Source organism: Rhizobium sp. AG855, from assembly GCF_003610655.1.
Classification (GTDB): domain Bacteria; phylum Pseudomonadota; class Alphaproteobacteria; order Rhizobiales; family Rhizobiaceae; genus Allorhizobium; species Allorhizobium wuzhouense.
Genome location: NZ_RAQG01000005.1, coordinates 344720 through 402390, shown reverse-complemented (window position 1 = coordinate 402390; position 57671 = coordinate 344720). Strand labels below are relative to the sequence as shown.

General features: G+C 62.1%; 52 protein-coding genes, 1 pseudogene and 1 riboswitch (2 of these 54 running past the window's edge). Of the genes and pseudogenes, 22 read left to right on the top strand and 31 right to left on the bottom strand.

Going from position 1 to position 57671, the window contains the following annotated elements:
* Both DFO46_RS21095 and crtD read right to left on the bottom strand, forming a co-directional pair.
* Positions 1-382: the start of a carotenoid 1,2-hydratase gene (locus DFO46_RS21095; protein WP_120278945.1), read on the bottom strand. 470 nt of this gene lie to the left of the window's left edge; the window shows 382 of its 852 coding nt (coding positions 1-382); its start codon is at positions 380-382; its stop codon lies beyond the left edge, outside the window.
* Positions 379-1962, bottom strand: a complete 1584-nt coding sequence (gene crtD / locus DFO46_RS21090; protein ID WP_120278944.1) for a 1-hydroxycarotenoid 3,4-desaturase CrtD — start codon at positions 1960-1962, stop codon at positions 379-381. The genes DFO46_RS21095 and crtD overlap by 4 nt, the downstream gene beginning before the upstream one ends.
* 109 nt (positions 1963-2071) lie before the next feature.
* Here crtD and DFO46_RS21085 point away from each other — a divergent pair, with 109 nt between their 5' ends.
* The 12 genes from DFO46_RS21085 to pufC all read left to right on the top strand — a co-directional run bounded on the left by DFO46_RS21085 (position 2072) and on the right by pufC (position 13162).
* On the top strand, positions 2072-2938 hold the full coding sequence (locus DFO46_RS21085) for a polyprenyl synthetase family protein (RefSeq protein ID WP_110792904.1): 867 nt from the start codon (positions 2072-2074) through the stop codon (positions 2936-2938).
* A gap of 97 nt (positions 2939-3035) precedes the next feature.
* Positions 3036-4139, top strand: coding sequence for an acetylserotonin O-methyltransferase (locus tag DFO46_RS21080; protein WP_245422671.1), 1104 nt, complete (start codon positions 3036-3038; stop codon positions 4137-4139).
* Between the two features lie 111 nt (positions 4140-4250).
* On the top strand, positions 4251-5189 hold the full coding sequence (bchC, locus tag DFO46_RS21075) for a chlorophyll synthesis pathway protein BchC (protein WP_120278942.1): 939 nt from the start codon (positions 4251-4253) through the stop codon (positions 5187-5189).
* Positions 5186-6193 (top strand): chlorophyllide a reductase iron protein subunit X, encoded by a 1008-nt coding sequence (locus tag DFO46_RS21070; protein WP_120278941.1) that lies wholly within the window; start codon positions 5186-5188, stop codon positions 6191-6193. The genes bchC and DFO46_RS21070 overlap by 4 nt, the downstream gene beginning before the upstream one ends.
* A 15-nt stretch (positions 6194-6208) precedes the next feature.
* Positions 6209-7786 (top strand): chlorophyllide a reductase subunit Y, encoded by a 1578-nt coding sequence (bchY, locus tag DFO46_RS21065; RefSeq protein WP_120278940.1) that lies wholly within the window; start codon positions 6209-6211, stop codon positions 7784-7786.
* On the top strand, positions 7780-9231 hold the full coding sequence (bchZ, locus tag DFO46_RS21060) for a chlorophyllide a reductase subunit Z (RefSeq protein WP_120278939.1): 1452 nt from the start codon (positions 7780-7782) through the stop codon (positions 9229-9231). Before bchY ends, bchZ begins: the two co-directional genes overlap by 7 nt.
* Positions 9232-9273: 42 nt before the next feature.
* On the top strand, positions 9274-9507 hold the full coding sequence (locus tag DFO46_RS21055; protein ID WP_120278938.1) for a hypothetical protein: 234 nt from the start codon (positions 9274-9276) through the stop codon (positions 9505-9507).
* Between the two features lie 115 nt (positions 9508-9622).
* Positions 9623-9844 carry a light-harvesting antenna LH1, beta subunit gene (pufB, locus tag DFO46_RS21050; RefSeq protein ID WP_120278937.1) on the top strand — a complete coding sequence of 74 codons (222 nt, stop codon included), beginning with the start codon at positions 9623-9625 and terminating at the stop codon, positions 9842-9844.
* Positions 9845-9856: 12 nt separating this feature from the next.
* Positions 9857-10054 carry a light-harvesting antenna LH1, alpha subunit gene (gene pufA / locus DFO46_RS21045; RefSeq protein ID WP_120278936.1) on the top strand — a complete coding sequence of 66 codons (198 nt, stop codon included), beginning with the start codon at positions 9857-9859 and terminating at the stop codon, positions 10052-10054.
* Positions 10055-10153: 99 nt separating this feature from the next.
* The gene (pufL, locus tag DFO46_RS21040; protein WP_120278935.1) at positions 10154-10999 is read left to right on the top strand and encodes a photosynthetic reaction center subunit L; all 846 of its coding nucleotides are present in this window, start codon (positions 10154-10156) and stop codon (positions 10997-10999) included.
* Between the two features lie 13 nt (positions 11000-11012).
* Positions 11013-11978: a photosynthetic reaction center subunit M gene (pufM, locus tag DFO46_RS21035; RefSeq protein WP_110792894.1), complete on the top strand. Its 966-nt coding sequence runs from the start codon at positions 11013-11015 to the stop codon at positions 11976-11978.
* Between the two features lie 11 nt (positions 11979-11989).
* Complete coding sequence (pufC, locus tag DFO46_RS21030) at positions 11990-13162, top strand: photosynthetic reaction center cytochrome PufC (protein ID WP_120278934.1); 1173 nt, start codon at positions 11990-11992, stop codon at positions 13160-13162.
* Between the two features lie 157 nt (positions 13163-13319).
* Here pufC and idi read toward each other — a convergent pair whose 3' ends face one another.
* From idi to bchF, 15 genes are read right to left on the bottom strand one after another with little or no spacing between them, the layout of a single operon-like run.
* A complete protein-coding gene (gene idi, locus DFO46_RS21025) occupies positions 13320-13853 on the bottom strand; it encodes an isopentenyl-diphosphate delta-isomerase (RefSeq protein WP_120278933.1) in 534 nt (177 codons plus the stop codon).
* 54 nt (positions 13854-13907) lie between these two features.
* On the bottom strand, positions 13908-15125 hold the full coding sequence (hemA, locus tag DFO46_RS21020; protein WP_110792891.1) for a 5-aminolevulinate synthase: 1218 nt from the start codon (positions 15123-15125) through the stop codon (positions 13908-13910).
* Positions 15125-16024: a putative photosynthetic complex assembly protein PuhE gene (puhE, locus tag DFO46_RS21015; RefSeq protein WP_120278932.1), complete on the bottom strand. Its 900-nt coding sequence runs from the start codon at positions 16022-16024 to the stop codon at positions 15125-15127. The genes hemA and puhE overlap by 1 nt, the downstream gene beginning before the upstream one ends.
* A gap of 10 nt (positions 16025-16034) precedes the next feature.
* Positions 16035-17084 (bottom strand): magnesium-protoporphyrin IX monomethyl ester (oxidative) cyclase, encoded by a 1050-nt coding sequence (gene acsF / locus DFO46_RS21010; protein WP_120278987.1) that lies wholly within the window; start codon positions 17082-17084, stop codon positions 16035-16037.
* A gap of 56 nt (positions 17085-17140) precedes the next feature.
* A complete protein-coding gene (locus DFO46_RS21005) occupies positions 17141-17446 on the bottom strand; it encodes a hypothetical protein (RefSeq protein WP_120278931.1) in 306 nt (101 codons plus the stop codon).
* Positions 17443-17937, bottom strand: coding sequence for a photosynthetic complex assembly protein PuhC (gene puhC / locus DFO46_RS21000; protein WP_120278930.1), 495 nt, complete (start codon positions 17935-17937; stop codon positions 17443-17445). Before puhC ends, DFO46_RS21005 begins: the two co-directional genes overlap by 4 nt.
* Before the next feature lie 9 nt (positions 17938-17946).
* Positions 17947-18621, bottom strand: coding sequence for a photosynthetic complex putative assembly protein PuhB (gene puhB, locus DFO46_RS20995; protein WP_120278929.1), 675 nt, complete (start codon positions 18619-18621; stop codon positions 17947-17949).
* Positions 18618-19397, bottom strand: a complete 780-nt coding sequence (gene puhA, locus DFO46_RS20990; protein WP_120278928.1) for a photosynthetic reaction center subunit H — start codon at positions 19395-19397, stop codon at positions 18618-18620. The genes puhB and puhA overlap by 4 nt, the downstream gene beginning before the upstream one ends.
* A 36-nt stretch (positions 19398-19433) precedes the next feature.
* Entirely contained in the window at positions 19434-20873 is a 1440-nt protein-coding gene (locus DFO46_RS20985; protein WP_120278927.1) for a BCD family MFS transporter, read from the bottom strand.
* Complete coding sequence (gene bchM / locus DFO46_RS20980) at positions 20870-21586, bottom strand: magnesium protoporphyrin IX methyltransferase (RefSeq protein ID WP_120278926.1); 717 nt, start codon at positions 21584-21586, stop codon at positions 20870-20872. The genes DFO46_RS20985 and bchM overlap by 4 nt, the downstream gene beginning before the upstream one ends.
* Before the next feature lie 7 nt (positions 21587-21593).
* Positions 21594-22523, bottom strand: coding sequence for a ferredoxin:protochlorophyllide reductase (ATP-dependent) iron-sulfur ATP-binding protein (gene bchL / locus DFO46_RS20975; RefSeq protein ID WP_120278925.1), 930 nt, complete (start codon positions 22521-22523; stop codon positions 21594-21596).
* Positions 22520-26293, bottom strand: coding sequence for a magnesium chelatase subunit H (locus tag DFO46_RS20970; RefSeq protein ID WP_120278924.1), 3774 nt, complete (start codon positions 26291-26293; stop codon positions 22520-22522). Before DFO46_RS20970 ends, bchL begins: the two co-directional genes overlap by 4 nt.
* Entirely contained in the window at positions 26265-27821 is a 1557-nt protein-coding gene (gene bchB / locus DFO46_RS20965) for a ferredoxin:protochlorophyllide reductase (ATP-dependent) subunit B (RefSeq protein ID WP_120278923.1), read from the bottom strand. Before bchB ends, DFO46_RS20970 begins: the two co-directional genes overlap by 29 nt.
* On the bottom strand, positions 27818-29122 hold the full coding sequence (locus tag DFO46_RS20960; protein WP_120278922.1) for a ferredoxin:protochlorophyllide reductase (ATP-dependent) subunit N: 1305 nt from the start codon (positions 29120-29122) through the stop codon (positions 27818-27820). Before DFO46_RS20960 ends, bchB begins: the two co-directional genes overlap by 4 nt.
* The gene (gene bchF, locus DFO46_RS20955) at positions 29119-29646 is read right to left on the bottom strand and encodes a 2-vinyl bacteriochlorophyllide hydratase (protein WP_120278921.1); all 528 of its coding nucleotides are present in this window, start codon (positions 29644-29646) and stop codon (positions 29119-29121) included. The genes DFO46_RS20960 and bchF overlap by 4 nt, the downstream gene beginning before the upstream one ends.
* 216 nt (positions 29647-29862) lie before the next feature.
* Here bchF and DFO46_RS20950 point away from each other — a divergent pair, with 216 nt between their 5' ends.
* The 6 genes from DFO46_RS20950 to DFO46_RS20925 are packed head-to-tail and all read left to right on the top strand — an operon-like array spanning position 29863 to position 36159.
* On the top strand, positions 29863-30810 hold the full coding sequence (locus DFO46_RS20950) for a cobalamin-binding protein (RefSeq protein ID WP_245422670.1): 948 nt from the start codon (positions 29863-29865) through the stop codon (positions 30808-30810).
* Positions 30807-32258 carry a transcriptional regulator PpsR gene (ppsR, locus tag DFO46_RS20945; protein ID WP_120278920.1) on the top strand — a complete coding sequence of 484 codons (1452 nt, stop codon included), beginning with the start codon at positions 30807-30809 and terminating at the stop codon, positions 32256-32258. Before DFO46_RS20950 ends, ppsR begins: the two co-directional genes overlap by 4 nt.
* A gap of 60 nt (positions 32259-32318) precedes the next feature.
* Positions 32319-33242: a chlorophyll synthase ChlG gene (gene chlG / locus DFO46_RS20940; protein ID WP_120278919.1), complete on the top strand. Its 924-nt coding sequence runs from the start codon at positions 32319-32321 to the stop codon at positions 33240-33242.
* Between the two features lie 10 nt (positions 33243-33252).
* Entirely contained in the window at positions 33253-34617 is a 1365-nt protein-coding gene (locus tag DFO46_RS20935; RefSeq protein ID WP_120278918.1) for a BCD family MFS transporter, read from the top strand.
* A 34-nt stretch (positions 34618-34651) separates the two neighbouring features.
* Positions 34652-35860 carry a geranylgeranyl diphosphate reductase gene (locus DFO46_RS20930; protein ID WP_120278917.1) on the top strand — a complete coding sequence of 403 codons (1209 nt, stop codon included), beginning with the start codon at positions 34652-34654 and terminating at the stop codon, positions 35858-35860.
* Entirely contained in the window at positions 35848-36159 is a 312-nt protein-coding gene (locus tag DFO46_RS20925) for a hypothetical protein (protein WP_147412786.1), read from the top strand. The genes DFO46_RS20930 and DFO46_RS20925 overlap by 13 nt, the downstream gene beginning before the upstream one ends.
* Here the strand turns inward: DFO46_RS20925 and DFO46_RS20920 are convergent.
* Positions 36126-36572 (bottom strand): TspO/MBR family protein, encoded by a 447-nt coding sequence (locus DFO46_RS20920; RefSeq protein WP_120278915.1) that lies wholly within the window; start codon positions 36570-36572, stop codon positions 36126-36128. The two genes, DFO46_RS20925 and DFO46_RS20920, sit on opposite strands and share 34 nt — an antisense overlap.
* 169 nt (positions 36573-36741) lie before the next feature.
* Between DFO46_RS20920 and DFO46_RS20915 the strand changes: the two genes are divergently transcribed.
* The 3 genes from DFO46_RS20915 to DFO46_RS20905 all read left to right on the top strand — a co-directional run bounded on the left by DFO46_RS20915 (position 36742) and on the right by DFO46_RS20905 (position 40271).
* Positions 36742-37131 carry a cytochrome c family protein gene (locus DFO46_RS20915; RefSeq protein WP_110792872.1) on the top strand — a complete coding sequence of 130 codons (390 nt, stop codon included), beginning with the start codon at positions 36742-36744 and terminating at the stop codon, positions 37129-37131.
* 202 nt (positions 37132-37333) lie between these two features.
* Entirely contained in the window at positions 37334-39223 is a 1890-nt protein-coding gene (locus DFO46_RS20910) for a 1-deoxy-D-xylulose-5-phosphate synthase (protein WP_120278914.1), read from the top strand.
* Between the two features lie 301 nt (positions 39224-39524).
* Positions 39525-40271, top strand: coding sequence for a cobalamin-dependent protein (locus DFO46_RS20905; RefSeq protein ID WP_245408955.1), 747 nt, complete (start codon positions 39525-39527; stop codon positions 40269-40271).
* A 141-nt stretch (positions 40272-40412) separates the two neighbouring features.
* Here DFO46_RS20905 and DFO46_RS20900 read toward each other — a convergent pair whose 3' ends face one another.
* The 6 genes from DFO46_RS20900 to DFO46_RS20875 all read right to left on the bottom strand — a co-directional run bounded on the left by DFO46_RS20900 (position 40413) and on the right by DFO46_RS20875 (position 46594).
* Positions 40413-41495, bottom strand: a complete 1083-nt coding sequence (locus DFO46_RS20900; protein WP_120278913.1) for an ABC transporter ATP-binding protein — start codon at positions 41493-41495, stop codon at positions 40413-40415.
* Positions 41492-42319, bottom strand: coding sequence for a carbohydrate ABC transporter permease (locus DFO46_RS20895; protein WP_110792869.1), 828 nt, complete (start codon positions 42317-42319; stop codon positions 41492-41494). Before DFO46_RS20895 ends, DFO46_RS20900 begins: the two co-directional genes overlap by 4 nt.
* Positions 42316-43218 carry a sugar ABC transporter permease gene (locus DFO46_RS20890; protein WP_120278912.1) on the bottom strand — a complete coding sequence of 301 codons (903 nt, stop codon included), beginning with the start codon at positions 43216-43218 and terminating at the stop codon, positions 42316-42318. Before DFO46_RS20890 ends, DFO46_RS20895 begins: the two co-directional genes overlap by 4 nt.
* A gap of 129 nt (positions 43219-43347) precedes the next feature.
* On the bottom strand, positions 43348-44583 hold the full coding sequence (locus tag DFO46_RS20885; protein WP_120278985.1) for a sugar ABC transporter substrate-binding protein: 1236 nt from the start codon (positions 44581-44583) through the stop codon (positions 43348-43350).
* 60 nt (positions 44584-44643) lie between these two features.
* A complete protein-coding gene (locus DFO46_RS20880; protein ID WP_110792867.1) occupies positions 44644-45546 on the bottom strand; it encodes a sugar phosphate isomerase/epimerase in 903 nt (300 codons plus the stop codon).
* Between the two features lie 4 nt (positions 45547-45550).
* The gene (locus DFO46_RS20875) at positions 45551-46594 is read right to left on the bottom strand and encodes a Gfo/Idh/MocA family oxidoreductase (protein ID WP_120278911.1); all 1044 of its coding nucleotides are present in this window, start codon (positions 46592-46594) and stop codon (positions 45551-45553) included.
* 132 nt (positions 46595-46726) lie between these two features.
* Between DFO46_RS20875 and DFO46_RS20870 the strand changes: the two genes are divergently transcribed.
* Entirely contained in the window at positions 46727-47743 is a 1017-nt protein-coding gene (locus DFO46_RS20870; RefSeq protein ID WP_110792865.1) for a LacI family DNA-binding transcriptional regulator, read from the top strand.
* Positions 47744-47752: 9 nt separating this feature from the next.
* Here DFO46_RS20870 and atzF read toward each other — a convergent pair whose 3' ends face one another.
* From atzF to DFO46_RS20835, 7 genes and pseudogenes are all read right to left on the bottom strand, one after another.
* Entirely contained in the window at positions 47753-49555 is a 1803-nt protein-coding gene (atzF, locus tag DFO46_RS20865; protein ID WP_120278910.1) for an allophanate hydrolase, read from the bottom strand.
* A complete protein-coding gene (locus DFO46_RS20860; RefSeq protein ID WP_120278909.1) occupies positions 49555-53277 on the bottom strand; it encodes a 5-oxoprolinase/urea amidolyase family protein in 3723 nt (1240 codons plus the stop codon). The genes atzF and DFO46_RS20860 overlap by 1 nt, the downstream gene beginning before the upstream one ends.
* Entirely contained in the window at positions 53277-53930 is a 654-nt protein-coding gene (locus tag DFO46_RS20855; RefSeq protein WP_120278908.1) for an urea amidolyase associated protein UAAP2, read from the bottom strand. The genes DFO46_RS20860 and DFO46_RS20855 overlap by 1 nt, the downstream gene beginning before the upstream one ends.
* A gap of 14 nt (positions 53931-53944) precedes the next feature.
* Positions 53945-54772, bottom strand: coding sequence for an urea amidolyase associated protein UAAP1 (locus tag DFO46_RS20850; RefSeq protein ID WP_183041981.1), 828 nt, complete (start codon positions 54770-54772; stop codon positions 53945-53947).
* Between the two features lie 4 nt (positions 54773-54776).
* Positions 54777-55599, bottom strand: a pseudogene (locus DFO46_RS20845) (ABC transporter ATP-binding protein); the annotation flags it as partial.
* Positions 55596-56414: an ABC transporter permease gene (locus DFO46_RS20840; RefSeq protein WP_120278905.1), complete on the bottom strand. Its 819-nt coding sequence runs from the start codon at positions 56412-56414 to the stop codon at positions 55596-55598. The pseudogene DFO46_RS20845 and the gene DFO46_RS20840, both read right to left, overlap by 4 nt.
* A 72-nt stretch (positions 56415-56486) precedes the next feature.
* Positions 56487-57560, bottom strand: a complete 1074-nt coding sequence (locus tag DFO46_RS20835) for a putative urea ABC transporter substrate-binding protein (RefSeq protein ID WP_120278984.1) — start codon at positions 57558-57560, stop codon at positions 56487-56489.
* A 75-nt stretch (positions 57561-57635) separates the two neighbouring features.
* Positions 57636-57671: riboswitch (guanidine-I (ykkC/yxkD leader) on the bottom strand; it runs 72 nt beyond the window's last position.

Genomic DNA, 57671 nt, shown 5'->3' with positions numbered 1-57671 from the left:
TATTGACCCGTCCGCTCGGCGCCACCGGCTGCCAGACATGCCCGCCCGCTTCATCAATGGAATAAGCCCGCTGCCCCAGAAAGTCGGGCGCCAACCTAATCTCGCCACGCATTCGCTTCGGTAGAAAGCGTTGCCCCGGCCATGGCAGAAACACCTCGTCGAAGGCAATCGCAAGCTCCGAACCGTCGAAGCGCATGGTGCTGCTGCCAATCGTCAGCGCCGAGCTGTTCCGTTTGAGATGGCCGGCCGAGCGCTCGGTCATCGCCCAGGCATGCCCCTGAGGCCCGTAGAGCGCGACATTGAAGGCCACATGGTTCTCGGGCATTTTGCGGCCCGACCAGTGATAGTAGGGCGAAAAGACCGAGCCGATGAACGCGATCACCGTGAAGGCGAAACGCCCACAGTCGCTCGTTCCATCGACATACCACCAGTGGTAACCACCGGCACCGACCGCCTGGTCAAAGGCCGGTCCGCCATCAACTGCTCTGCTGCACGTTTGCCCGAGAGCGCCGCCATTGGCAGACCCGGTCCCGGATGCACGCTGCCACCCGCGAGATAGAGCCCCGGCACCGGCCCCTGCGATCCCGGCCGAGCGAAAGATGCCATCCAACCGTGCGAGGCCATTCCGTAGAGCGCCCCGCCCGTCGCCGGATAAAGGCTCGCAAAGCGATCGGGTGTCGTGATGTTCGCCGGAGCCGGATCGTTCAAGAGCGTCAGACCGTTCAGCATCAACCGCTGTTCCATGTTCTTCAGACATGCGCCGACCTCACTTTCATTGAAACGGCGACGGTCGCCGTCTGCCAGCAGGTTCATCAAGGCATAGATGCGCTCCGGCCCTGCATGGGACTGCGGCAGCAGACCGCGCGCATCGCGATCCTGCGCGCAGAGATAGACGGTTGGATCGTCTGGCGCCTCGCAGCGCTTGAAGATCGCGGCGAACTCACGCTCGTAATCGCTTGAAAAGAAGACCGTGTGATGCGCGAGGGGCACCCCCGCAGGTTCTGCCAGACGGCAAGAGACAAGTGCGGAAAGCGACCGCTGCGGCAGGGTCTTTGCTGGATCCGGAGGGGTAACGCCGATCAGACGCGGAAGGGCGGCAACGTCGCCGTTGAAGATGATCTGTCGGGCAGCCAGGCTTCGGCCGGCACGCGTGAGCAGGCCAGAAACGGTCCGGCGCGAAGGATCGATCAGGATCTCACTCACCGGGTCGCCATAGCGGAACTCGACCCCGAGCCCGACCGCAAGCGAAGTCAAACGATCCGCAAGCGTGCGAATACCACCCTGGACAGTCCAGACACCTTCCTGCTCGACATGCGCGACAAGCATCAGCGTCGCCGGGGACAGATAGGGAGACGAGCCGCAATAGGTGGCATAACGCCCGAAAAGCTGGCGAAGCCGGACATCGGCAAAGTAACTGCCGAGCGCGGACCAGAGCGTCGAAAAGGGCTTGATCGCCAGAAGGTCTGCCGGGCGGCCCAGCCCTATCCGCCGTGACAAGGAGACAGGATTGGGCCGGGAGGCATCGATGAAGCTATCCTTCAACACCGCGAAGGTGCGACGGCTGTCGGCGGCAAACCGGCGATAGCCGTCGGCCTCGCGCCGTCCGGCGAAGTCATCGACAGCGCGAACGGTCTCCTCCAGATCGGCATGAAGATCGAGACAAGCCCCGCCCTGCCAGTAGTGGCGGGCGATGACAGGAGAAGCCGCAAGCACCAGTTCGTCGTCGATCGAGCGACCGGCGGCCGCAAACAGCGCGTCGAACACCCATTTCATCGTCAGCACAGTCGGGCCGGCATCGAAACCACGGCCGCCGACCTCGACGCGCCGCATCTTGCCACCGGCCTCGGTCTGCGCTTCGCAGACCACCACGCGATGTCCAGCAGCGGCAAGCCGGATGGACGCCGCCAGCCCCGCCATGCCGGCACCAATCACCACTACTGTGTCCTCGGGCGAAACCGGCACGTTCCTCTCCTGTGGCCAGTTGACTTACAGTCGCAATGTGTCAATCTTAATTGACACATTATTGAGTTGTGCAGAATTTACAACCGCACATTCTCCGGAGGCGAGCCTGATGGATTTCCCCGACCGCATCGAAACGGGCATGCAGCGCACCCTGCGTTACGCAACAGCCAACGGATGCCCGCCCCTCCTCGCGAAAGCGCTGCGGCACGCAGTGTTTCCAGGCGGCGCGCGTATCAGGCCCCGTCTCTGCCTCGCGGTTGCGGCGGCATGCGGCGACCGCGAACCTCTTGCCGCAGACAGCGCTGCCGTTGCCATCGAGCTGCTGCATTGTGCATCCCTGGTGCATGATGACATGCCCTGTTTCGACAATGCGATGACAAGGCGCGGCGCACCCAGCGTGCATGCGCAGTTCGGCGAGGAGATCGCCCTTCTGGTCGGCGACGGCCTGATCATCGCAGCTTTCGAGACGGTCGCCCGGGAAACGCAGCAGACCCCGCTGCTGACCGCACCGTTGATCGCAACCATCGCCAATGCGGTGGGCAGCCCCTATGGCCTTGTTGCCGGACAGGCCTGGGAGAGCGAACCGGAGATCAACATCACCGCCTATCATCGCGCCAAGACGGCTTCGTTGTTCAGTGGCGCCGTCTCCACCGGGGCGATCGCCTCGGGCGGCAATCCTCAGGAATGGCTGGTTCTGGCAGATGCGCTCGGCGCGGCCTATCAGGTCGCGGACGATCTCTATGATGCCGTAGGACAATCGGAAGCCGGCAAGCCGGCCGGCCAGGACAGCCGAAATGGCAAGCCCAACATCGTCGTAAGCATTGGCCTGGAAGCCGCCCTTGGCCGCCTCAAGCGCCTGGTGGCAGAGGCCGTCGACAGCGTTCCGGACTGCCCGGGTGCCGAATCCTTCCGCGCCATGATCCGCAACGAAGCGACCCGGCTGATGCCGAAGACGCTTGCAACCAGCGCGGCCTGACGCCATGGATACCGTCGGCGGAAGGGGCTTTGAGGCCAGCCCGCCGGTCGCTCAGACAGCGGACATAGCGCAGCCCACGCCGGGCATCCTGCGATCTGTGGCAATCAAAGCGAGGCTCTGGCGAAACCGCCAGATCGCATCGCCGCGCTTTCGCGCCTTCGTCGCGCGGTTTCCTCTCCTGCGCGGGATTGCAAACCGCAAGGCCAACCAGCTCTTCCGCCTGACGAGTGGCTTTGTGCACACACAGGTCCTGTCAGCCTGTGTGCAACTCGGGATCTTCGAAGCACTCGATGGCAAGGCGCTGTCCACGACCGCAATCGCAACGCGCTGCGGAATGGGGCCCGAAGCCATTCGGGCTCTGCTCGATCAGGCAAGGCGACTCGATCTCGTCATCAGCGCCAGCCCCGATCTCTGGATGCTGTCCGATGCGGGCAGCGTTGTCGCCGCAGATCGCGGCGTGCGCGAGATGATCCAGCATCACGACATGCTGTATCGGGATCTGGTTGATGCGGGCGCCTTCTGGCGAGGCGATCGCGGCGAAACGGAACTCCGCCAATACTGGGCCTATGTCCGGGACAATGATCCCGCCAAGATCGGCAACGATGAGGCTGCCCCTTACTCGGCGCTGATGCGCGAGAGCCAGGCGATGCTCGCCGACTGCATTCTCGCCTCGCATGACTTCGGGCAGTACAGATCCATCCTCGATATTGGTGGTGGCGAAGGCGCGTTTCTGAGCGCTGTCAGTGAGCGACATCCGTCCGTCAACCTCGCCTTGTTCGATCTGCCGGCGGTCACTGGGCTGGCGGCCCGCCACATGCGGGAACGCGGCATGCTCACCCGATGCACATTGCATCCGGGCGATTTCACTGTCGATGCCATCCCCGCCGGTCATGACTGCGTGACGCTCGTCCGCATCCTTTGTGACCATGATGACGACCGCGTGCTGGCGATTCTTCGAAACATTCACCGACATCTTGCGTCTGGGACCCGGCTTGTTGTTGCGGAAGCCATGGCCGGCGACAGCGAGGGCGCCAATCTCGCAGCCATTTATTTCAGCACTTATTTCGCCGCGATGGGGTCGGGTCGCTGCCGGGAAGGCCGGGAAATCATCGATCTTCTGGCGCGTAGCGGATTTCGCGATGCCAGGATGGTGCCCACCACCAACGCCCTGCTGGCGGGTTTGGTCATCGCGAGGCGGTGACGTCCGGGGTTCTGCACACCGCTTTGTGTAAATATAGATTGACACCTTGTAACGTAATCTTAAGATGACACTGGGAGCAAAAGGCATCCCGTGTCCGGGGAGGGCACGACAATGCGCAGCGCAGCCATCGTCTTCGAAAAACCGGGAACGCTCGCCGTCAGGCGATTGGCGCTCAATGCGCCCGAGGCGTCGGACGTGGTTGTGGACTCTTGCTTCAGCGGTGTCTCCAGCGGTACCGAGAAGATGCTCTACGAAGGCACGATGCCGGCATTCCCCGGCATGCGCTATCCGCTTGTTCCAGGCTACGAAACCGTTGGTACAGTCGTCGAAGCCGGCCCGACCTCCGGGCGTTCGGTGGGCGATCAGGTCTTCGTGCCAGGCGCCAATTGTTATGAAGACGCAGCCGGGCTGTTTGGCGCCAGCGCCGAAAGACTGGTCGTTCCCGGTGCCCGCACCGTCAGGACACAGTTTCACAATGCAGAGGAAGCGGCACTCCTGGCGCTGGCCGCGACAGCGCATCACGCCGTCTGTCGCGCATCGCGTGCAGCCACGCTGATCATCGGCCATGGCGTGCTCGGCCGCCTCATCGCCCGCCTCGTCATCGCAACCGGGCATCCGGCGCCGACCGTCTGGGAAACCCGTGCTGCCCGGCGCGACGGTGCAACCGGCTACAGCGTCGAAGCCCCCCTCCAGGACGGCACGGATCGCCACGACGTCATCATCGACGCCAGCGGCGACGCATCCGTCGTCGACCAGGCGATTGCCCGCCTCAACCGCCGTGGAGAGCTGGTACTCGCCGGCTTCTATGGTGTGCGTCTGGATTTCGCCTTCCCGGCCGCCTTCATGAAGGAAGCCTCGATCGCCATTGCCGCAGAATTCACGCCGGCCGATGTCCAGGCTGTGCTCGCACTCATCGCGGAAGGCCGCCTCTCGCTCGCGGGCCTGATTACACACCATTCTGCTCCGGCCGAGGCGGCTTACGCCTATCGGACAGCATTCAACGATCCCGACTGTCTGAAAATGATCATCGACTGGAGGAAAGCCGCATGAGCCTCGACCTCGCACCGGACGGCCTTGAGCGCCTGCAGGAGAACCTTCGCGAAGAGGCCGCCATCGAGCCCGATGCGCCTGTTATCGGCAAGGTGACCAAGGAAACCCAGATCATCGCGATCTACGGCAAGGGTGGCATCGGCAAGAGCTTCACGCTCGCCAATCTCTCCTACATGCTGGCCCAGCTCGGCAAGAAGGTCCTGCTGATCGGCTGCGACCCGAAGAGCGACACGACCTCGCTGCTCTTCGGCGGCCGCGCCTGCCCGACCATCATCCAGACGGCCTCGCGCCGCAAGGAAGCCGGCCAGGAAGTCTCGATCTCCGACGTCTGTTTCAAGCGCGACGGCGTCTTCGCCATGGAACTCGGCGGACCGGAAGTCGGTCGCGGCTGTGGTGGCCGCGGTATCATCCACGGCTTCGAAACGCTGGAGAAACTCGGTTTCCACGAATGGGACTTCGACTTCATCCTGCTCGACTTCCTCGGTGATGTGGTCTGTGGCGGCTTCGGCCTGCCGATCGCCCGCGACATGTGCCAGAAGGTCGTCGTCGTCGGCTCGAACGACCTGCAGTCGCTCTATGTCGCCAACAATGTCTGCTCGGCGGTGAAATACTTCCGCAACCTCGGCGGCAATGTCGGTGTCGCCGGCCTCGTCATCAACAAGGATGATGGCACGGGCGAGGCCCAGGCCTTTGCCGAAGCCGTCGGCATCCCGGTGCTTGCATCCATCCCGCAGCACGAGGATATCAGGCGCAAGAGCGCCAATTACCAGATCATCGGCACGCATGACAGCCAATGGGGTCCGCTGTTCGAAGCGCTGTCGATCAATCTTGCAGAAGCCCCGCCGGTTCTTCCCCGACCGCTCGATCAGGATGGCCTGCTTGGTCTCTTCGACGCCAGCGAGACGGGCGCCGACTACAAACTCCAGCCAGCCCTGCCGGAAGACATGTGCGCCACGGGCGCGCTGAAACGGCCGTCGTTGGAAGTCGTCTACGACAACGTGTGAGATCGGGTGAACATTATGGATGACCTTCGCAAGGAATTTGAGCCGGACGATGCCAGCGGGACAACTCCCGTCGGCAACGATGCCGCCGTCCTTGCCGACGGTGCAGACGGCAGTGGCATCGGCTGCCACGGCGGCGTGGAGCTTTCCAAGGCGGCTGCCCGCGCGGCCGGTCAGGGCGAGTTGATGGACCGCTTCGAGGCGGATTACCCCAAGGGTCCACATGATCAGCCGCAATCCATGTGCCCGGCCTTCGGATCCCTGCGCGTCGGCCTGCGCATGCGCCGTGTCGCCACCATCCTTTCGGGCTCGGCCTGCTGCGTCTACGGCCTGACCTTCACCTCGCATTTCTACGGCGCCAAGCGCTCGGTCGGCTACGTGCCGTTCAGCTCGGAAACCCTGGTCACCGGCAAGCTCTACGAAGACATCGTCGAGGCCGTGCACCAGATGGCGGATCCGGCGAAATTCGACGCCGTGGTCGTGACAAACCTCTGCGTGCCGACGGCCTCCGGCATTCCGCTCAAGATGCTGCCGCGCGAAATTGATGGCGTGCGCATCGTCGGCATCGATGTCCCGGGTTTTGGCGTGCCGACGCACGCGGAAGCCAAGGACGTTCTCTCCGGCGCCATGCTCGCTTACGCCCGCCAGGAGATCGGCGATGGCCCGGTCCAGCGCCCGCGCGGTGGTCTTAAGGACAGGCCGACGGTCACCCTGCTCGGCGAGATGTTTCCGGTCGATCCCGTTGTCATTGGCGGCATGCTGGAACCTATGGGCCTGGCCGCTGGCCCGACCGTTCCCGTACGCGAATGGCGCGAGCTTTATTCTGCTCTCGACTGTGCCGTCGTTGCGGCAATCCACCCCTTCTATACCGCCAGCATCCGTGAATTCCACGCGGCTGGCCGCCCGATCGTTGGCTCGGCCCCCGTCGGCGTCGATGCCACAGATGCCTGGCTGAAGGCCATCGGCGACAGCTGTGGCATCGCGGAAGAGAAGACCAATATCAGCCGCAATGCGATGCGCGCTGCAATCAAGGCGGCCCTGGCCGAACACCGGATCAATGGCCGCATCACGCTCTCCGGCTACGAAGGTTCGGAACTGCTGGTTGCCCGCCTGCTCGTCGAACTCGGCGCCGATCTGCGCTATGTCGGCACGGCCTGTCCGAAGACCCCCTACAACAGCCAGGATGCCGAGTGGCTGTCCGCCCATGGCGTGGAACTGCGCTTCCGTGCTTCGCTGGAGCAGGATCTCGCGGCCTTCCAGGAGTTCAAGCCGGACCTTGCCATCGGCACGACACCCGTCGTGCAGAAGGCGAAGGAGAGTGCCACGCCTGCCCTCTACTTCACCAATCTGATTTCCGCTCGACCCTTGATGGGTCCGGCCGGTGTTGCCTCGCTGCCGGCGGTCATCAATGCCGCCATCGGCAACAAGGACCGCTTCCTCGCCATGAACGCCTTCTTCGAAGATGTCGGCAAGGGCGACAGCGCCGGTATCTGGGAAAACGTGCCCGAGGACCGCAGCGCCTATCGCAAGAAGTTCGCCGCCAAGGTCAAGCAGTCGCGCAACGCCGTCGACAATGGGGAGAGCGTCGGATGCTGATCCTCGACCACGACAGAGCCGGCGGTTACTGGGGCAGCGTCTATGCCTTCACCACGATCAAGGGTCTCCAGGTGATCATCGACGGCCCGGTGGGCTGCGAAAACCTGCCGGTCACCTCCGTGCTGCATTACACCGACGCCCTGCCCCCGCACGAACTGCCGATCGTCGTATCCGGCCTCTCGGAAGACGAGCTTGGCCAGCACGGCACGGAAGGTGCGATGAAGCGGGCGCGTCTCGCGCTCGATCCGGACCTGCCCGCCGTCGTCGTCACCGGCTCGATCGCCGAAATGATCGGCGGCGGCGTGACGCCTGAAGGCTCGAACATCGTCCGCTTCCTGCCGCGCACCATCGATGAAGACCAGTGGCAGAGCGCTGATCGCGCGCTGAAATGGCTCTGGACCGAATTCGGCCCGAAGGGCGGCAAGGTGCCGGCTCCGCGCCGACGCCCGGAAGGTGCCAAGCCCCGCGTCAACATCATCGGACCGATCTACGGCACCTACAACATGCCCTCGGATCTCGCCGAGATCCGCCGCCTAGTCGAGGGGCTAGGCGCCGAGATCAACATGGTCTTCCCCTTGGGCAGCCATCTTGAAGACGTGCGCAAGCTTGCCGATGCCGATGCCAATATTTGCCTCTACCGCGAATTCGGCCGGCTGCTCTGCGAGACGCTTGATCGCCCCTATCTGCAGGCGCCGATCGGCATCCATTCGACGACCGCCTTCCTGCGCGAGCTCGGCGGCATGCTGGGCCTCGATCCGGAGCCGTTCATCCTGAAGGAAAAGCACACGACGCTGAAGCCGCTCTGGGATCTCTGGCGCTCTGTCACCCAGGACTTCTTCGCCACCGCCAGCTTCGCGATCGTCGCCAACGAGACCTATGTGCGCGGTATCCGCAATTTCCTCGAGGAGGAAATGGGCCTGCCCTGCAACTTCGCGATCCCCCGCAAGGCCGGATCGAAGACCGACAATATCGAGGTCGCAGAACTGACCGCCAAGAAGCCGCCGATGATCATGTTCGGCTCGTTCAACGAGCGCATGTACATGGCCGAGCGCGGTGCCCGCGGCAAGTTCGTGCAGCTCTCCTATCCAGGCGCCATCGTCCGCCGCCACCCAGGCACGCCGGTCATGGGTTATTCGGGGGCGGCCTGGTTGATCCAGGAAGTCTGCAATGCGCTGTTCGACATGCTGTTCGACATCCTGCCGCGTGCCGGAGAACTCGACGCGATCGAGGCGACGACCGCCCGCCCCCGCAGCGAGATGGCCTGGCAATCCGATGCCCAGGCCTCGCTTGAATCCTTCGTCGGCAACGAGCCCGTCCTCGTTCGCATCTCGGCGGCCAAACGGCTCCGCGAAGCAGCAGAACGCGAAGCGCGGCGGGCCGAAAACCACGAAGTCACCCGGCATCATGTCGAAACGGCCGCTCGCCTAGAGGGAGCCTACGCATGAACGCCGGAACGAGACCCCTTGGGGACCACTGGAGGTGAAGCCATGATCACTGCAACCCGACCCGATCAGACCGCAAGTCGCACCCGCGACCGCCAGTCCGAGCGCCAGAACATGCGGCGTCTGTATCTGCTGATTTATCCGCTCTGCCTGTTTGCGGCGGTGGCGTCTCGGCTTGCGGGCCATGCCGAAGATGCGAGCCAGCGTCCGACACAATCCGTTTTCGCCGAAGCCCGTTCTGCGGCCTATGCAGCTGCCGGTTACGCCTTCCACGCGTGACCCGATCCCTTTGCCGGTGTTCTCGACATCGGCAGAACCCGGCAGGTCCTTCACACGGCCTTCCGGAACCCCGCCGCGGGGGCGCCGCGGTGTTCGAGACTAGGAGGTGAATTTGATGGCAGAGACATCAAATGTTTCATTTTCGGGTCTGACCGAAAGCGAAGCGCGCGAGGTCCATGGATTCTTCATCCAAGGCTTCATGATATTCACGGCGATTGCCATCGTCGCGCATATCTTGGTCTGGATGTGGCGTCCCTGGATCCCGGGTCCGGAAGGTTACAGCTCTCTCGAGAGCGTTAGCCAGTCGGCTCTCACGCTTCTGCCGATGTTGACCTGAGGAGGAAGCGATATGTGGAGAATCTGGCTTATGTTCGACCCGCGCAAGGCGCTGGTTGCACTGTCTGTATTCCTGTTCACGCTTGCGATCCTGATCCACTTCATCCTGCTGAGCACGGAACGTTTCAACTGGCTGGAGGGCAAGCCCCTCAAGACCAGCTCCCTGGAGCATTCCCTCTCTGAAGGCGTGGACCTCCGGCTCATCGGCTGAAGAACCAAGACGGCAGCGGGCGGCACCTCAGTCTCGCCCGCCGCCAAACGGCATGACCCGACAACGCCGCCTGGCTGATCACCTCTGGAGGAAACGAACATGGCGCTGCTGAGTTTTGAACGCAAATATCGCGTACGAGGCGGGACGCTGCTCGGAGGCGATCTCTTCGATTTCTGGGTAGGGCCGTTTTATGTCGGCTTCTTCGGTGTCACGACGGCCTTTTTCGCCACCCTCGGCACCGCGCTTCTGGTCTATGGGGCGGCCATCGGCCCGACTTGGAACATCTGGCGCATCTCGATCGCGCCACCTGATCTGTCCTACGGGCTGGCTCTTGCGCCGCTGAAGGAAGGCGGCCTCTGGCAGATCGTCACCATGTGCGCCCTTGGCGCCTTTATCTCATGGGCGCTGCGCGAGGTCGAAATCTGCCGCAAGCTCGGCATCGGCTACCATGTGCCCTTCGCTTTCTCGTTCGCGATTTTAGCCTATACGACGCTGGTCGTTTTCCGGCCGTTGCTGCTCGGTGCCTGGGGTCATGGCTTTCCTTATGGCATCTTCAGCCACCTCGACTGGGTCTCGAACGTCGGTTACCAATATCTGCACTTCCACTACAATCCGGCGCACATGATCGCGGTGACCTTCTTCTTCACCACGACGCTGGCGCTGTCCCTGCATGGCGGCCTGATCCTGTCGGCTGCCAATCCGGGCGCTTCGATCACGGAAGCCGGCAAGCGGGCCGAAGTGAAGACACCCGAATACGAAGACACCTTCTTCCGCGACATCATCGGCTACTCGATCGGCACGCTGGGCATCCACCGCCTTGGCCTGATTCTGGCGCTGAACGCGGGCTTCTGGAGCGCCGTCTGCATCATCATCAGCGGACCGTTCTGGAATCAGGGCTGGCCGCAATGGTGGAACTGGTGGCTTCAGCTGCCAATCTGGAACTGAGGGGGACCGGATCATGTTCTTAGCGCAGTATCAAAACATCATCACGCCCATACAGGTCCGCGGGCCCCTGGAAGAGGGCATGCCGCTTCCGACGGGTGACAGCCCGCGCGCCGGGAAACCCTTTCTCGTTCACCTGTTCGGCATGATCGGCAACGCCCAGATCGGACCCATCTATCTCGGTTACCTCGGCACGCTGTCGCTGGTCTTCGGCTTCATCGCCTTCGAGATCATCGGCCTCAACATGCTGGCCTCGGTCGGCTGGGATCCGATCCAGTTCATCCGTCAGCTGTTCTGGCTGGGGCTTGAGCCGCCACCGGCAAAATACGGCCTCAAGATACTCCCACCACTGGCCGAAGGAGGCTGGTGGTTGATCGCGGGCTTCTTCCTGACAACCTCCGTTCTCCTTTGGTGGGTTCGTGTTTACCGACGCGCCCGCCAACTGGAAATGGGCACCCATGTCGCCTGGGCCTTCGCGGCCGCGATCTGGCTCTTCCTGGTGCTCGGCTTCATCCGGCCGCTGCTGATGGGCAATTTCTCGGAAGCCGTGCCTTTCGGCATCTTCCCGCATCTCGACTGGACCGCCGCCTTCTCGATCCGCTACGGCAATCTCTACTACAATCCCTTCCACTGCCTCTCGATCGTCTTCCTCTATGGCTCCGTGCTGCTGTTTGCCATGCACGGCGCAACGATCCTCGCTGTTGGCAAGTATGGCGGAGAACGGGAACTCGAACAGATCACCGATCGCGGCACGGCCTCCGAGCGCGCGGCCCTCTTCTGGCGCTGGACCATGGGCTTCAATGCCACCATGGAATCCGTCCACCGCTGGGCCTGGTGGTTCGCCATCCTCACCCCCATCACCGGCGGCATCGGCATCCTGCTCACAGGGACCGTCGTCGACAACTGGTACCTCTGGGGCATCAATCACGGGATCGTCTCCCCGCTGCCGGGCTTTCCCGGTGTCGTCGACCCGGCGCTTTAAGGAGAAGGACGATGAAACTCTGGATTCCCTTCGCCGTCTCCGCAGGCTCCCTGCTGACGATCGCAAGCTTCGTCGGCGCCGGCTGGGATGCGCCACCCGTCGAGACCACACAGATCGGGTCGCGCGGCACAGGCATGTACATCCATCGGGATGTCGAAAAACAGGAAGCCCTCAAGGCGGCAAACGTCGTGCCGCCGGCACCCTGGCAGGCAGATCCTGCGGGTGACAAGGCGCGTGACCTCTACGAAAACGTTCAGGTTCTGGGCGACCTCTCCGATGACCAGTTCAACCAGTTCATGGCCTCGATCACGGAATGGGTGGCGCCGGAGGCCGGCTGCAACTACTGCCACAACCCGGAAAATCTTGCATCCGACGAGCTGTATCAGAAGGTCGTCGCTCGCCGCATGATCCAGATGACCCAGGCAATCAATGTCGACTGGAAGGCCCATGTCGGCCAGGTCGGCGCCACCTGCTACACCTGTCACCGTGGCCAGGGCATCCCCACCAACTATTGGTACGAGGACGTTGAGCCCAAGCCCGCCGGCAACATGACGCAGAACCGCCAGGGTCAGAACGTGGTGGCCAAGTTTGGCGGCGGCACTTCGCTGCCGCAAAACGTTCTGAAAGATTACCTGCTCGATGCGAAGCCGATCCGCGTCCATTCGACGACCGCCCTGCCGACCGGCACCAACACCGCCGGCACCAAGGAAACGGAAGCGACGTGGTCGCTGATGGTCCACATGTCGGAATCGCTTGGCGTGAACTGCACCACCTGCCACAACACCCGCGCCTTCAATGCCTGGGATGAAAGTCCTCCGCAGCGCGTCACCGCCTGGCATGGCATCCGCATGGTGCGTGATATCAACGCCAACTACCTGGCTGGTCTGACGCCTGTCTTCCCGGATGCCCGCAAAGGTCCGGAAGGTGATGTCTTCAAGGTCGGGTGTGCAACCTGCCACGCCGGCGTGCAGAAACCGCTCTATGGGGTTTCCATGCTGCAAGACTATGTGGATGCATTGACCAAGAAGGGCCCGACAGCCGTTCCGGATTACAGCACCTACCAGCCGGGCACGACCCAGAAGATGGCGCCGGCCGGACAGAGCAGCGCCCTGCCTATGACACCGACATCCCAGACTGCGGCTGTCCTTCTGCCTTCAACGCAGAACCAGACCGCAAACGACTGAGCTCTCCCAAGGCGGGCCGCAAGAAGAAGGGGAGCTCTCGGGCGCCCCTTTTTTTGTCGACATGATGGTTTGGTCCGGAGCAGAGCAAGTCAGCCAAACGGGAGACCGGACTCGGCATATGCCGGCCGATCCATCACGAACGTTGTCTCCGGAGGTTTCAGGCCGCGTCTGCGAAGGTCAGCCCCGGGAAGCGCTGCAGATAGATCCGGAACCAGGGCGTGAAGTCCTCCGGGCGCTCGCGCACTTGGCGCGCAAGCTGGCCGGGCGCGATCCAGCAAACCTCTTCCACTTCGCCTGCGACAGGCTCGACGTGAAGCGTCCGTCTGTCCACCCTGGCGCTGAACAGGGTCACGCGTTCATGTTCTTTCAGCCCCTCGCCAACATCAGCCGCGTATTCGACTGTCTGGTGACGTGTCAGCGGAACCGTAAAACCGAGTTCCTCCGACAGACGGCGCTCGGCGCAATCCTCTACCGTTTCGTCCCAGTGCGGATGCGTGCAGCAGGTGTTCGCCCAAAGGCCGGCACAATGATATTTCGTTGAAGCACGCTTCTGGATCAAAAGCAGGTCGCCATCGAAGACAAAGACAGACACGGCCAGATGCAGCTGCCCGTCGCGATGCGCCTGCATCTTTTCGATCGGATAGAGCGATCCGTCGCCGGCGATCGCCGGGATCATTATGCTGTCCGTCATGCCTGGAGCATCCTGAACTGTCTTTGCGGCAAGCCGATAAGGCCTTTGCCGCGCTTAAGCAACCGCTCTCGCCAGCGCGCACTTCGACCAGAGCGAACAGAGTGCTTCGGCAAGATGCCCGATATCGGCATCGGTGTGCAGCGGCGTCGGGGTGATCCGCAGACGCTCCTTCCCGACGGCAACCGTCGGATAGTTGATCGGCTGCACATAGATGCCGAAATCATCGAGCAGCACGTCCGAAATCCACTTGCACTTCGCCGCATTGCCGACCATCACAGGCACGATGTGGCTGGGATTGTGCATATGCGGAATACCTCGGACATCCAGCGCCCGCCGCACCTTGGCAACAGTTGCCTGATGCATATGGCGTTCAAAACTGCTTTCCTTCAGGTGGCGGATCGACGCAGTTGCACCGGCTGCCAATGCCGGCGGGATGGCGGTGGTGAAGATAAAGCCAGATGCAAAAGAGCGGACGAAGTCGATCAGAACAGCCGGGCCGGTGATATAGCCGCCCATGACGCCAAAGGCTTTGCCCAGAGTGCCCTCGATGACGGTCAATCGGTCCATCAGCCCCTCGCGTTCGGCAACCCCGCCACCGCGGGGCCCGTACATGCCAACCGCATGCACTTCGTCGAGATAGGTTATGGCGCCGAACTGGTCGGCAACGTCGCAGATCTCCTTGATCGGCGAGATGTCGCCATCCATCGAATAGACGCTTTCGAAGGCGACGAGCTTTGGGGCTGCCGGATCATCCGCTGCCATCAATTCGCGCAAATGCTTGTAGTCGTTATGACGGAACTGGCGCTTGATGCAGCGCGAATGGCGAATGCCCTCGATCATCGAGGCATGATTGAGCGAGTCCGAATAGCAGATGATGCCCGGGATCTTGGCAAGCAGCGTCCCGAGCGCTGCCCAGTTTGACACATAGCCCGAGGTGAAGATCAGCGCGCCTTCCTTGCCATGCAGATCGGCGAGCTCGCGCTCAAGCAGGACATGATAGTGATTGGTCCCGGAAATGTTGCGCGTGCCACCCGCACCCGCACCGCACTTGCGCACGACCTCAATCATGCGTTCGGTCACGAGCGGATTCTGCCCCATGCCGAGATAATCGTTCGAACACCAGACGGTGACATCGCGCGCCGTCCCGTCACCGTTGTGGAACGAAGCTTTCGGAAAGGCCGAGCAGTGACGCTCCAGATCCGCAAACACGCGGTAATTGCCGGCGGTGTGCAGGCCGGCGAGCGCCTCTTCCATGTGCTGAAAAACAGTCATCAGTCTTTCCTCTTCCCGATCGTGTCTTGTGCAATTGTCGTCCAGGAGTTGTGCGGCGCGGACACAGGCCCACCCTCCTTGAGTGCGGAGGCGCCATCCGCCGCAGGGCGAATGGCAAGATTGCCCCGATCATGCCGCGCCATCGCCCAGCGCCAGAGCGCCGTATCGGAAACGGGAAGCACGAGAACGAGATGTTCGACGATGGCGAGCGCCATGAAGGTTGCGAGCAGCGTGTGGCCGACAACCGAATGTGCCTGGGTCGCCCTGTTGGCACCGACGACCAGCACGGCAAAGAGGCCCGCGGCAATCGCCAGGAAGATCGGAAACAGAGGCGTCATCCGGTCAGTCTTGAAATAGCTCTTCAGATGCCGAATGCCCTTCGGCATCAACTCGCTGACCGCATGGGGCGCACCGAGGAAGATCACCAGCTTGGCGGAAATCCGCATGCCCCAGAGCAGGCCGAAAGCGGCAAGGCCAAAGAGATTGGCGGAACCGTCGAGCACGAGCCACAGCGCGATCGCCGTCACCAGAATGGCAATCTCGTGATCGCTGACGGCCTCCCAGGCAGCTCGAAAACGGCTGAAACCAGTCAAGCCCGGCGGGCACTCGCCTGTTCGCCGTCCTGTCAGTATCCCTGTCAGGAAGGCTGCCTCGTGCCAGGCCCACACGAGGAGGGCACCGAAGAACCCGACATAGGAGCCGAGCACCGTTGGTTCCCGTGCGCCCCAGAGCATGAGAATGAAGCCGAAGACCCCGACGATCGTCATCAGCGCCATCAGTGTCAGCCCCCTGCCCCGCGGCCCGTCGGAACGATTGACCATGGCAAGCACCAGCCCGGTCGAAAGCCACCATACCGAGATGGCGACCAAAACGACGGCGAGCGGGTGCGTGAGGGTCATCGCAATCTCCTCACCAGACCGGCTGCAGGCGCGAGGTGGCGGGGATGGTGTTCGACTTCGTCGGGATCGCATACATCCTGACGAAATTGACGGCAGCAGCAGCCGACCAGAAGCCCTTGGCGATCTTGCCCGAAAGGCCACCCTTTTCATTGGCCGCCATGACCTTGCGATTGATCCGCTCCATCCGGCGGAAGCCTTCATGCAGAGCCGGATTGTCGAGATCGAGCACCAGTGGAAAGCACTGGCGCGAGATCTCGCTCGTCAGCCGGAAGACCTTCATGTCGTAATCGTCGATGTCGACGCCGAGCCCCTTGTGAAAGGCCGGCCGCATATGATCGCGCACATACATGGTGGCAAAGACGGCGAGCAGGAAGAACTTGATCCAGTACTTGTTGATGCCTTCCATCAGCCGCTTGTCGGAGCGGATGATCAGCGAGAAGGCCTCGCCATGGGAGAACTCGTCATTGCACCATTCGCGGAACCACTTGAAGATCGGGTGGAAGCGCTTATCCGGATGCTTTTCGAGGTGCCGGAAGATGGTGATGTAGCGGGCATAGCCGATCTTCTCGGAGAGATAGGTGGCATAATAGATGAATTTCGGCTTGAAGAAGGTGTATTTCTTCGCCTTTGCAAGGAAGCCCATGTTCACGCCGATGCCAAAATCCTTCAGAGCATCGTTGATGAAGCCGGCATGGCGGGACTCGTCCCGGCTCATGTAACCGAACAGCTCGCAAATCTCCTGGTTCTTTCCCCGCCGCTTCATCTCCTTGTAGAGCACGCAGCCCGAGAACTCGGAGGTGAGTGAGGACACGAGAAAATCGATGAATTCTTCACGCAGGTCATCCGGCAGGGCATCGATATCGATGTCGTCCCACTGTTCGTTGCGCTTGAAGTGGCCGCGGTTCGGGTCGCTCTTCATCTGCGCGATCAAGGCATCCCATTCGGCCCTGACAGGCTCGACATTGATCTTGTCCATCTCGTCGAAGTCGGTGGTGTAGAAGCGCGGCGTCAGCATGGTCGAGACGAGCGCACTGCGGGTCGTGTCATTGACCCCGGCCATGCGTTCCTCGACGGTCGGCTCGTGATCGGAGAGATCAGCAGGCGAAACGTGGTTGTTCATGACAGTGCCCTCTCGGTGAAGCTGAATTCGCACAATTCCATCATGTCGAGATCGCCGGTGGCCCGGATCCATGCCCGTTCCAAGGAGCCCGCACGCGTGATCGTCGCCTTGCGGCGGAAGTTCTGGCTGGACCCGTAGGGAATCTGGACAGGCGCGCCGTGCACCAGCACCTCGTCACCGGGATGCACCACGATACCGTTGTCGAACCTCAAATGCGCACCAAGCGCCTCGAAGGTGTTGTTGATCTCGACGGTACAATCGACCGTCTCCTTCCGTCGCATCAAGGCAAAGACCGGGTTCATTGGTTTTCTCCTCCCTGTGAGCCCAGAAGGGCTTCGAATGCGGCCACGTTGTCGGGGCCGAAGGCATCGAGATAGATCCGTTCGCCGGTGCCCGTATCGGACAGGCTGACCGCACCGGCCTCCCACTTGATCAGCCGATAAGGCGTGTCGAACGGCACCTTGGCCACCTGACGCATGCGCTCGAAGGCGCGAAGCGAGCCGCGGACGAATCCACCGGCCTGGGGGCCAAAGCTTGCAATTTGCTGACCTGTTTGAAGGTCTGTAACGACAACAAAGTCAGACATGCTCCGCGTGATCATGACATCCCGCATGGCGACCGGCGCACCCAGCTGCTGCTTGACCAGCCCGAGCCCGGTCGTCTGACCAAACACGATAGCCCCCGCCGTGAAGGCGAGAAGACCGATGAGGCCGAAAAACAACCCGCGCGGCAGGCGGTTTGTTGCCTTGCCCTTGCGGTCCGCCCAGTAGCCGAGATGCGAGGCCGATCCCATGTTGCGCTCCTATTCCGCCGCAACGACGGACGGCGGCAAGGCGCCGGTCGCCGTGTCCTGGACGATGATGCGCGGCTGTTCGGCGCGAGCGCCGCGATACTGGCCAATCGCTGCCGACAGCACGCTCGCGACCTTCTCCGCGTCCGGCAGGTAGATCAGGCTCGGTTCCGGCCTGGAGAAACGAAAGCCACGCACATGCGGCCACTGGATCAACCAGGAGATCCGCTGTTCCGGCAGAAGGCCGATGGCAATCATCCCAGTCTTCCCACCGATCCGGGCAAAGGCCACGCTGTTGATCTGGCGGAAGGGCAGATTGAGCGTCATCGAGATGGCGACGCCAAAACGCATGACGATGCGCTCCGTGGTGATGGTGTAGAGCGTGGTCTTTTCGACAGCCCAGGCGAAAAGCTCGACCATTCCGATCAGGACGCCGGACAAGGCGGTGAGGACCGCGACCGAAAAGAGGATGCCGCCCGCAGGCTGACCATCGTTCACACCGGCGATCACCGCCCAGCCGGCGAGGATCAGGAAGTAGCCAACGATCCAGCGGACCTTCAGAAGGTGGCGGGCAACGAGGGCCGAAGACGGCCGCCCCTGCCAGAGGATAACCTCGCCAGCCGGCGGCACGCCGGGAAGCCCCGGCAGCGGCTCGATTTCGTGTTCTTTGATGACGAACTGGCTCACAGCAGCGGCTCCTGACGCAGGCGATCCGCATAAAGGAGACCAGCGCCGAAATAAGCGGCGATCTTGTCTTCCTCAAGCAGAGTCACGAGTTCGGGGCGGTTCGTTGCCGGCACATCGGCGAACTGCGCTGCAGTGATGGCATGCACATAGAGAGACCGGACATTGCCGCGGCCGGTCTGGAAAACGACGAAGTTGTTGGGCAGAAGCACAGTCCTGCCACCGGCGCCTAGCTCTACTTCGTAATAGCGGATGAGATGTTCGGCACGATCTATCCAGACGTCTTTAACGGTGCCGGCAACCTCACGATCGCAGCCGAGCACGGCGAGGCCACGCGGATCAACGGCCCCTTCAGCAAGCCCGAAGCCTTCGGCCACACGCATCGGCACGATACGGGCATCGCCGTGGGCCGTGACATCAGGTTTGTCGGAACGCTCCGCCCAGGAACCGGGGCCTATGCCTGCGAGAAGCGGATTGCCGACCGGCTCGGATGGATAGCCGGGAGCCGGAGCGATGCGGCGGCTGGCGAAAGTGCGGGTGTCACGCTTCAGATCGGGCACCTGCTTGATGCCCTGACCATGCGGCAACACGAAGGTCTTCTTCGGCGGCACGAAGAGCCAGGGGCTCTTGTTGTAGCGACCCGAGACATCCTCTTCGAGCGGATAACCCTCACGACGGTCCTCCTGGCGCAGATACCAGATCAGCCCCGCGAAGAAGATCCAGAACGCGTAGAGCACCACTTGTGCGACATCGATATTCCCAACCAGCGACCCGGTCATATCAGACCCTCCAGTGTAGAGCGTAACCGCCGGCCATCAGCCGGGCAGTTCCGCCAATCCAAAACGCATGTCCTGTAGATAGTCCCTCTGATAGCGCCGGCCGGTGAGCGGACCCAAGACAGCCAGGCACAGGAAGAGGAGAATGATTTCAAAGCTGTAGACGACAACGTAACCCGCCGCCGGGGTCATCATGGCTTCCCCCAGGGAGCCGTTCACGGCGAACGCATTGATCGTGTTTTTGATGACACCGCCGGCCAGCATGGCCGCCCCGATCGCGGTCGCCTGCACGGCACCCCAGGCACCGACGACAAGGCCGCTGTCGGAGCGTTCGGTAATGCCCATCGCGGCCAGCATGGTGCCGACCGCGAACAGACCGCCGCCCAGACCGATGCCGAAGGCGCCGAGATGGAAGAGTGCATTGATTTGTAGGGGCTCCGCAAAGATGACGGCGGAGAAGGCACAGATCCCGATCAGCAGGCCACGCGCAGCGATCCGATACATCTGCGCGCCATGCTGCAGGCTATGAGCCGCCCAAGCGAAGCCGATCATCGTGCCGAAGGCCCAAAGCCCGGTCAGACGCGTGGTCTCACCGACGGACAGCCCCAGAATTTCGCCGCCATAAGGTTCAAGCAGGATATCCTGCATGGAAAAGGCGGCCGATCCGATGGCGACCGCCAACAGCAGCCGCATCACACCGGGGGAACTGCGGTAATCATCAAGCGCATCGAAGAAGCTCGAAAGGTCCCGGTCGACAGCCGTACGGCGCACGTCGCGCGGCTCCTGCTTCCAGATCGCGATGACATTGATGACGATGGTCAAAAGCGCCGTGCCCTGGATGACCTGGATCAGAAGCTTCGGCGAGAAATCGACGAGGAAGATGCTGTAGAAGCTGGAAGCGCCGATCATGCCAGCCAAAAGCATGAAATAGAGAAGCGCCACGACCCTCGGGCGTTTTTCTTCCGGCACAAGATCGCTGGCGAGCGCCAGCCCTGCCGTCTGCGACATATGCATGCCGAAGCCGGTGAGAATGAAGGCAAGGCTTGCACCGGCAGCCCCCGCCCATTCAGGCCCGACGGTCTGCGACTGCAGGAGAAGCAGCGCAAACGGCATGATCGCGAGGCCGCCGAACTGCAGCAGGCTGCCGAGCCAGACATAGGGAACACGCCGCCAGCCCAGCACGGATTTGTAGGTGTCGGACCGGAAACCGAAGAGCAGCCGAAGCGGAGCGACGAGAACCGGAATGGCGACCACCGCCGAGACAAGCGCGACGGAAACGCCGAGTTCGACGATCAGAACACGGTTCAGCGTGCCGGTCAGGAGAACAAGCACGCATCCGGCAGAGACCTGGAACAGCGCCAACCGCAACAACCGCGACAAGGGCATTTCAGCGGTTGCCGCATCCGCAAACGGCATGAATCTCGTTCCGACCCTCTGCCAGAACGCGATCATCTTGCGGTTGGCGGCAGCGATCGTCATGACCGGATCACCTCCATGGCCTGCGATGTGTAGAAACCGACGGCGACCTTGTGGCTGCGGCCGGACTGCCAGTGGGAAAACTCGGGATGATGCAGCATCTCGGCGACCAGGCGTGACGGATCGACCGGATAGATCGCCGGTGCGCGATTGCCGCGCGGGAAAACCTTGCCCGCAGCCAGCATGGCCCGCAGCAGGCGGGATCCAGGCGCCAGCGTGAAGATCATCTGCCGCGAGGTGCGCTCGGCCAGGGTGTGAAGCACGCGAACGGCGTCTGCCGGGCGGTAATGGATCAGCACATCCATTGCGACCACCGCATCGAAGCGACCGTGACGCGGATCGAGCATATCGCCGCTGTGGAAGGTGACCGAACCCTTGAAACGACCATGGGAGGCTTCGAGCTCATGCGCACGCTGGCGGGCATGGGCAATCATCTGGGCCGAGAGATCGATGCCGACGACGTCTGCGCCGCGTGCAATCAGCTCGAAGGAGAGAACGCCGGAGCCGCAGCCTGCATCGAGAATCCGCCAGCCAGTGAGATCCGCCGGAAGCCAGGAGGCGAGCGTGCCGCGCATATCCTCACGGCCCTTGCGGACCGTCGCGCGAATGCCGCTCACCGGCTGGTCACCAGTCAGACGCTTCCAGGCATCGAGCGCGGTGCGATCGAAGTAGTGCTCGATTTCCCCGGTGCGTCTGATGTAGTCGGCCTGGCTCATGACAACCTCACTCGAAGCCGAGAAATTCGAAAATTTCCCGGTCCTTCATCGGTTCGGCTTCAAGTGCTGGCGTGCCCGCCCAGAGCCGCTCGGCAAGCTGCATATATTCCTGCTGGATGCCGAGGATCTCTGGGCTGTCACCCATTTCGAACAGCGTGCTCTTCTTCAGGCGGCTGAGGCGCACGTGATCACTGTCAGGGACGTGAGCGAGTCGCTTGAGGCCGATCGCTTCATTGTAGCGATCGATCTGGTCCGTCTCGCGCGACCGGTTGGCGATCACGCCGCCCAGCCTGACGTCGTAGTTCTTCGACTTGGCCTTGATGGCGGCCACAATGCGGTTCATCGCGAAGATGGAATCGAAGTCGTTGGCGGCGACGATGACCGCGCGTTCGGCATGCTGCAGCGGCGAGGCAAAGCCGCCGCAGACCACGTCGCCGAGCACGTCGAAGATGACCACATCGGTGTCGTCGAGCAGGTGATGCTCCTTGAGCAGCTTCACCGTCTGGCCGACGACATAACCGCCGCAGCCGGTCCCGGCCGGCGGACCACCGGCTTCGATGCACTGCACGCCGTTATAGCCCTCGACCATATAGTCTTCCGGACGAAGTTCCTCGGAATGGAAATCGACCTTTTCCAGCACGTCGATGACGGTCGGGATCAGGCTCTTGGTCAGCGTGAAGGTGGAATCATGCTTCGGGTCACAGCCGATCTGCAGCACGCGCTTGCCGAGCATGGAGAAGGCAACCGAGAGGTTCGACGAGGTCGTCGATTTGCCGATCCCGCCCTTGCCGTAGACCGCAAAGACCTTGGCACCGTCGATTTCCATCGTCGGGTCGAGATGGACCTGCACGCTGCCTTCGCCATCCGAGCGTTCCCGGAGCTTCTCGGCAATGCGGGCCTCGCGTTCGGCGATCTTGCCATGGGTGTAGATGTTCATTGGGCAGCCTCCCTGACCAGCCCCTCGAGACGGTCTTCCAATTCCTCACCGGCCTGTTTCAGGGCGGCCAGCGTTTCGGCATCCGGCTGCCAGTAATTGCGCTCATGCGCCTCGATCAATCGATTGGCGACGCGGGCGGCCGAAGCCGGATTGAGTGTGGAAATCCGCTCACGCATGGCGTCATCAAGCACGAAGGTTTCGGTGATCTGCTGGTAGACCCAGGGGTCGACGCCGCCGGTCGTTGCCGACCAGCCGAGCGTGTTGGTGACCTGCGCCTCGATATGGCGCACGCCCTCATAGCCATGCTTCAGCATGCCTTCGAACCATTTCGGGTTCAGCGTGCGGGTGCGGGTTTCGAGCGCCACCTGTTCGCCGAGCGTGCGCACACGGCCCTCGCCCTGCGTCTGGTCGGAGATGAAGACCGGAAGCGTAATGCCGCCCTTGGCCTTCGAGACCGCCTTGCTCAGCCCACCAAGCGTATCGAAGTAGTGCTCGATCGTGGTGATGCCGATTTCGACAGAATCGAGGTTCTGATAGGCCATGTCGACATGTTCCAGCACACTGTCGAGCACATCGGCCTGATGGCTCGTCTTGCCCTTGTGATTGATCGCGAAGCTCTTCCTGTTGCTGTAGGTCTGCGCGATTTCCTCGTCGTCATCCCAGGCGGACGACGAGATCAGCATGTTGACATTGGCGCCATAGGCCCCGTCGGCATTGGAAAAAACCCGGTAGGCTGCCGCTTCGAGATCGCAGCCATGGCCCGCGCAATAGGAAAGCGCGTGCTTACGGATGAAATTCATCTCAACCGGCTCGTCCGCCGTCGCAGCCAGATAGCTTGCCTCGGCCAGCATGCTCGCCTGGATCGGCAGAAGATCGCGGAAGATGCCCGAGAGTGTCATGACCGCATCGATGCGCGGACGCTTCAGCTCCTCGAGCGGGATCAGGGTGGCACCGCAGACGCGGTTATAGGCATCGAGCCTTGGCCTTGCACCCATCAGCGCCATGGCCTGGGCAAGCGGCGCCCCGCCCGTCTTCAGATTGTCCGTGCCCCAGAGCACGACGGCGACCGTCTCCGGCAGGCGACCATCAGCCTGCATGTACCGCTCAAGGACGCGTGCTGCCTGGCGCTCACCATCCTGAACGGCGAAGGCGCTCGGAATGCCGAAGGGATCGAAACCATGGATGTTGCGACCAGTTGGCAGCATCTCCGGCGTGCGGATCAGATCACCGGAGGGTGACGGCGGCACGTAGCGGGCATCAAGCGCCCGGATAAGGCCGTCGAGTTCGCGGTTCGTCACGAGCTCCGAATTCATCGCCTTCAGGCGCGCGATGCTTTCTTTCAGATCCGGCGAACCGGCATTTTCAGATTGCGCAACCGCCAATTCGTCGCCAGCCGCAATGGCCAGCAGAAGCGCTTGCCGATCGGCATGGCCGACGATGGCCGGCATACCGGCACTGACATGCTCCAGCATGTCGAGCCGCTCCTCATGTCCCATGCCGCGACCGGCAACATGCAGACCATGCGGGATCAGCGCATATTCAAGCTCGGCCATTTCCGCGACCAGGGACTGGATGACCTCGCCTTCCGTCTGGACGAGACTGTCACGACCAAGTTCGAGTTGGGCTGCCTGCACCTGGATGAGTTCGAACAAGCGCTCGCGCTCGACCAGTGCATCAGGGGCGGCCTGTCTGTAGCGGTCAAGGCTAGCCTTGAGTTCGCTCAGGCCCTTGTAGAGACCGGCATGGGTGATCGGCGGCGTGAGATAGGAGATGAGTGTCGCAGCCGAACGGCGCTTGGCAATCGATCCTTCCGACGGATTGTTGGCCGCATAGAGATAGAAATTCGGCAGTGCGCCCAGCAGGCGGTCCGGCCAGCAGCTTGCCGACAGACCGACCTGCTTGCCCGGCATGAATTCAAGCGCACCATGGGTGCCGAAATGCAGGACGGCATCCGCTTTCCAGGTTTCGCGCAGATAGCGATAGAAGGCAGCAAAGGCATGGTTCGGGGCAAAGCCGCCCTCGAAGAGCAGCCGCATCGGATCGCCTTCGTAGCCGAAGGGTGGCTGAATGGCGACGAGCAGCTTGCCGAACTGGCGGCCGAGAACGAAGAGACCACGACCATTGCTCAAAACACGTCCAGGGGCCGGGCCCCAGTGTGCCTCGATGTCGGCGAGATGCCGCTCGCCACGCACATGCTCATCGGCAGAGATAACGGTGTGAACATTGGCTTCGGCGCCGTAAAGCGCGGCATTGCCTTCGAGGATCGCCAACCGCAAAGCTTCGGCATCCTCGGGCACGTCAACATCGTAGCCCTCGGTTTTCAGCCGGGCCATGGTTTCGAACAGGCTCTCGAAAACTGAAAGGAAGGCGGCGGTGCCGATGCTGCCGCTGTTCGGCGGGAAGTTGAAGATCGTGACAGCAAGGCGCCGTTCGGCGCGGGCTGCACGGCGCAGATCGACCATCGCAGCCAGCCGGTCGGCCAACAACGCCACCCGCTCGTCGTCAGGCTGCATGCAGGCGCGACCCGAGGGGCAGGCATTGAGCTGGCGCGAGCAGATGCAGGCCTTGGCCTTGGCCGCACCATCGGAGCGACCGCCGAAGACCATCGAGCCGATCGCACCATCGAGTTCCGGGATCGCCACCATCAACGTCGTTTCGATCGGCGTCAGCCCTTGGCTCGACTGAACCCAAGCTTCGCGCGTCTGGAATTCAGTGACGAAGGCCGAGAAATAGGGAACGTCCAGTCTTTCCAACAGCGCGGCCGCAGCCTCAGCATCGCTATAGGCAGGACCACCGACCAATGAGAACCCGGTCAAAGAGCAAAGGGCATCGATCTTCACACCGGCTGCGCCGCCGGTCATGTAACGCTCGATCGCGCCGCGCATGTCGAGTCCGCTGCAGAAGACGGGCACGACGTTGAAGCCACGCATCTCCAGCTCGCGAATGACCCGGTCGTAATGACCTGTATCGCCGGAGAGAATGTAGGTCCGCATCAGCAGAAGACCGATCGTTCCACGCGCTCCGGGCTTGAACGGCATAGCGGACAGCTGGGTCGTGACACGCGGCTTCAGACCCGGATGATAGAGACCCATATCCGGATGTTCGACGGGATCGCCCACGGTCACCCGGCCCTGAAGCCCCTTGCGCTCGCCCTTGGCATATTTGCCGACCAGCAGGCGCACCATGTTGGCGATGTTCTCGTCCGAGGCCGCGATGCGGTATTGCAGCGTCAGGAAGTAGTTGCGCACATCCTGCGCCGTGCCGGGAATGAAGCGCAGGAGCTGCGGCAGACGACGCAACATGGCAAGCTGGCGCTCGCCGGCCGTGCGGCCGCTATCCTTGCCGCCACGCGAGCTCTTGCCGCGAAGCTTCTTCAGGAGCGCCAGCGGCCCCTTCTGCTCTTCGCTCATCTTGAAGCGGCCCATGGTCGTGTATTTCATGATCGTGCCGGCGGACATGCAGCAGACCATGGCGTCACATTCGCGATGCCGGGCTTCCACGACGTCGGCGATGGCGCGCACATGCTCTTCGACGAAGATCATCGAGATGATGATGATGTCGCCGGCAAGGATCGCCGACCTGCAAGCGTCGAGGCTCGCGGGATTGTCGTTCCAGTCAGTCGCCGCATGCACGGAAAGCGTCAGTCCCGGCAGATCGCGCGAAAGGCTGCGACGGGCGTCATCGACCGCTGCCACGATGTGGTTGTCGAGGGTTACCAACACCACCCGGACCGGGGTGCTGTCAGCGGGCGAAATGGGCTTTCGCGTCATACAGCGTCTCCACGGTGATCGGGCGGATACCCTTGCGGGTGGCGAAAAGTTCGGTATTGCGGCGTGCCTTGCCGCGCACGAAGAAGGGAACCTTCTTGAGCTCGCGCTCGGCATCAGGTGTCCAGACGGCATCCTCTGATGGCGCCTGGGCCATCAGCATGGTCCCGCCGTCAGCCTCTCCTGCAGCGTCAGCGGAAGCGGGAGAATGGCCATGCAGATGCGAGGCCTGGGCCTGGTCGTTGAACTCGAAGTCGTCGCGGAACATCTGCAGAAGGTGCTCTTCGAGCCCCATCATCAGCGGATGGACCCAGCTGTCGAAGATCACGTTCGCACCTTCGAAGCCCATCTGCGGCGAGTAACGGGCCGGGAAATCCTGGACATGCACGGGGGCCGAAATGACGGCGCAGGGAACCCGCAGCCGCTTGGCGATGTGACGCTCCATCTGCGTTCCCAGCACCAGCTCGGGCCGGGCGTCGATGATCGCCTGCTCGACGTCGAGATGGTCGTCAGAAATCAAGGCCTCGACGCCGAACTCTTCCGCAGCTTCCCGCACTTCGCGGGCAAATTCGCGCATATAGGTGCCGAGACCGCAGACCTTGAAGCCCAGCTCTCGGGCCGCAATGCGGGCCGCAGCAATCGCATGGGTCGCATCGCCGAAGACGAAGACGCGCTTGTTGGTGAGGTAATTGCTGTCGATGGAGCGTGAATACCAGGTGGCGCGATCCTCTGCTTCACCGACGGGCTCGTCATTCGAAAGACCGGCCAGCGCCCGGACTTCCGCAAGGAAGGTGCGGGTCGCGCCGATGCCGATCGGAACGGTCGAGACAAAAGGCATGCCGAAGGTCTTCTTCAGATAGCGCGCGACACTCTCGCCGATCTCGGGATAAAGCACGATGTTGAAGGCGGCTTCCGGCAGCTTCGCGAGATCGGCAACGGTTGCACCGAGCGGTGCGACAACGCGCACGTCAATGCCATTGGCGGAAAGCAGCCGGCAGATTTCAGTCACGTCGTCACGGTTGCGGAAACCAAGGGCGGAAGGACCGAGGATGTTGCAGCAGTTCGGGGCGATCTCAGTGGGATGCTCGCGACCGCCGGCAAAGCTGCGCACCAGACGATAAAAGGTCTCAGCAGCGCCCCAGGCTTCCTTCTTCTGGTAGGACGGAAGCTCCAGAGGCACCACGGGAATGCCAACATCCAGCGTACGCGCCAAACCCGCATGATCATCCTGCAGAAGTTCTGCGGTGCACGACGCACCCACCAGAAGCGCATCCGGCTGGAAGCGCTCGACCGCATCGCGGCAGGCCGACTTGAACACATCAGCCGTGGAGCCTGCGAGATCGCGCGCCTGGAAGGTCGTGTAGGTCACCGGCGGGCGCGACGGGCGTCGCTCGATCATGGTGAAGAGCAGATCGGCATAGGTGTCGCCCTGCGGCGCATGCAGAACATAGTGCACGCCCTTCATCGAAGCGGCGATCCGCATGGCACCCACATGCGGCGGTCCTTCATAGGTCCACATGGTGAGTTTCATGATGCGACCCTCCGGCTGCCGGAGCGGTCGCCCGCGATCATCGCCTTGCGCGTCAGCGGACGGGCAAAGAGTTCGGCGAGATCGCCGGCCTGCTCGTAACCCTGGATCGGGGTGAAGGCGAATTCGATCGACCACTTGGTCACGATGCCCTGAGCCTCGAAGGGATTGGCAAGGCCCATGCCGCAGACAACGAGGTCGGGCTTTGCCGCCCGGCAGCGGTCGATCTGGATCTCGACGTCCTGGCCCTCGGAAATCGAGACTCTCGGCGGCAACATGGCGAGTTCCCCGGCCACGTGCTCGCGGTGCAGATAGGGGCTGCCGACTTCGATGATCTCGGCGTCGAGCTCGCGGCTGAGATAACGGGCAAGCGACGGCTCGAGCTGACTGTCGGGAAAGAGGAAGACCCGCTTGCCCTCAATCGTCGGACGGTAGTGGGCGGTCGCTTCGAGCGCGCGGCGGCGCGGAGCTTCGGTGACGGCGGCAAAACGGGCCGGTGACACCCCAAACGTATCGGCAATCGCCTTCAACCATGCCGTCGTGCCTTCTTCGCCGAGCGGGAAGAGGGCATTGATGCGCGTCGCGCCGAGGCTCTCAAGTGCGGCGGCCGTGGCCCCGAGATAAGGCTGCGCCAGAACGAAGCGCGTATTCGGCCCGATCCTGGGCAGGCGGTCGCTGCTGCGGCCGGGCAGGAAGACGACATCTTCGAGGCCGAGATCATCGAGCAGGCGGGTAAACTGGTCTTCCACGACATCGGCTACCGAGCCGGCAACGACGAGCTTCGCTATCTTGTCGCTGGCACCGTGCACGGCTTGATCGCGCACCAGAGCGGCGAGGAAGTTATCTTCACCCTGGGTAAAAGTCGTCTCGATCCCGCTGCCGGAATAGCAGAGCACACGGGGCTTGGAGCCGTAACGGCGATCAAGGCGCTCTGCCGCACGGTTGAGATCGAACTTGATCACTTCCGACGGACAGGAGCCGACCAGCACCAGCATGCGGATATCAGGACGGCGCTCAAGCAGGCGGGCCACCTCCCGGTCGAGTTCATCATGCATGTCGACCATTCCGGCGAGATCGCGCTCTTCCATGATAGCCGTCGCGAAGCGCGGCTCCGAGAAGATCATGACGCCGGCAGCGGACTGGATGAGATGGGCGCAGGTGCGCGAGCCCACGACCAGGAAGAAGGCATCCTGCACCTTGCGATGCAGCCAGATGATCGAGGTCAGTCCGCAGAAAACCTCGTGCTGGCCACGCTGGCGGATGGTGGCGGAAGGCGTGGCGCAGGAGACGAGTGGCTGGTTCATGAGGTGCTCCCCGAAAGCGAGGAGCCATTGCCGAGCGCCAAGGCCCTGCCGGCCTGGTCGAGCCGGGCCAGGCGCAGCTTCCAGAGAAACTGCCCGGCATTGATGAGGTAGGTCAGATAGGCTGCAAGCGCGAGCGCCATCAATGCGCCGGATGACAGCGCATCCGTGAACAGAGCAAGCAGATACGCCGTATGCAATGCCAGCACGAGGATGGAAAAGACATCTTCCCAGAAGAAAGGCCGGGCAAAGAGGTAGCGGCCGAAGACAACCTTTTCCCAGATCGAACCCGTGACCATGATGGAATAGAGCGTCAGCGTCTTCACCACGATCGAAAACTCAGCCGCGATGAGGCCTTCGCCGGTGGCGAGATACCGCAGGATCAAACCGAGGCTGACAAGAAAAACGAGGAACTGGACGGGAGCGAGGATGCCCTGCACCAGCGTCCAGACAGTTTCGTCGCGTCTGCGGCGTTCGTCCGTCGTGTAGAGGGCGCGGCCAGATGCCGATGGTTTGGGTATGCGCATGGCAGTCCATCCCTTCTCCCATCCCCTCCCAAGGGCAATCGGGATTAACGGAAGACTACGCCCCAGACAATCAAAGTGTCAACTTAGGTTGACGTATATTTTCATTTACAGAAACACAAACTGGGTTCATTCTGTCCTGGCTCGTCTGACGGGATGCCTACCGTCCACGCCTGACGCCGCACAGGTTCGGTTTCGCGGATGAGGGGCTCACGCGGGATGATTGACGGATCACTTCAGGGCGAGAACAACTGGCCAAATGACCCAAAATCGTCGCGTTGCGAGGGCTTGAAGCCGTTCGTAAGGCTTGCCGCGGAGCGCAAGAGAGCATACCTAACCCAAAGTGACGGAGAAAAGCTCCGTCGCCTGATCGAGGGGACGGTGGCTTCGATGACGGCCGAGAAGCTTTCGGCGCGTTACGACCGGGGGCTGGAGCACGATCGCCTTTACGAGAAGGCGCTCGCAGAGTTTCGTTTTCTTATTCTCAATCCCCGTACCCGCCTCGCCTCTCTTCGAGCCTTTCTCGAACACCAATTGCCCCCCGGTCGCCCCTTTTACGTGAAGGTCCTTTTCCTCGAGACGGTTGCTCGCCTCCTGGGCAGGGAGTGGGTGTCGGACGACTGCGATTTCATCGACGTCACGATTGGCAGCGCGCGACTGCAGGAGTTGGCAACATCACTCTCGCTCGAACTGAGCGACGCCGAGCGAGAGGCGCCCTGCGCCCTGATTCTGACGCCATCGGGCGAGCAACACACGCTGATGCCGCACCTGATCGGGTTGCTCTTCGAAAGTCTCGGTTGGGCAAGCCAGGTACTGGACCCGGCGGCGACGAAAACGCCTGCGCTCCGGCGCGCACTTGAAGGTGCCGATATCGCCTGCATCGGTTGGAGCAATATACGCCTGGCGGCCGAATTCAAAAGCCTCGTCCAGGATGTGCGCAAGCTGCGTGGCGAGGCGCGTCTACCCCTCGTTGTCGGAGGCGCCGCAGCCTTGGATTCCGTTGATTTTCTTGTAGGTTTGGGGATTGACTGCATCTGTGACAGCGTTTACTCCGCCGTGAAGATCTGCGACAGTTACTATGAATTGGAAAGAATCAGCCAGCAGGCTCGCGCCGCCGGCCGAACAGCAGTGGTTACACCCAGCGGAATCGATTGGCTCACTCCATGAAGCCACTGAACGGTCATAGCGGTACGGATGGGTTTGCAGTTGCAGACAGCCTGCTGAAGACCCTCGATCTGGATTCGATCGGTTCGCTCGTCAGCCTCGGCGCCGATGTCGTGATGCTGATCGACCACAGCGCCATCATCTCCCAGATCTATCTCGCAGGGAACGATCTGGCAGACTACGGCTTGGCGAAGACCGTCGGAAAACGCCTGCAGGATTGCGTCACGATGGAGTCGGTCCCGAAGATCGACTCCATGCTGTCTGCCGGCAGCCATCACCATCCCGTGCGCGGCTATCAGGTCAACCACAAATGCGCCGGCAAGCCCGATTTGCCGGTCGTCTATTCCGCTTACAACGCCAAGGACTTTCCCTATACGATCGTTGTCGGCCGCGAGTTGCGCCAGCAGATGCATGACCAGCAGCGTCTCGTACAGACGCAATTGGAGCTGGAGGCCGACTACCGCGAGCTGAAGGAAGCCGAAACCCGCTACCGCACGGCCTTCAAGGTCGCGACAGTGGCTTATGTTATGCTCGACGGCGAGCGGCGCACCATTCTGGATGCCAATCCGGCAGCCGCATCGCTGCTATCCACCACGGCCGCTCCCCTTTCCGGGAAATCGATCCGCGACCTGTTCGGAAAACATGAACGGGATCGCCTTGGCGACGCCATCAGTGAAGCCCGCCACAGCCCGAACCCGGTGCATCTGGATGGCATCGGCATTGCCAAGGGGCAGTCGATCTCGCTGACACTGCGTTCCTATCGGGAAAACGGCATCACGAATGTACTGCTCGCGCTCTGGCCATCGGAGCAAGATCTGGAGAGCAAGCGCCAGCGCACGGAAAAGCCGGTCGGCATTGCAGAGATTGGCCTCGCGGACCTGCCGGAAGCGGTGGTGCAGACGGATACGGATGGCGTTGTGCTTGCTGCCAACACCCTGTTTCTCGACCTGATCCACGCCCCGTCGATGACACAGGTTCTTGGCCGCAACGTTGCCTCCTGGTTTACCGGCGCTTCCATCGACGTTCGCGTCCTGTACACGCGGCTGCTTGATGAGCCTTGCGTGCGCGGCTTCACATCAACGCTGACGGACAATCTTTCGGCCGAGAGCGCCGTCAGCATTTCCGCCCGATTGAACCCCACGAATGGTACGGTGCAACTGATCGTCATGCCGCAGGCAACAAGCGCCGAACGCCTGACCATTCCCTCCCCTGGAGTATCCGACCAGGCGGAAGGTTTTTCGGCCCTTGTCGGCAAGGTCCCGCTGAAGGATCTCATTCGGGAATCGCTCGATGTGATCGAAAAGATCTGCATCGAAGCAGCCCTTGACCAGACCAACAACAACCGCGCCTATGCCGCTGAAATTCTCGGCCTGTCGCGTCAGAGCCTCTACATCAAGCTGCGCCGTCACGGCCTTGAAGACTATCGTCCCGGTAGCGGACAAGCGAGCTGAACGACACAGCGACTGTCAATTTAAGTTGACACATTCATGGGTGCGGCATAGCCTTCTCCCATGGCTCAGATCCCATCCCACGTACCGGCAGCATCCTACCCGTCGCCTGCGGCGGTCGTGCAGTTGCTGAAGCCGATCACCTGGTTTCCGCCGATGTGGGCCTATGCCTGCGGCGCCATAGCATCCGGCGCCGGCACGGGTGAAAGGTGGCTCCCGATTGCAACCGGCATCCTTCTCGCCGGTCCCCTGCTCTGCGGCACCAGCCAGGCCGTCAATGACTGGTTCGACCGGCATGTCGATGCCATCAACGAACCGGACCGCGTCATTCCCTCCGGCCGAATGCCGGGGCAATGGGGGCTCGCTGTTGCCATCGCCATGTCAGCATTGTCGCTGGCTGTTGCGGCTCTGCTCGGTCCCCTCGTGTTCATGGCTGCACTCTGCGGGCTTGCGCTGGCCTGGGGTTACAGCGCGCCACCCGTCCGCTTCAAGCAGAATGGCTGGATCGGCAATGGTGTCGTCGGCCTCAGCTACGAAACATTGCCCTGGATCACGGCGGCGAGCGCTGCCCTTGGCCATGCCCCATCCACAATCACCGTCCTCGTCGCCCTTCTTTACGGGCTCGGTGCCCACGGCATTCTCACCCTCAACGACTTCAAGTCGATCAGGGGCGATCGCGAAATGGGTGTCGCAAGCTTGCCGGTGCTGCATGGACCAGACATGGCCGCGCGGATCGCCTGCCTGGTGATGGCAACGACGCAACTGGGGGTGATCCTGCTTTTGGCGCAGCAGGGGCTTTCGACCGGCGCAGCCCTCGTCACCCTTGTTCTTGTGCTGCAGGGTCTCTGCATGCTGCGTTTCCTCAGGGATCCCGAAGGCAAAGCCGTCTGGTATTCGGCTTTCGGTGTCGGGCTCTATGTCAGCGGCATGATGGCCGCAGCAATCGCCTTGCGTGAGTCATCGCTTGCGGCGATGACGGTCGGTTAGGAGAAGCCTCATGGGTCGGATCGCCCTCGATACCGTCGCTCAAAGGCCTTCGATCCCTGGTCTCGGATGGTTCGCCATCGTCAGGCTGGGGCTTGTCCAGGCAGCGCTTGGTTCGATCGTGGTCCTGACAACATCAACGCTCAATCGCGTGATGATTGTAGAACTGGGCCTGGCCGCCGTAATCCCTGGCCTTTTGGTGGGCCTCCACTACGGCGTCCAGATTTCGCGACCGGTCTGGGGCCATAAATCAGATACCGGCCGATCGCGAACGGTGTGGATCATCGGCGGCCTGGCCCTTCTTGCCTGTTCCGGCACTGGAGCTGCGGCAACCACGCTCCTTTTCGAACAGTCCTTTATAGCCGGCATCACCGCTGCCATTTTCGCCTACATCCTGATCGGCATCGGTATCGGCGCCTCCGGCACGTCACTGCTGGCGCTGATCGCCATGAAGACCGCCGTCGAACGACGCGCTGCAGCCGCAACCATCACCTGGATGCTGATGATCGCGGGGATTATCGTCACCTCGATTGTCGTTGGAAAACAACTCGATCCCTATTCGCACGAGCGCCTGATCGCGATCACCGCCGCAACAGGGTTCGTCGCCTGGCTGCTCGGGCTCATCGGTGTTGCCGGCATGGAGGCGCGACCGACGGTCGACTCGCCCGCAACGCAGGCGCCGGCCACGACCTTTCGCGACAGCCTGCAGGATGTACTGGACGATCGCGAGGCCCGGCTTTTTACGTTGTTCATCTTCCTCTCGATGCTGGCCTTTGCCACACAGGATCTCATTCTTGAGCCCTATGCCGGCCTTCTGTTCGGCATGACCCCAGGGGAGACAACCAGCCTCTCCGGCACCCAACATGGCGGCGTTCTCCTTGGCATGATCATGGTCGGGATTTCCGGCGCCCTTTTTGGAAAACGCTATCCGGACCTGCCCCGTCACTTCATCACAACAGGATGTTTCGGCTCTGCGCTTGCGCTGGCAGCCCTGGCCTTTTCGACACAAGTCGCGCCTGATTGGCCGCTCAAGATCAACATCTTCCTTCTCGGCGCAACCAACGGCGCCTTCGCGGTCGCCGCCGTCGGCACAATGATGATCCTGGCCGGTCGTGGGCAAACCGCGAACTACGGTATGCGCATGGGAATCTGGGGCGCAGCACAGGCCATCGCCTTCGGGCTCGGCGGCGTCCTCGGCACAGTCGCCCTCGACCTCGGCCGCTGGCTGACGGCAAGCGATGCGGATGCCTTTGCCTCCGTCTTTTCGATCGAGGCAAGCCTCTTTCTCATCTCGGCGCTCGTTGCGACCCGCATAGGGCGAGAGCGACAGACTGCAACGGACACCGCGCCTGAGACAGCCTTCATGCCCGGAGAATAAACCCTGACGCCGGCGCGCCGGCAGGGAGAAGCGCATGCGGAAGACCTATGATGTCGCCGTCATCGGCGGAGGACCCTGCGGCGCCATGGCGGCCGAACGACTGGCGGAAATGGGCCACAGTGTCGTCCTTGTTGACCCCGACAACCGCATCAAGCCCTGCGGCGGAGCCATCCCTTCGCGAGCGCTTGTCGACTTCGCAATTTGCGATGACCAACTGGTCGCGCGGGCAAACGCCGCCCGCATCATCGCGCCATCCGGGCGAAGCGTCGACATGACGATCGGTGACATCGGTTATGTCGGCATGGTCGATCGTGCCACGTTCGATCCCTATCTGCGCCAACGCGCGGCCGAAGCCGGTGCCAACCGCCTGACCGCCGAGCTTGAAGCCGTTCGCGACGGCGACCAGGGAGTGCTCGAATTTACGCTGAGCCCGACAGGGGGCGAGGAACGCGACCGTTCCGCCATTCACATCACTGCGCGTCGTGTGATCGGTGCCGATGGTGCGAATTCAGCCGTCCGCCGTCTGATGTTTCCTGCCGCGCGCAAGCCGCCTTATGTCTTCGCCTATCATGAGATCATCGAGACTCCGGTCGACCACTTGCCCGACGGTTTCCGAGCCGATCGATGCGACGTCATCTATGACGGCCGGATTTCGCCGGATTTTTACGGCTGGGTCTTTCCACACGGCAAACACACCAGCATCGGCAGCGGGACTGCGGTCAAGGGACACAATATCCGGGAGGCCACAATCAAGCTGCGGCAGGCTGCAGGGCTTGGCGACTGCAAAACCATTCGTCGAGAGGGGGCACCTTTGCCGCTCAAGCCCATGAAGCGTTGGGACAATGGCCGCAACGTGCTTTTGGCCGGCGATGCCGCCGGCACAGTGGCCCCGTCCTCAGGAGAAGGCATCTATTACGCCATGCTCTGCGGCCGTCTATCGGCCGAGGCCATGCATCAGTCTCTGCTCCTGAACAGCGGCAAGCCTCTGGCGGAGGCACGCCGCAGCTTCATGCGAGCCCATGGGCGTGTGTTCTTCATTCTCTGGATGATGCAGACGATCTGGTACCGCAACGACCGTCTGCGCGAAAAATTCGTCGCCATGTGCGCTGACCCCGATGTGCAGCGGCTGACCTGGGAATCCTATCTCAACAAGAAGCTCGTCCGGCGTGATCCGCTGGCGCATTTGCGCGTTTTCACCAAGGACCTCGCGAAGCTCTTCGGCATTCCGGCGTGGCAGAGATGACGGCGTGGCTGACCGCATTCTTCACCTCCGGCTGGGTCAGCGTGATCGCGATCCTCGTGCTGTGGACGGTCACGATCGCAGCTGCCCGGCTGTCGCCTGCACCCCGCGCCACTCTGCGCGCGCTCCTGGCCAATGCCGTCTCGGGAAGCGCATTGCTTGCGGCATTCGGCAGCGCGATGCGCCAGGGGCCTATCCTGTTGCTCGCCGGTCTTCTTGCGCTTTCGCTGATCGCATTTCTGCTGGATTTGCGCGCCAGGCTCTCCGCTCAGGCGTCCGGATTGAGGCGTCGAACGGAATGATTGAGGCTGGCTGCAGCCGTTACCCAGGCGAGATAGGGCACGAACAGCAATGCAGCGAGCGGCACCACGGACCATGCGGCGACAATGAACAGGGCCACCGAGAGCCAGAGTATGGCGACATCAACAAGTGCAAGATCCATGCGCCGCAGGCCAAAAAAGAAGAAGGACCAGAGTGCGTTCACCACGATCTGCAAGGTCCACAGCCCCATTGGCAAGGACCAACCGGCGGTCGTCCAGACCAGCCAGCCGGCATAACCGATCATCACGTAGAGGATGGACCAGACGACGGGAAAAGCCCATTTCGGCGGCGTCCAGCCGGGTTTGCGCAGGGTCTCGTACCATTCTCCGGGCTTGAAGATGGCGCCGCTGGAGGCGGCCGCAAGCACGATGACAATAAAGACGACTGCTGCCATGATCCGGCTCCCGGTCTGTTTGCGTATTATCAAAAGCGAACTGCACGTGTGCGGTTCCGCAGAATGCACCACGATGCAAGACTGACCATCCAGCGCCCTTGCGCAGATGGCGAGACTTCATGCCAGCAATACATATGATTTTTATCCGCGATGCCATGGGAGGATACCAATGTCGAGGATTATTGTAGCCGCATGCACAGCCGCCGCACTGCTCTTGTCAACCAACGCCTTTGCCCAGGAAGGCGACGCCGCTGCCGGCGCAACGGTGTTCAAGAAGTGCGCCGTCTGTCACAACATCGATAGCGACAAGCAGAAGGTCGGCCCGTCGCTTCAGGGCGTGATCGGCAGGCAACCAGGCACTGCGGCAGGCTTCAAATACTCCAAGGCCATGACCGATTTCGGTGCGGGGAAAGTTTGGGACGAAGCCCTGCTGACCACCTATCTCGCCGACCCTCGTGGCGTCGTGAAGGGCACCAAGATGGCCTTTCCCGGCCTGAAGGATCCGAAGGACGTCGCAAACGTGATTGCCTACGTGAAAACCTTCAGCCCGGCTCAGTAAGCTGCGTCTTTCGCTCCGCCGGGATGAAAATTCCGGCGGAATCTGCGACCAAAGTGTAAAAAAAAGTTTACATATCGCATTTCTTCTCCGAAGATGTGCCTATTGGACCATTCTCAGGCAACGACTTCCGTAAGCGCCAGATTGGCAAATTCGAAAGCAGCAAGCCGCGAAGAATTGGCCACATGCGTGGGAGGAGAGCGCAGTGGGTCTGTCTTGTGCGAATGATGTCGCCACCCCTTTGCTCGACCAGGTGAGATCTCCGGACGACCTGAAGCGTATGGACCGCAATGCGCTCTGTCGTTTGGCGGGAGAGCTCAGGGACGAGACATTGCGCATCGTTTCGGAAACCGGCGGCCACCTCGGATCCAGCCTCGGCGTCATAGAGCTTACCGTCGCCCTGCACACCATTTTCGACGCCCCAACGGACACGATCATCTGGGACGTCAGCCACCAGTGCTACCCCCACAAGATTCTGACGGGACGGCGCGAGCGAATGCGCAGCCTCAGGAAGAAGAACGGTCTCTCCGGCTTTACCCGCCGCCTCGAAAGCGCCTTCGACCCCTTCGGGGCCGCGCATTCGTCGACTTCGATTTCGGCCGGCCTTGGATTTGCGACAGCCCGTGACCTTAAGGGTGAGGACGGTCACGTCGTGTGCATCATCGGCGACGGCGCGATGTCGGCGGGCATGGCCTTCGAAGCCTTGAACAATGCGGGCACGTCCAACCGCCCGCTAATCGTGATCCTCAACGATAACGATATGTCAATCTCGCCCTCAACCGGTGCGTTGACCAACCATCTGGCCGAGATCCGAAAAGGAGCAGAAGTCGTTGCGGGCAATCTCTTCAGCAATTTCGGCTTCGACTACCGTGGGCCGGTGGATGGCCACGATCTTGATGCCCTTCTCGCCGTGCTTGGCGAGCTCAAGTCACGGACAGGCGGCCCGGTTCTTCTGCATGTGCGCACACGCAAGGGTGCCGGCTATGGCCCGGCTGAACAGGCCGCCGACAAGTATCACGGCGTCAATCCCTTCGAGGTGACAACCGGCATCCAGCAGAAGATACAAGCCAAGGCGCCGAGCTATACGAAGGTTTTTGCCGATGCTTTGATCGCGGAAGCGAATGTCGATAACCGAATTGTTGCAATCACGGCAGCCATGGCATCGGGTACAGGCGTCGACCGCTTTGCAGCGACCTTCCCCGAGCGCGCCTTTGATGTCGGCATTGCCGAACAGCACGCAGTCACCTTCGCCGCAGGACTTGCCGCGAGCGGCATGAAGCCGTTCTGCGCCATCTATTCCACCTTCCTGCAGCGTGCCTTCGACCAGATCGTCCATGATGTCGCCTTGCAGCAGCTGCCGGTGCGCTTCGCGATCGACCGGGCCGGGCTGGTGGGTGCCGACGGACCGACCCATGCGGGTGCGTTCGACATTCTCTACCTGGCCAACCTGCCCGGCTTCACGGTCATGGCCGCGAGCGACGAGGCGGAACTGGTCCACATGGTGGCGACGGCCGCTGCCCATGACCAGGGGCCTATCGCCTTCCGCTTCCCGCGCGGCGAAGGCACCGGCACGCCCTTGCCGGCACAGGGCGAGCTGCTCCCGATCGGCAAAGGCCGCATCGTCGAACAGGGGAGCCAGATCGCATTGCTGTCGTTCGGCACTCGGCTGGGCGAATGCCTGAAGGCACGGCGGCTTCTTGCCCTGGAAGGGTATTCGGTGACGGTTGCCGACGCCCGCTTTGCAAAGCCGCTTGATACTGCCCTGCTAACCGATCTGGTCGAAAACCACGTCATGCTGGTGACCGTCGAGGAAGGCTCGACCGGCGGGTTCGGTGCACTCGTCCTGCATCATCTGGCCAATCGCGGCATGCTGGACGGTCGCTGCGCAATCCGCACGCTGACATTGCCCGACACCTTCATCGCTCAGGCAAGCCCTGAAGACATGTATGAAGAGGCAAAACTGACGGCCCGGCACATCGCAGCGGCCGCACGGACAGGCGCAATTCCTGTTCGCACATCCGCCGATCTCCGGCGCTCTGCCCGCGCCGGTCAACAGGAATTGCCGGCTCGTTTGCACCGCGCAGAGGATCGCTGAACTAAACCGCAGGACGCCGGTCAGCGTATAAGACTACGATCGGTTTGGCGACAGGGAAAGAATGAGGTAGTATCCCATCGGGATGAGCGGATCCGCCCAAGCCGATGACCGGGAGGGTAACATGGCGGGTGACAAATTCGGGGGGCCGCCGAAAGGGACCGGCGATCCACCCCAAAGGAACGATGGGAAATCGGCCCACAACACCGGCGATCCGAGGCTCTCGAGCCTCGAACAACGCGTGCTCGAAAACGCCATACGAGGTGCGGTCCCTAGAATTGTAGGGGCAGCGCACAAAGAATTGGTGACGGATCTGTCCGATGAGGCCATGCCTTCGGATATCGACTTTCACCTTCACCCGGAACTCGATCCAAAGGCGCGCCAGCTTCCCGGAACGGAAACGGCGATTGGTTATCGCGGCGCGCTCTCCGCCGCCCTGATCCAGGCCGATCCGCGAGGCCATCGGGACATGATCGACGAGCTGCAGCGCAGCGACATTCCCATGCATACGCTGGCAATCCACCTCTTCTCGCCGGTCGCAGCGCAGCTGGGCAGGCTTTGGTGTCACGACGAAACGGACTTCATTCAGGTTGCCGTGGCATCCACGCGGCTTGGCATGATCGTCAACCATCTCTCACAGAGCCGCAGCCAGACCATTCGCGACCGCCAGCGGTCTCGACGCGTGCTGCTGGCTCGAACGCAAGGCGCGATGCACACCATCGGGGTCTCGATCGTCGCCTCCTGTTTCCGGGACATGGGATGGGATGTCGATGGCGGCGCCGATCTTGAACTGGACGACAGCCTCTATATGCGGCTTTCCAATTCGTCCTATGCGCTGCTCGGGATTTCCGTCGGTCGTATCGACGAAGTCGAGCAATGTGCCGAGGCTGTGCGCCGGATCCAATCCAACCGCGCCTTAAGCAGAATGAAGATCGCGCTCGGTGGCCCCGCAGTCATGAAGCACCCCCTAGCCTTCAACGCGATCGGCGCCGACATGGTGGCAAAATCCGCGCTTGAAGTGATGCATCTGGCAGACCGGATTGGCGCCTGAGCCATCGCGTCCGTTAAAACGCGAAACGCGCTGCGACGGACGCGGGCACGGATAGCGAGATATGGCGAGGCTGGCGGCAGCCTCTTTCTTTCGAGTGCTTTGCGGCCTTCCACTCATGACCACAGTTCCGGATTCGGGTCGTCACGCGCGTTCCGCGTCGATGCGCTGTTCTGTCTCCTGATCGAACAGATGCAGATGGCGCGGATCGAAAGACAGGCCGATGACCTGCCCGTGGCTCAAGGTCTGTCGATCGCCGACCACCACGCTGATTTCAGGCACTGTGGCCGATGTGATGTACGTGGTTGATCCCGTGCTCTCGACGACTGCGACCGGCAGCCGCAACATCGCATCGTGATCCGGAACGATGCGCAAATGTTCGGGGCGAAGACCGACGATGAGCTTGCTGACCTGCGGAACCGGGCGATCGAGCGTGACGACCTGCTGTGTCCCAAGGTCGAGTATCAGGGAACGCCCATCCGGCCCCGGCAAGGCGGGAATGAAGTTCATCGCAGGCGAGCCGATGAAGCCCGCCACGAACTTGTTGACCGGGCGGTCGTAGAGATCAAGGGGGGCGCCCTGCTGTTCGATCACACCCTGGCGCATGACGACCACATGATCGGCCATGGTCATCGCCTCGATCTGGTCATGGGTGACATAGACGGAGGTTGCCCCGAGCCGGTCATGCAGGGTCCGGATCTCCTTGCGCATATGCACCCTCAGCGCCGCGTCGAGATTGGACAAGGGCTCGTCGAAGAGAAAGGCCTTGGGATTGCGAATGATCGCACGGCTCATCGCGACGCGCTGGCGCTGACCGCCGGACAGCTCACGCGGGTAACGATGCAAAAGGTTCGACAACCCCGTGGTCGCCGCGACTTCCTCTGCCGCCTTTTTCGCCTCGGCTTTTTTCATGCCGCGGATGCGCAAGGAATAGGTGAGATTCTGCTCAACCGTCATATGCGGATAGAGGGCATAGGACTGAAACACCATGGCCAGATCGCGCTTGCGCGGCGGCACATTGTTCATTCGTTCGCCAGCAATCATCAGATCACCGGCGGATATCGTCTCCAATCCGGCCAATGAGCGCAAAAGGGTCGACTTGCCGCAACCCGATGGCCCAACCAGCGCGACAAAGGAGCCTTTCTTGATCTTGAGGTCGATATCGCGCAGGGCGTGATAGGCGCCGTAATATTTGTTGACACCCGAGAGTTCGATCTGGTGGGTCATTTCAGGGCTCCGGAGGTCAGACCGGAAACGATCCGGCGCTGCAGTAGGACAAAGACGGCGAGGATCGGGGTCACATATATCGTGGCAAAGGCCATGATGTTGTTCCACTCATTGGTGTTCGGCCCCATGAAGGAATTCAGCCCCACGCTGGCCGGCTGGTATTCGGCGGCCTGGATGATCGACTTGGAATAGACGAACTCACCGAAGGCCTGCATGAAGATCAGGATGGCAGAAACCAGGATGCCGTTGCGGGCAAGCGGCAGGACAATGTGGAAGAAGGCGCCAATGCGCGAATTGCCATCGACGAGGGCCGCCTCTTCCAGCTCCATGGGCACGCTCATGAACGTGGCGCGCACCAGCACGACGAAGAAGGGCATGCTTTTGGCAGCAATCGCGATGATCACGGCAATCCGGGGATATTCCAGCATGCCGACCTGAGAGAAGCCGACGAAGATCGGCGTGATCATCAGCGATGCCGGCAGGACCTGCAGCATGAGGATCAGGAACAGCCCGACATCGATCCAGCCATTGCGGTAACGCGCCAGTACATAGGCGCAGCCCGTGCCCAGCACCGTGATCAGCGTGACGGCACCGAAGGCAATGACCAGCGAGTTCCACAGGTAGCGCCCCATGTTCCGGCTTTCCCAGACATAAGGAAACGCTGCCCATTGCGGATCACTGGGCCAAAAGCTCGGTGGTGTCGCGAACATCGCCGATCCGGTCTTTACCGTGGTGATGTACATCCAGTAGAGCGGGAAAAGATAGATCGCCGCCAGCACGATGGCGATGGCAAGCATCAAGCGGTTGCGTGCAGTATCACTCATCCGCGGATCTCCTGCCGGGTCGAGCGGACATAGACGATGGACGCCAGCATCACGAAGATGATCATGATGACGGAGATGGTCGCGCCGCGCGCAAAATCATATTGCCGGAAGGAAAGATCCCAGGCCCAGTACTGGGCGACATTCGACGAGTTGTTCGGACCGCCGGACGTAATGGCGGCGAAGAGGTCGAACTGCTGCAGTGTGAAGATCAAGCCGAGCGAGATGACCGCGCCGATGGTGGAACGCATCATCGGAAGCGTGATGGTCCAGAAGCGCTGCCAGACATTCGCACCATCGAGCTCGGCGGCCTCGTAAAGATCCTTCGGAATGCCGGAGAGGCCTACCGAAAGCAGGATCATGTTGAACGATGTTCCGAGCCAGATATTGGCGATGATGACGGCCCATAACGAATACTGCGGATCGGAGCGCCAGAATATGTTGGAGGAGATAATGCCCGTCTCGCGCAGAAAATAGTTGAAGACGCCGAAATCGCCCGAAAGGATCCAGTTCCAGACAGCGCCCACCACCAGCCCTGGCATGATCCAGGAGACGAGGAACAGCCCTCGCAACCACGAGGCACCGGGAAAATTGGTCCAGAAGAACAGGGCCAGCCCGAATCCGATCACGAACTGCCCGGCAATCGAGGCGGCGACGAAGATCGTGGTATTCGCAAAGATCGGCCAGGTTTCCCGCTGGGAAAACAGCGTCACATAATTCTTGAAGCCGACGAAGGGACGGAAAAAGCTGCCCAACGAAAACATGTCGACTTCCTGGAAGCTCATCAGAACATTGTAGAGAAGCGGCAGGCCGGACATCAGAAGCAGGAAGCCGAGCGGAAGCGCGACGAGGCCGATATCGAAGCCGCGCCCGTCCGTCAGGCTGGATATAATCTTGCGCATGGATGTCTCCGCACAGGCGCTCATGGCTCCGGTCGGGCCGCCCCCGCAACTGGGGAACGAGGACGGCCCTCCGGGAGGTTCAAAGAGCCGGCGGTCGGGACATCTGATCCCATTCCGCCAGCCGATCGGTCAGCCGGTCACGGCACTGATGGTTTCAGCGGCTTGATCGAGCGCGTCCTTCGGCGACATCTGGCCGGTAAGCGCGGCCTGGATGGCATCCTGGATCGCCTTGGAGATCTTCGGCCATTCCGGATGCGGCCCACGTGCCTTCGCGTATTTCAGCTGCTCCTGGAAGACCTTCAGCGCGGCGTCCTTCTTCTCGTTGCCGGTCGGCGGCAGCGAGATGTCGGACCGGGCCGGAAGCTGGCCATATTTCTCGAACATCTTGTCGTCCTGCGAGGCAAAATACTCCAGCGCCTTGAACGCTTCATCCGGATGTTTGCTGTTCGCGAAGATCGCCCAGTTGAAGTCACCCATGGCGGACGAACGTTCCGCCCCGACCTCAGGCACCGGCAAGAGGGCCACGCGCCAGTCAAACTTGGCTTCGTCCGACATCCGGTTCAGTTCCCATGGACCGGAGATTGCCATGGCGGCATTGCCGGAATTGAAGGTGCCGGTCGAATCCCACTGACCGCGTGTCAGGCTATCGGGCGAAGCAAGCTTCTCATCCAGAATGGTCTTCCAGGTTTCCAGCGCCTTGACGGCTCCGTCGGTATTGATGTGCTGGTAGCTGCCACCGCCCATCTGGGCCCAGGGAAGGAACTGGAACGTGCCCTCCTCATTGCCCTTGGCCGAGAAGGCGAGACCGTAGACGTTCTTGGCAGGATCCGTCAGCTTGCGGGCGGCATCGATGAGTTCGGCCCATGTCTGCGGCGGCTTGTCGGGGTCCAGCCCCTTCTCCTTGAACATGTCGGCATTGTAATAGAGCGCGATCGTATTGGTTGCCTTCGGCACACCGAAGAGCTTGCCATCCCAGCTGACGGAATTCAGCGGGCCGGCAAAATAATTTTCGGGGTTGATGATTTCGGATTTGGCAACGCGATCCGTCACATCGAGAAATGCGCCACGCGAGGCAAAAAGCGCATGGTCGGGATTGTCGATGGCGATGATATCGGGCGCCTGACCGGTCGAATAGGCGCGCATGGCTTCGCTGACCACATCGTCGAACTGGATGAGGCGATACTCGACCTTGATGCCGGGTTCCTTCTCGTCGAATTCTTTCGCCAGGTTGAAGGCCGGCTGTTCCGGCTTGTCCAGGCTCCAGATGGTAATGGTGACTTCTTCCTGCGCATGGGCAGCCAGCGCCAGTGCGGATACGGAGGCAAGCGCCAATGCGCCCGCCACGAGGCTCTTTCGAATAGACATGCTCTCCTCCATTGTTGGACCATTGATCCGCGCGGCTTCCTCCAAGCCGGGCGGCAGTCTTCATTGCGGGTCGATGACGAAGTCCCCACCCCGGCAATTCTTCAGATAATTCAGCGCGTGCACCTGCCCTGTCATTTCCAGCGCATCACGATAGACAGGGTCATGCCAACCCTCGATGTCGATCGAACCGGACCAGCCGGCGAGCCGCAGCTCGGAAATCACATCCGTCCAGTTGGTATCGCCGAAGCCGGGCGTGCGCATGAAAACGAAGGGATGTTTGCCAAATACACCGTGTTCGCGGATCACATCCCAGCGGATGGTCGCGTCCTTGCCATGCACATGGAAAAACTTGTGCGCCCATTTGCGGATCTGTGGGATCGGATCGATCAGATAGACCATCTGGTGGCACGGCTCCCATTCAAGCCCGATATGCTCGTCCGGTGTCTCGTTGAAGATCAGCTCCCAGGCGTCGGGATTGTGCGCGATGTTCCAGTCGCCCGTCTGCCAGTTGCCGTCCATGGCGCAATTTTCGAAGGCGATCTTCACGCCCTTGTCCGCCGCGCGCTTTGCAAGCTCGCTCCAGATCTCGCGGTAACGCGGCAGGCTCTCGGTCAGCGGCCGGTTGCGGATGCGGCCTGTGAAGCCGGCGATGCAGGTCGCCCCGAAATGATGGGCGTTGTCGATGCAATCCTTCCAACCCTGAAGGGTCTGGAGGTCCATGTCCTTCTCTTCCAACGGGTTCCCGAACATGCCGAGCGTCGACATGGTGATGTCGCGATCGCCGATCGCATCCATGCAACGCTTTCCGAGCTCAGCGAGATCCTGGCCGTTTGTCGTCTGCCAGAAGAAGGGCTCGAAGCTCTCGAAGCCGAGTTCGGCGATCTGGCCGATCCGCTCAGCCGCCTTGCCGCCGCTGGCGCTGACCATGGTTCCGACGCGTATGGAGTTTGCGGGATTGCTCACGGGTTTAAAGTCCTTCGACTGAAATACTGACGGGAAGTCCGGTCCGGGCGCTTTCAATCGCACCGAAGACCATGGAGAGGCTCTTGATGTTGTCGTCGCTGACCGTTTCCGGCCTGCGGCCGGTTTTGATCGCGTCGATGAATTCGGCCAGCACGCTGCGATGTCCGTGGGTCTGCTCTTCATCCGGCGCCATGGGGATGGGCACGACCTGATGGCCGCGCAAAAGACCCGGATCGCTGCCGGCAAGGGTCGCTTCGAAAGCCTCCTCGCCGTCCCAGGTCAGCATGCCCTTCGAGCCCACCAACCTCCAGGCGCTTTCCCAACTGGTGCGGCGCCCCTCGGCGCACCATGATCCCCGGTAGGTGAAAACGGCATCACCCGAGAGCGTGAAGATCGCATTGGCCGACGCACCATGGGCGTACCAGGAACCCGACGGGTTCGTCTCCACACAATAGACCTTGAGCGGCTGCTTGCCGGAGACAAAACGTGCGGCATCAAAGGTATGGATCGCCATGTCGAGAAGAAGGACATTGTCCATCGCTTCGCGGAAGCCGCCGAAATGCGGGCCAATGAAGAAGTCGCAATGGATGCCGGAGACCTCACCGATCAATCCATCTTCGACGGCGCGACGCAGGCGGCGGACGCCGGAGATATAACGGCGGTTTTGGACCACGGCATGCACCCGGCCCGTTTCCGCAGCCAGCGCCAACAGAGCCTTCGCTTCGTCCATGGAGGCGGCAAGCGGCTTTTCGGAAAGAACGTGGCAGCCGAGGCGAAGGGCCGTAGAGACAACCGAGAAGCGGGCAGAAGGCACGACGACGTCGAACAGAATGTCGGCACCGGTCGCATTGATAACGGACGCCAGATCCGTGTCGATCACCACATCATCGAGACCAAATTCAAGTGCCAGTGCCTTGGCAACCGACAGATCGAGATCAACGAGGCCGACGATCTCCACCTCCTGCTTCAGTTCGGAACTTGACTGCAGCGCTCGGAGCCAGCCCTTGGCCATGGCTCCGCACCCGCACAAAACGGCCCTTAATGTCACTCTACCCTCCCAAAGAATGCCCGGAGCTCCTTCTCCGCACATCCCGTAAACGTTTACGACACTATGAACGAGACGCCGCATGTGTCAATAGAGATTTCGTAAACGATTACGGCGCGGTTCCTTGGAGGGGTCATGAAGGGCATCCGGCAACTGGCGGAACATCTCGATATCTCCATCGGCACCGTCTCACGCGCGCTGAACGGCAAGCCTGATGTCAACGAAGAGACCCGCCGTCGCGTGCTCGAGGCGGCTGAAGAACTGGGTTATGTTGCCAATCAGGCCGGCCGCTCGCTCCGCAAGGGGGCGACCGGCATCATCGGCTTCATGATCCAGACGGGTCACGACATCACCGGCCAGGGCGACACCTTCTTCATGCGGGTCTTCGACGGCGTGCAGACGGTCCTGGCGCGCCACAAGCTCGATCTCGTCGCCCTTTTGTGTTCATCCGAGGAAGACCCGGATGACTATCTCAAGCGCATCGTCGCGCGTGGCTTCGCGGATGGCATCATCCTCTCAGCAACCCGCTTTCAGGATCCGCGCTTCGAATTGCTGAGCAGGGCGAAAATTCCTTTCATCACGCTCGGCCGAAGCCAGACCGATGTGGGCCAACCCTGGTACGACCTCGACTTCGAGGGCATGGCGGAGGATGCCTTGGAACGTCTGGTCGCCAACGGCCATCGGCACATCGCGATCAGCCGTCCGCATGGCGACATCAACCTCGGCCATGTCTTCGAGGATCATTGCCGGCTCATCCTGGCACGTCACGGACTTGAACTGCAGCCGGCGCATGTCTACCGCTCGGGGCCGAACGAGCCCGGCGGCTACCAGGTCGCGCAACAGGTGATGAAATCGCGCGACCGTCCGTCCGCCATCATCCTCCTCAACGAAGCGACTGTCGTCGGTTTCTATCGCGGCCTTCAGGAAGCAGGGTTGAAGCCTGGCCGGGATATCGCGGTCATCGGCCAGTACAGCCCCCAGGCACAGTTCCTGCATCCGGTGATGACCTGCTTCCGGCCCGATCTCAGGGCTCTTGGCATTGCACTCGCCGAGAGCCTGCTGGCCACCATGCCAGACTTCGCGCATCACTATCCGGATGCCACCCGCCGCCGGCTTTGGCCCATGACACTGATCGAGGGCGAAAGCGGCTGATAACCGCCATCACTGAGCGTTGGATGCAATATAGGCGCGCCAGCCACCAAGCTGCGTGACCTCCTGCGCGCCCTCTATGGCATAGGGCTCGCAGAGGAAGCCCGAGACCTGACTTCCGTCGTCGAGGGTGACCTTGCCGATTCCGAGCGGTGCGGGGATGTTCTGGACGAAGCGGCCGAAGGCAGCGGGCGTCACCTTCCAGACCTCCACCTCCAGTCCCTTGCCGGCGAAGCCCGGCTCGCGGATCAGGCCCGGCTTGGGCGGCGTGGTGTTGGGCAGGACGAAGAGGCGGTAGTCGCCGGCGGTGCGGCAGGTCTTCACCAGTCTGCCGCCCGGGCCCGTCAGTTCGTGGTTGAGCGGCATGCCGGTCAGATGCGCGCCGACGACCATGATCGTGACGAGGCCATCGTCGGGTTCGGCAACCTTCGAGGCTTCCGGCAGGGCCGCCGTCTTGTCCTTGCCCATGCCGGACTGGGCGGCGCGGTGCATGGCATCGGCAAAGGGCGCCAGCGCATCGTCGGAGAAGGAGGGGCCGAAGAAGGTCACGCCGCTGGGGAGACCATCAGAACCGAAGCCGCCGGGCACGGCGATGGCCGCATAGCCGAAGAGATTGGCGAAGTTGGTATAGCGACCGAAATGGCTGTTCTTGACGATCGGGTCTGCGAGCATCGCCTCGACGGTATAGGTGGTCGGCGAGGTCGGCAGCATCAGCACATCGAGCTTTTCCCATTCGACAAGCGCCTTCTGGCGGAGATGGCCGAGCTTGTACTGGCCTTCGAAAGCCGCCACCGCATCATAGGCCTTCGCGCCTTCGATGATGGTGCGCACCGTCGGGTCGAAATCCTCGGCATTGGTGCCGATGAACTCCTTCACCGCAGCCAGACGCTCGGCCACCCAGGGGCCGTTGTAGAGCAGTTCGGCCGCCTGTCGGAACGGCGCGTAGTCGAAGGGAACGATGGTAGCCCCGAGTGATTTCGCCCGCTCGATCGCCTGATCGTAGAGGGCTTCAACGGCCTTGTTCCCGAAGAACTCGCGCTCGGCTCCTTCGAGGACACCGATGCGCAGGCCTGAACCCGGCAGGGACGCTGGCGACGCCTTGCGGGAATAGGGATCACTGGCATCATAGCCATCCATGATCCTGCGGATCGCGACACCATCGCCGACGGTCGCAGCAAAGACCGTGACGACATCGACACTGCGGCAGGCCGGCACGACGCCGACATTCGGCACGAGGCCGGGCGTCGGCTTGATGCCGACGAGGTTGTTGAAGGCGGCGGGCACGCGTCCGGAACCGGCGGTGTCGGTGCCCAGCGCAAAGCTTGCGAGGCCCGCCGCAACCGTGACGGCAGAGCCGGACGAGGAGCCGCCCGAGACATAGGCCTTGTCGAAGACGGAGCGCGGGGCACCATAAGGGGAGCGTGTGCCGTTCAGGCCCGTCGCAAACTGGTCGAGATTGGTCTTGCCGATGACGATGGCACCCGCAGCCTTCAGTCTTGCAACGACCGTTGCGTCCTTCTCCGGCTGGTAGGCGAAGGCCGGGCAGGCTGCGGTGGTCGGCAGGCCTGAGACATCGATATTGTCCTTGACCGCGAAGGGCACGCCCCAGAGCGGCAGACTGTTCGGCTCGGGCGCGCGCTCCATCAGGGCCTTTGCGGCTGCCCGCAAATCCTCGTCCGGGGTCTGAGTAATGAAGACCGCCGGATCGTCGGAGGCCTTGCGGCGGGCGATCACCTCCTCGACAAGGTCGAGCGGCGTCACACCGCTGGCATAGGCGGCCTTGAGCGAAGCGAGATCAAGAATAGTCGGCAGCATTACAGATCCTCCAAGATGACCAGGACATCGCCGGCCTTGACGTTGCGACCCGGCCCGGCACGCAGATCCCGGACTTTGCCGGCAGCATGGGCGGTGACGGTGATTTCCATTTTCATCGACTCGATGATGGCAAGCGTGTCGCCTGCCTGCACGGACTGGCCTTCTTCGACCAACAATTTCCAGACATTGCCGGGCACGGCACTTTCCACCCCGAAGCAGCCTTCGGGGATATCGCCGCCGAGGCTAACGCCCGCGCCGTCATCCACCTGGAAACTATCGAGCCCTTCGTCTTTCCAGCGCTTTCGCTCGGCCTCGAAGGCCGCCTGCTGTCCCTGCTTGAAGGCACCGATGCTCTCTGCGTTGCGGCCCATCTCCGCCTCGTAATCGGCATAGGAGAAGGTGCCCTCCTCGATGCGGATCGGATAACCGCCATGCGGGAAGGCGGCGCGGGCTTCCCTCAGTTCTTCATGGCTCACGGGGAAGAAGCGGATCTGGTCGAAGAAATCGAGCAGCCAGGGCTTGTCCTTGGCAAAGACATCCGTCTGCCGCCAGGTGTTCCAGACCTGGATCGTGCGGCCGAAGAGCTGATAGCCGCCCGGCCCTTCCATGCCGTAGATGCACATATAGGCGCCGCCGATGCCGACGGCGTTTTCCGGCGTCCAGGTGCGGGCCGGATTGTACTTCGTCGTCACCAGCCGGTGGCGCGGATCGATGGGGGTTGCGACCGGGGCACCGAGATAGACATCGCCGAGGCCCATCACGAGATAGGAGGCGTTGAAGATCGTGTCCTTCACCGCCTGCTCGTCGGGGAGCCCATTGATGCGGCGGATGAACTCGATGTTGGAGGGGCACCAGGGGGCGTTCGGGCGGACGAGTTCCTGATACTTGCGCATGGCCAGTTCCGCATCCGGATCATTCCAGGAGAGCGGCAGCCAGACGGTCCGGCTCGGCACCTTGACGGCGGAGACCGGAGGCAGGCTTTTCTCGATCTCGGCGAGTGCGCCCAAGAGTTTCGAGCGCGACAGCGTGGTGCTGTCGTAGTGGATCTGCAGCGAGCGGATGCCGGGCGTCAGATCAATCAGGCCCTGAAGCCTCGCCTGCTTGACCGCCTGCATCAGCAGGTGCACGCGCATGCGGATGCCGATATCGAGCTGCATCGGGCCGTATTCGACCACCAGGTTGTCGTCGCCCTGGCGGCGGTAGACGACGGGGATCGGGCCGGTATCGTGGGAGGCGAGGATGGGAGAGCCGAAGGCGGTGTGCCGAGCCTTACCCCCCTCTGCCCTGCCGGGCATCTCCCCCACAAGGGGGGAGAGCGGGGAGGCGGCCGTCTCGCCTGCCGCATCGGCTGAATTGGACGTGATCTCTTTTGCAGTCTCAGGCGAGGCCGGCGATGGACCACTCTCCCCCCTTGTGGGGGAGATGCCCGGCAGGACAGAGGGGGGGAAACCGGGCACGGAACCTGCGGAGAGGACACCATCTTCCTCACGCGCGACGGCATGGAACCGGATCTTGTCTCCCGGCTTGAACTGGCCCATCTTCCACTGCTCGTCGCGGGCAATCACCGCAGGGCAGACGAAGCCGCCGAGGCTTGGGCCGTCGGGGCCGAGGATGATCGGCATGTCGCCGGTGAAATCGATGGCGCCGATCGCATAGGCGTTGTCATGCAGGTTGGAGGGGTGGAGCCCCGCCTCGCCGCCATCGGTGCGCGCCCATTTGGGTGCCGGGCCGATAAGGCGGACGCCCGTGCGCGCCGAGTTGAAATGCACCTCGTAAGGGGTCGAAAACAGTGTCTCGATGTCTTCCTCCAGGAAGAAGTCGGGCGCGCCATGCGGACCGTAGAGCACACCGACGGACCACTCGCGGGTCAGTTCCGCCGGCTCGGTTGCCGGCAGGACATCGGTCTGGCTGCTACGCGCCAGCCGCAGCACATGGCCGGCCCGCAACGTGCCGGTGGCATTGCCGCCGAACTGGCCGAGGCCGAAAGTGGCGCGGGAGCCCATGACCAAGGGCGCATCGAAGCCGCCGGAGACCGCCAGATAGGCACGCTGGCCGGCACCGGTGATGCTGCCGATGGCCAGCGTCTGGCCAGCCTTAACCTCGACCGCCTGGTTATGGGGCAGATCGAGGCCGTCGAGCTTCATCGGCATCACCGCGCCGGCGAGCGTGATCACGGTATCTGAGAAGAATTTCAGCACTGGCCCGGAGACGGTGAGTTCCAGAGCGGCCGTATGATCGTGGTTGCCGACCAGCCGATTGGCATGGCGGAAGGAGCGTTCGTCCATCGGGCCCGAGGGCGGTACGCCGACATGCCAGAGGCCGAGGCGGCCCGGCAGTTCCTGGAGGCTTGACTGCGCACCGGGGGCGATCACCTCGACGACATCGGGTACGAAGGCGAAATCCTTCAAGGCCGTGGTCGCAACATCGCCGCTGCGGAACAGATCGGAGGCGGCGATGGCCTTCAGATATTCGAGATTGGTCTCGATGCCGGCAAGCGAGGTTCTTTCCAGCGCGGAGGAGAGCGCCGCAATGGCTGCGTTACGATCCACGCCCGAGACAATCACCTTGGCCAGCATGGGATCGTAGAAGGGCGTGACTTCGGTTCCCGTCTCCACCCAGCCATCGACGCGAATGCCATCGGGAAAGACCACTTCGGTCAGCAGGCCGGCCCTCGGGCGGAAACCGGCATGGGGCATTTCGGCATAGACGCGCGCCTCGATCGCGGCACCCTTCGGCACGAGGTTTTGCCTGCCCGTCAGTACATCCTCGCCAGCGGCCTGGCGAATCATCCATTCGACCAGATCCACACCGAAGACGGCTTCCGTCACCGGATGCTCGACCTGCAGTCGGGTGTTCACCTCGAGGAAGTAGAATTCCTCGCGGGCAGGATCATAGATGAATTCGACCGTGCCGGCGGAAGCATACGCCACCTGCTCTCCAAGCGAGACGGCAGCGGCATGCAGGCGCTGGCGCACGGCATCGGACAGCCCGGGGGCCGGCGTTTCTTCGATGACCTTCTGGTTCCGGCGCTGCAGCGAGCAGTCGCGTTCACCGAGCGCGATCACCCTGCCCTTGCCGTCGCCGAAGATCTGCACCTCGACATGGCGGGCCTTGGAGACGAAGCGTTCGAGATAAACGCGGGCGTCACCGAAGCTGGATTTTGCCGTGCGCTGGACGGTGTCGAAGGCTGCGGCAAGCGCCTCGGCACTATCGCAGAGATGCATGCCGATACCGCCGCCGCCGGCGGTGGATTTCAGCATCACGGGATAGCCGATCTGCTCAGCTGCGGAGAGCGCCTCTTCCCGGCTGTCGAGCAGGCCGGAGCCGGGCAACAAGGGCACGCCACTCGCCTTGGCCAGCTCGCGGGCCGTGTGTTTCAGGCCGAAGGCGGAGATGTTGTCCGGCGTCGGACCGATGAAGATGATGCCTTCCGCCTTCAGCCGTTCGGCAAAGCCGATGTTCTCCGAAAGAAAACCATAGCCCGGATGCACGGCTTCAGCACCCGTCTGACGGCAGGCGGCAATGACGGCGTCGACGTTGAGGTAGCTTTCGCTGGCGGGTGCAGGCCCGAGGCGCACAGCCTCGTCGGCCATCAGCACGGGTTTCGAAAAGCGGTCGGCATCGGAATAGACCGCAACGCTTGCGATCCCCATTTTCTGCAGCGTCTTGATGACGCGCACGGCGATCTCGCCACGATTGGCAATCAGAACCTTTTTGAACATCAGGCTGCCTCGTCATCCCAGACGAGCACCCGGATCGGCGTGGGATCGAAGCCGTTGCAGGGGTTGTTGATCTGCGGGCAATTGGAAATGACGAGCAGCACATCCATATCCGCCTTCAGCTCGACATAGTCGCCGGGGGCGGAAATGCCGTCCACGATGGTCATCTCGCCTGAGGGTTCGATCGGCACGTTCATGAAGAAGTTGATGTTCGGCACGACGTCCCGCTTGCTCATGCCATGTTTGGACACCTCGATGACGAAGTTGTCGCGGCAGGCATGCAGGTATTTCGTGTTGTGGCCGAAGCGGACCGTGTTGCTTTCGCAGGAGCAGGCGCCGGCAGAGGTATCGTGCCGGCCGCAGCTGTCGGCGGTCACCGTCAACATCACCCGGCCTTCGTTGGAGATCACCTTGGTTCCGGTGGAGATATAGGCCGCCCCCTGCTCGCGCATGGTGTCCTGGCTGGAATAGCGCTCGGAGAAGTCATGGGCGTTGTAGAAGAGCGTATCGACGGCCTGCTGGCCATAGCTGTCCTCGATGCGCACCACCTGACCCTTTTTGATGAAGGTCGAGAAGGGCGCTTCGGCAGCGATATAGTGATCCTGCGCGGTGTTGGAGAGCGTGCGGGCGGGAGAGGTCTGGATAAAACTGGTCATGGTCGCCTCTCCTCTCACAGGGCCGCAAAGGCGTTGTTTTCGAAGCCCCTGACAGCTTCGGCGGTGGCGGTCCGGCAGAGGTCATCCGCCGCTGGCTCAATGGCCGCGATCCTGAGGACGCTGACGGGATTGGGGGCGTAGACCGGGTTCGGATCAAGCGGGTGCGGGCAATTCGAGAAGCCGGCGATCATGTCCATCTCGGCACGCAGATCGACATAGTCACCATCGGACACGAGATCCGGTTTCCACTCGAATTTGCCATCGGCATCGACACGGACAGGTGCGAAAAGGGCAAGCGCTGCCGGAATGTCGCGCTTGTCGAGGCCTGATTTGGTGGCGATCAGCACGAAGTTGTCGCGGGTGTTGCGCAGCGCCGGACCGTTCTGGCCGGCATATTTCTTCGCGTTAGAGGAGGCTGTCGAGCCGCCCATCAACACGTCATGGGCGCCGCAGCTGTCTTCGGTGATCGAGAACATGACCTTGCCCATGTCGGAGAAGATGACACGGCCCTTTCCAAGCCCGGTGGTCCACTGCACTTTGACGGTGTCCGGCAGGTTCATGCGCTCGGTTGGGTCCTCGGCATTCCAGGCGACGACTGATACGGTCGAAAAACCGTCGTCGAGCGCGATGCGCAGCGTCTCGTTGGCCTTGACGCGGATCCACCAGTACCAGCCACCGGGCAGCTTCTCCTGGTGCACGATCTTATCGGCAGCGATTGCGGGTGCAGGTTTGGCGCTCTCGGCCGGCAGCGCCTTCGGTGCGAATTCCAGCCCCTTCTTCTGATGCTCCTCGTAGCGCGCCCGGTTGGCGGCGATCTCTTCGGGGGAACGTCGGATATGCATTGTCATCTCCAGTGGTTTCGTTGGCCGGGTCGTCCCGGCTATTGACCCTGTGAAGAGACCGGGCCGTCCCGGTCGGGGCGAAAGAGGGAGGCCTCGCCCGCCTTGCGGGTCGGCCAGATGGCGATGTCGCGGGTGATCGTCGCGCCGTAGCGGAGCTTTTCCTCCGGGCGGTCGCGGGGACGCTCGAAGGCAACGACGCGGGTAGCCAGCGTGAAGGCCTCGCGCATGTCATGGGTGACCATGACCACGGTCATCGGCGCTTCGTGCCAGAGCTTCTTCATCAGCGTGTGGATTTCAGCCCGAATACCCGGATCAAGCGCGCCGAAAGGTTCGTCGAGCAGCAGAACCTTGGGTCGCATGATCAGCGCCTGGGCGAGTGCCAGTCGCTGCTGCATGCCGCCGGAGAGCTGGGCGGGATACTTGTCCTCGGATCCGGCAAGCCCGACCGCCGCGATCATTGCGCGGGCTTCGTCCTCAACCGCGCGCTTCACGGCACCGAACAGGCGGGCGGCGACGCGCGAGGCTTTCAGCTCCTTGCCGAGCATGACATTGCCGAGCACGGTCAGATGCGGAAAAACGGAGTAGCGCTGGAATACCACGCCCCGGTCCGGTCCCGGCTCTTTCGGCAGGGCCAAACCATCGAGCAGAATCTCGCCCTTCGTCTGCCGTTCCTGGCCGAGCAGAAGACGCAGGAAGGTAGACTTGCCGCAGCCGGAAGGGCCGACCAGCGCGACGAAGGCTCTGGATTCGATCTCGATCGAGACATTCTCCAGCACGATCTGGTCGCCATATTCCTTCCAGAGGTTCTTGATGGAGAGCGCGCTCATTTGCCCTTCTCCAGTTCGGACCAGGGGAAGACGGCGATGCGCAGGCGATCGAGCAGGATGTCGGTGAGGATCGCGAGCAGCGTGATCCACAGGACATAGGGGAAGATGACGTCCATCGAGAGATAGCGACGGACAAGGAAGATCCGGTAGCCGAGGCCGCTGTCGGAGGAGATCGCTTCGGCGGCAATCAGGAAGAGCCAGGCGGGGCCAAGCTGCAGGCGGAGCGTGGTGATGAGACGCGGCAGGATCTGCGGCAGCACCACACGCAGCGCGATCTGCCAGGAGGAGGCCGAGAGTGTTTCGGCCTTGACGATCATTTCACGCGGCAAGGAGATGGCTGTTAGCGCCAGATCGCGGACCATGATCGGTGCTACGCCGATGACGATCAGGGCGATCTTGGAGGCCTCACCGAGCCCCATGACGATGAAAAGGATCGGAAGCAGCGCCAGCGGCGGGACCATGGAGATGGCACCAACGAAGGGAGACAAAGTTGCCCGTGCATAGGGCAGGATACCGATGACGAGGCCGAGGAGCATCGCGATCGTGGTGGCGATGCCAAGCCCGGCAAAAAGGCGCCCCAGGCTCGCCCACGTATCCGACCAGAGCAAGTATTCGCCGGTTCGGACGTCAGCCGTGAAGGCCATGCGGTTCACACCGTCCCAGACGGCGGCAAAACCGGGCAGCAGCTTGTCGTTCGGGTTTTCGGCAAGCCGTTCAGCCGAACCGATCATGTAGGCGCCGAGCACCAGCACGAAGGGTAGAAGCACGAGCGTCAGGCGCGCGCCATTTCCGGGATGAGCATTGATCCAGCGCATCGACCACTCCAGGATTTCAGGGAGGCGTGAGCCGCCCGGACGACATCGTCAACCGGGCTGCATTGATCTGCCTCAGAGCGCACCCTTGGCGGCCGCGTCCATGTAGGTCGTGGTGAAGCGGAACTTGACGTTCTCCTTGTCGCCAAGAACCGAGCCGTCCGCCAGTTCGATGCCGATGACATCGGCAGACGACGCGCCGCTGCCGAGAAGGCCCTTTTCGAAGAGGAAGTTGCGGACGAGATTCATGGTCTTCGAGAGATCCGGAGAGGCCGCAAAGGCAACCGCATCGGCCGGTTTGTCGAAGAGCTTGGTGGCGGCCATCTGCGCCTCGAAGCCGGCGAGATCCGTCCCGGAAGCCGTTCCCATCGCAGTCCGGACCGTCTTGCTCTCTTCGGTCTGCGCCGTCATCACGGCCATGGTATCGTACCAGATCCCGGCCAGCGCCTTGCCGAAGTCCGGATTGTCCTTCAGCACATCCGAATTGGCGACCATCAGGTCGATGATTTCGCCCGGGATCTGCGAGCTGTCGAAGACCTTCTTCGCAGATGCGTCTTCCAGTATCGTTGAGACCAGCGGATTCCAGGTGACGACAGCGGTCACGTCAGGCGTCTGGTAAGCGGCAACCATGTCGGCATCCGAGGTGTTGACCACCTTCACATCCCGCTCGGAGGAGCCGATGCTTTCGAGCGCGCGGGCGAGCAGATAGTGGGAGACCGAGAACTCGACGAGATTGACGTTCTGGCCCTTCACGTCCTCAAGCTTGTCCTTGTCCTTGAGGACCAGGGCGTCATTGCCGTTCGAGAAGTCACCGACGATGACGGCGGTCGTGTCGACGCCACCGGCGGCCGGGATCGACAGGCCATCCATGTTGGTGAGGGTCACCGCGTCGAAGGCACCGGCGGTATACTGGTTCATCGATTCGACGTAGTCGTTGAACTGGGTGACCTCGATGTTGATGCCGTATCTGTCGGCCCACTTCTTCACGATGCCGGTGTCGTTGGCATAGCCCCAGGGCATCCAGCCTACATAGATCGACCAGGCCACCTTGAAGTCTTTCTTCGGTGCGGCTTCGGCGGGCCTCATCTGGCCGAAGGCAAATGCGCCGGCCAGCGCGGTGATGGACAGGAGTGTCTTGACAGTCTGCATGTAGAAATTCCCCTTTTGCGTCTTCAAAAAGGGATCGGCATGGACCATCGCTCCGCCAATCCCTTGGCTTACGAGGTCTCCCGGGCTTTTGTCCCGCCGTGCACCCGATGG

What these genes read in the sequence shown, in the direction of transcription:
- DFO46_RS20950 (WP_245422670.1), top strand. Translation starts at nt 29,863, where the DNA reads ATGATTGACGGATCACTTCAGGGCGAGAACAACTGGCCAAATGACCCA.
- chlG (WP_120278919.1), top strand. Translation starts at nt 32,319, where the DNA reads ATGGCTCAGATCCCATCCCACGTACCGGCAGCATCCTACCCGTCGCCT.
- DFO46_RS20835 (WP_120278984.1), bottom strand. Translation starts at nt 57,560, where the DNA reads ATGCAGACTGTCAAGACACTCCTGTCCATCACCGCGCTGGCCGGCGCA.
- puhA (WP_120278928.1), bottom strand. Translation starts at nt 19,397, where the DNA reads ATGACCGGGTCGCTGGTTGGGAATATCGATGTCGCACAAGTGGTGCTC.
- pufM (WP_110792894.1), top strand. Translation starts at nt 11,013, where the DNA reads ATGTTCTTAGCGCAGTATCAAAACATCATCACGCCCATACAGGTCCGC.
- hemA (WP_110792891.1), bottom strand. Translation starts at nt 15,125, where the DNA reads ATGACTGTTTTTCAGCACATGGAAGAGGCGCTCGCCGGCCTGCACACC.
- DFO46_RS20885 (WP_120278985.1), bottom strand. Translation starts at nt 44,583, where the DNA reads ATGTCTATTCGAAAGAGCCTCGTGGCGGGCGCATTGGCGCTTGCCTCC.
- idi (WP_120278933.1), bottom strand. Translation starts at nt 13,853, where the DNA reads ATGACGGACAGCATAATGATCCCGGCGATCGCCGGCGACGGATCGCTC.
- DFO46_RS20870 (WP_110792865.1), top strand. Translation starts at nt 46,727, where the DNA reads ATGAAGGGCATCCGGCAACTGGCGGAACATCTCGATATCTCCATCGGC.
- bchY (WP_120278940.1), top strand. Translation starts at nt 6,209, where the DNA reads ATGGATGACCTTCGCAAGGAATTTGAGCCGGACGATGCCAGCGGGACA.
- bchB (WP_120278923.1), bottom strand. Translation starts at nt 27,821, where the DNA reads ATGAAACTCACCATGTGGACCTATGAAGGACCGCCGCATGTGGGTGCC.
- DFO46_RS20970 (WP_120278924.1), bottom strand. Translation starts at nt 26,293, where the DNA reads ATGACGCGAAAGCCCATTTCGCCCGCTGACAGCACCCCGGTCCGGGTG.
- pufL (WP_120278935.1), top strand. Translation starts at nt 10,154, where the DNA reads ATGGCGCTGCTGAGTTTTGAACGCAAATATCGCGTACGAGGCGGGACG.
- ppsR (WP_120278920.1), top strand. Translation starts at nt 30,807, where the DNA reads ATGAAGCCACTGAACGGTCATAGCGGTACGGATGGGTTTGCAGTTGCA.
- bchM (WP_120278926.1), bottom strand. Translation starts at nt 21,586, where the DNA reads ATGAGCCAGGCCGACTACATCAGACGCACCGGGGAAATCGAGCACTAC.
- pufC (WP_120278934.1), top strand. Translation starts at nt 11,990, where the DNA reads ATGAAACTCTGGATTCCCTTCGCCGTCTCCGCAGGCTCCCTGCTGACG.
- DFO46_RS20985 (WP_120278927.1), bottom strand. Translation starts at nt 20,873, where the DNA reads ATGACGATCGCTGCCGCCAACCGCAAGATGATCGCGTTCTGGCAGAGG.
- puhE (WP_120278932.1), bottom strand. Translation starts at nt 16,024, where the DNA reads ATGACCCTCACGCACCCGCTCGCCGTCGTTTTGGTCGCCATCTCGGTA.
- bchL (WP_120278925.1), bottom strand. Translation starts at nt 22,523, where the DNA reads ATGAACATCTACACCCATGGCAAGATCGCCGAACGCGAGGCCCGCATT.
- DFO46_RS20850 (WP_183041981.1), bottom strand. Translation starts at nt 54,772, where the DNA reads ATGCATATCCGACGTTCCCCCGAAGAGATCGCCGCCAACCGGGCGCGC.
- bchF (WP_120278921.1), bottom strand. Translation starts at nt 29,646, where the DNA reads ATGCGCATACCCAAACCATCGGCATCTGGCCGCGCCCTCTACACGACG.
- DFO46_RS20900 (WP_120278913.1), bottom strand. Translation starts at nt 41,495, where the DNA reads ATGACCCACCAGATCGAACTCTCGGGTGTCAACAAATATTACGGCGCC.
- DFO46_RS21070 (WP_120278941.1), top strand. Translation starts at nt 5,186, where the DNA reads ATGAGCCTCGACCTCGCACCGGACGGCCTTGAGCGCCTGCAGGAGAAC.
- atzF (WP_120278910.1), bottom strand. Translation starts at nt 49,555, where the DNA reads ATGCTGCCGACTATTCTTGATCTCGCTTCGCTCAAGGCCGCCTATGCC.
- pufA (WP_120278936.1), top strand. Translation starts at nt 9,857, where the DNA reads ATGTGGAGAATCTGGCTTATGTTCGACCCGCGCAAGGCGCTGGTTGCA.
- DFO46_RS20855 (WP_120278908.1), bottom strand. Translation starts at nt 53,930, where the DNA reads ATGACCAGTTTTATCCAGACCTCTCCCGCCCGCACGCTCTCCAACACC.
- puhC (WP_120278930.1), bottom strand. Translation starts at nt 17,937, where the DNA reads ATGGGATCGGCCTCGCATCTCGGCTACTGGGCGGACCGCAAGGGCAAG.
- DFO46_RS20960 (WP_120278922.1), bottom strand. Translation starts at nt 29,122, where the DNA reads ATGAACCAGCCACTCGTCTCCTGCGCCACGCCTTCCGCCACCATCCGC.
- DFO46_RS21005 (WP_120278931.1), bottom strand. Translation starts at nt 17,446, where the DNA reads ATGAACCCGGTCTTTGCCTTGATGCGACGGAAGGAGACGGTCGATTGT.
- DFO46_RS21055 (WP_120278938.1), top strand. Translation starts at nt 9,274, where the DNA reads ATGATCACTGCAACCCGACCCGATCAGACCGCAAGTCGCACCCGCGAC.
- DFO46_RS20930 (WP_120278917.1), top strand. Translation starts at nt 34,652, where the DNA reads ATGCGGAAGACCTATGATGTCGCCGTCATCGGCGGAGGACCCTGCGGC.
- DFO46_RS20890 (WP_120278912.1), bottom strand. Translation starts at nt 43,218, where the DNA reads ATGCGCAAGATTATATCCAGCCTGACGGACGGGCGCGGCTTCGATATC.
- DFO46_RS20840 (WP_120278905.1), bottom strand. Translation starts at nt 56,414, where the DNA reads ATGCGCTGGATCAATGCTCATCCCGGAAATGGCGCGCGCCTGACGCTC.
- pufB (WP_120278937.1), top strand. Translation starts at nt 9,623, where the DNA reads ATGGCAGAGACATCAAATGTTTCATTTTCGGGTCTGACCGAAAGCGAA.
- DFO46_RS20935 (WP_120278918.1), top strand. Translation starts at nt 33,253, where the DNA reads ATGGGTCGGATCGCCCTCGATACCGTCGCTCAAAGGCCTTCGATCCCT.
- DFO46_RS20895 (WP_110792869.1), bottom strand. Translation starts at nt 42,319, where the DNA reads ATGAGTGATACTGCACGCAACCGCTTGATGCTTGCCATCGCCATCGTG.
- DFO46_RS21085 (WP_110792904.1), top strand. Translation starts at nt 2,072, where the DNA reads ATGGATTTCCCCGACCGCATCGAAACGGGCATGCAGCGCACCCTGCGT.
- DFO46_RS20915 (WP_110792872.1), top strand. Translation starts at nt 36,742, where the DNA reads ATGTCGAGGATTATTGTAGCCGCATGCACAGCCGCCGCACTGCTCTTG.
- DFO46_RS20860 (WP_120278909.1), bottom strand. Translation starts at nt 53,277, where the DNA reads ATGTTCAAAAAGGTTCTGATTGCCAATCGTGGCGAGATCGCCGTGCGC.
- DFO46_RS20920 (WP_120278915.1), bottom strand. Translation starts at nt 36,572, where the DNA reads ATGGCAGCAGTCGTCTTTATTGTCATCGTGCTTGCGGCCGCCTCCAGC.
- bchZ (WP_120278939.1), top strand. Translation starts at nt 7,780, where the DNA reads ATGCTGATCCTCGACCACGACAGAGCCGGCGGTTACTGGGGCAGCGTC.
- acsF (WP_120278987.1), bottom strand. Translation starts at nt 17,084, where the DNA reads ATGGCCGGGGTCAATGACACGACCCGCAGTGCGCTCGTCTCGACCATG.
- bchC (WP_120278942.1), top strand. Translation starts at nt 4,251, where the DNA reads ATGCGCAGCGCAGCCATCGTCTTCGAAAAACCGGGAACGCTCGCCGTC.